The sequence below is a fragment of the Amycolatopsis sp. cmx-4-83 genome (genome assembly GCF_046548815.1).
Taxonomy (GTDB): Bacteria; Actinomycetota; Actinomycetes; order Mycobacteriales; family Pseudonocardiaceae; genus Amycolatopsis; species Amycolatopsis pretoriensis_A.
This window is the reverse complement of sequence record NZ_JAEBEF010000005.1, coordinates 331,036-387,308: the sequence shown is the minus strand read 5'-3', so window position 1 is coordinate 387,308 and position 56,273 is coordinate 331,036. Positions and strand designations below refer to the sequence as shown.

General features: G+C 70.5%; 52 protein-coding genes and 1 tRNA gene. 30 read left to right on the top strand and 23 right to left on the bottom strand.

What is annotated here, in order from left to right; genetic code table 11:
* Window positions 1-5: 5 nt before the first annotated feature.
* Window positions 6-992 (top strand): ArsR/SmtB family transcription factor, encoded by a 987-nt coding sequence (locus ACLJQM_RS17660; protein WP_360765349.1) that lies wholly within the window; start codon window positions 6-8, stop codon window positions 990-992.
* Here ACLJQM_RS17660 and ACLJQM_RS17655 read toward each other — a convergent pair.
* Together ACLJQM_RS17655 and ACLJQM_RS17650 are read right to left on the bottom strand one after the other, a co-directional pair.
* Complete coding sequence (locus ACLJQM_RS17655; RefSeq protein ID WP_410632044.1) at window positions 982-2,901, bottom strand: NPCBM/NEW2 domain-containing protein; 1,920 nt, start codon at window positions 2,899-2,901, stop codon at window positions 982-984. The genes ACLJQM_RS17660 and ACLJQM_RS17655 overlap by 11 nt on opposite strands.
* A 126-nt stretch (window positions 2,902-3,027) precedes the next feature.
* Entirely contained in the window at window positions 3,028-4,980 is a 1,953-nt protein-coding gene (locus ACLJQM_RS17650) for an NPCBM/NEW2 domain-containing protein (RefSeq protein ID WP_410632043.1), read from the bottom strand.
* Window positions 4,981-5,152: 172 nt separating this feature from the next.
* Here ACLJQM_RS17650 and ACLJQM_RS17645 point away from each other — a divergent pair, with 172 nt between their 5' ends.
* Window positions 5,153-6,334 carry a CaiB/BaiF CoA transferase family protein gene (locus ACLJQM_RS17645; RefSeq protein WP_410632042.1) on the top strand — a complete coding sequence of 394 codons (1,182 nt, stop codon included), beginning with the start codon at window positions 5,153-5,155 and terminating at the stop codon, window positions 6,332-6,334.
* A 207-nt stretch (window positions 6,335-6,541) separates the two neighbouring features.
* Complete coding sequence (locus ACLJQM_RS17640; RefSeq protein ID WP_360765359.1) at window positions 6,542-7,810, top strand: aspartate aminotransferase family protein; 1,269 nt, start codon at window positions 6,542-6,544, stop codon at window positions 7,808-7,810.
* A gap of 45 nt (window positions 7,811-7,855) precedes the next feature.
* On the opposite strand, the gene ACLJQM_RS17635 is transcribed toward ACLJQM_RS17640, so the two are convergent.
* The 6 genes from ACLJQM_RS17635 to ACLJQM_RS17610 form a co-directional block, all read right to left on the bottom strand.
* Window positions 7,856-8,293: a VOC family protein gene (locus ACLJQM_RS17635; RefSeq protein ID WP_247019064.1), complete on the bottom strand. Its 438-nt coding sequence runs from the start codon at window positions 8,291-8,293 to the stop codon at window positions 7,856-7,858.
* Window positions 8,272-8,469: a hypothetical protein gene (locus ACLJQM_RS17630; protein ID WP_072476601.1), complete on the bottom strand. Its 198-nt coding sequence runs from the start codon at window positions 8,467-8,469 to the stop codon at window positions 8,272-8,274. The genes ACLJQM_RS17635 and ACLJQM_RS17630 overlap by 22 nt, the downstream gene beginning before the upstream one ends.
* A gap of 133 nt (window positions 8,470-8,602) precedes the next feature.
* Window positions 8,603-9,106, bottom strand: coding sequence for a GNAT family N-acetyltransferase (locus ACLJQM_RS17625; protein ID WP_360765365.1), 504 nt, complete (start codon window positions 9,104-9,106; stop codon window positions 8,603-8,605).
* 31 nt (window positions 9,107-9,137) lie between these two features.
* Window positions 9,138-9,923 (bottom strand): IclR family transcriptional regulator, encoded by a 786-nt coding sequence (locus ACLJQM_RS17620; protein ID WP_360766198.1) that lies wholly within the window; start codon window positions 9,921-9,923, stop codon window positions 9,138-9,140.
* A gap of 133 nt (window positions 9,924-10,056) precedes the next feature.
* Window positions 10,057-11,505 (bottom strand): PH domain-containing protein, encoded by a 1,449-nt coding sequence (locus tag ACLJQM_RS17615; RefSeq protein ID WP_410632188.1) that lies wholly within the window; start codon window positions 11,503-11,505, stop codon window positions 10,057-10,059.
* Between the two features lie 74 nt (window positions 11,506-11,579).
* Window positions 11,580-12,089: a PH domain-containing protein gene (locus ACLJQM_RS17610; RefSeq protein ID WP_410632041.1), complete on the bottom strand. Its 510-nt coding sequence runs from the start codon at window positions 12,087-12,089 to the stop codon at window positions 11,580-11,582.
* Between the two features lie 171 nt (window positions 12,090-12,260).
* On the opposite strand from ACLJQM_RS17610, the gene ACLJQM_RS17605 reads away from it, so the two are divergent.
* From ACLJQM_RS17605 to ACLJQM_RS17595, 3 genes are read left to right on the top strand one after another with little or no spacing between them, the layout of a single operon-like run.
* On the top strand, window positions 12,261-13,178 hold the full coding sequence (locus tag ACLJQM_RS17605; protein ID WP_410632040.1) for a proteasome assembly chaperone family protein: 918 nt from the start codon (window positions 12,261-12,263) through the stop codon (window positions 13,176-13,178).
* Window positions 13,178-13,936: a class I SAM-dependent methyltransferase gene (locus tag ACLJQM_RS17600; RefSeq protein ID WP_360765374.1), complete on the top strand. Its 759-nt coding sequence runs from the start codon at window positions 13,178-13,180 to the stop codon at window positions 13,934-13,936. Before ACLJQM_RS17605 ends, ACLJQM_RS17600 begins: the two co-directional genes overlap by 1 nt.
* Window positions 13,933-14,742, top strand: coding sequence for a class I SAM-dependent methyltransferase (locus ACLJQM_RS17595; protein WP_360765377.1), 810 nt, complete (start codon window positions 13,933-13,935; stop codon window positions 14,740-14,742). The genes ACLJQM_RS17600 and ACLJQM_RS17595 overlap by 4 nt, the downstream gene beginning before the upstream one ends.
* Here ACLJQM_RS17595 and ACLJQM_RS17590 read toward each other — a convergent pair.
* Both ACLJQM_RS17590 and ACLJQM_RS17585 read right to left on the bottom strand, forming a co-directional pair.
* Window positions 14,739-15,725: an MCE family protein gene (locus ACLJQM_RS17590; RefSeq protein ID WP_410632039.1), complete on the bottom strand. Its 987-nt coding sequence runs from the start codon at window positions 15,723-15,725 to the stop codon at window positions 14,739-14,741. The two genes, ACLJQM_RS17595 and ACLJQM_RS17590, sit on opposite strands and share 4 nt — an antisense overlap.
* A gap of 69 nt (window positions 15,726-15,794) precedes the next feature.
* Window positions 15,795-16,976, bottom strand: a complete 1,182-nt coding sequence (locus tag ACLJQM_RS17585; RefSeq protein WP_410632038.1) for an FAD-dependent monooxygenase — start codon at window positions 16,974-16,976, stop codon at window positions 15,795-15,797.
* 115 nt (window positions 16,977-17,091) lie between these two features.
* Between ACLJQM_RS17585 and ACLJQM_RS17580 the strand changes: the two genes are divergently transcribed.
* Window positions 17,092-17,742: a TetR/AcrR family transcriptional regulator gene (locus tag ACLJQM_RS17580; protein WP_247019084.1), complete on the top strand. Its 651-nt coding sequence runs from the start codon at window positions 17,092-17,094 to the stop codon at window positions 17,740-17,742.
* Here the strand turns inward: ACLJQM_RS17580 and ACLJQM_RS17575 are convergent.
* The 4 genes from ACLJQM_RS17575 to ACLJQM_RS17560 form a co-directional block, all read right to left on the bottom strand.
* The gene (locus ACLJQM_RS17575) at window positions 17,739-18,014 is read right to left on the bottom strand and encodes a YggT family protein (protein WP_247019086.1); all 276 of its coding nucleotides are present in this window, start codon (window positions 18,012-18,014) and stop codon (window positions 17,739-17,741) included. The two genes, ACLJQM_RS17580 and ACLJQM_RS17575, sit on opposite strands and share 4 nt — an antisense overlap.
* 86 nt (window positions 18,015-18,100) lie before the next feature.
* Complete coding sequence (locus ACLJQM_RS17570) at window positions 18,101-19,615, bottom strand: carbohydrate-binding protein (RefSeq protein WP_410632037.1); 1,515 nt, start codon at window positions 19,613-19,615, stop codon at window positions 18,101-18,103.
* Window positions 19,616-19,814: 199 nt separating this feature from the next.
* Window positions 19,815-22,244 (bottom strand): DUF6185 family protein, encoded by a 2,430-nt coding sequence (locus ACLJQM_RS17565; RefSeq protein WP_410632036.1) that lies wholly within the window; start codon window positions 22,242-22,244, stop codon window positions 19,815-19,817.
* A gap of 291 nt (window positions 22,245-22,535) precedes the next feature.
* A tRNA-Arg gene (locus tag ACLJQM_RS17560) sits at window positions 22,536-22,608 on the bottom strand.
* 150 nt (window positions 22,609-22,758) lie between these two features.
* On the opposite strand from ACLJQM_RS17560, the gene ACLJQM_RS17555 reads away from it, so the two are divergent.
* From ACLJQM_RS17555 to ACLJQM_RS17545, 3 genes are all read left to right on the top strand, one after another.
* A complete protein-coding gene (locus ACLJQM_RS17555) occupies window positions 22,759-23,871 on the top strand; it encodes an epoxide hydrolase family protein (RefSeq protein WP_410632035.1) in 1,113 nt (370 codons plus the stop codon).
* 154 nt (window positions 23,872-24,025) lie between these two features.
* The gene (locus ACLJQM_RS17550; protein WP_410632034.1) at window positions 24,026-24,946 is read left to right on the top strand and encodes a cation diffusion facilitator family transporter; all 921 of its coding nucleotides are present in this window, start codon (window positions 24,026-24,028) and stop codon (window positions 24,944-24,946) included.
* A gap of 238 nt (window positions 24,947-25,184) precedes the next feature.
* Window positions 25,185-26,384, top strand: coding sequence for an MFS transporter (locus ACLJQM_RS17545; protein ID WP_410632033.1), 1,200 nt, complete (start codon window positions 25,185-25,187; stop codon window positions 26,382-26,384).
* A gap of 1 nt (window position 26,385) precedes the next feature.
* Here ACLJQM_RS17545 and ACLJQM_RS17540 read toward each other — a convergent pair whose 3' ends face one another.
* Entirely contained in the window at window positions 26,386-27,084 is a 699-nt protein-coding gene (locus tag ACLJQM_RS17540; RefSeq protein WP_360765398.1) for a DUF305 domain-containing protein, read from the bottom strand.
* The gene (locus ACLJQM_RS17535) at window positions 27,081-27,890 is read right to left on the bottom strand and encodes a DUF3105 domain-containing protein (RefSeq protein ID WP_360765401.1); all 810 of its coding nucleotides are present in this window, start codon (window positions 27,888-27,890) and stop codon (window positions 27,081-27,083) included. Before ACLJQM_RS17535 ends, ACLJQM_RS17540 begins: the two co-directional genes overlap by 4 nt.
* Window positions 27,891-28,147: 257 nt before the next feature.
* Here ACLJQM_RS17535 and argS point away from each other — a divergent pair, with 257 nt between their 5' ends.
* The 8 genes from argS (at window position 28,148) to prfA (ending at window position 38,519) form a co-directional block, all read left to right on the top strand.
* Window positions 28,148-29,803: an arginine--tRNA ligase gene (argS, locus tag ACLJQM_RS17530; protein ID WP_360765404.1), complete on the top strand. Its 1,656-nt coding sequence runs from the start codon at window positions 28,148-28,150 to the stop codon at window positions 29,801-29,803.
* A 3-nt stretch (window positions 29,804-29,806) separates the two neighbouring features.
* Window positions 29,807-31,237, top strand: coding sequence for a diaminopimelate decarboxylase (gene lysA / locus ACLJQM_RS17525; RefSeq protein ID WP_410632032.1), 1,431 nt, complete (start codon window positions 29,807-29,809; stop codon window positions 31,235-31,237).
* A gap of 5 nt (window positions 31,238-31,242) precedes the next feature.
* Window positions 31,243-32,556, top strand: coding sequence for a homoserine dehydrogenase (locus ACLJQM_RS17520; protein ID WP_360765410.1), 1,314 nt, complete (start codon window positions 31,243-31,245; stop codon window positions 32,554-32,556).
* A gap of 76 nt (window positions 32,557-32,632) precedes the next feature.
* A complete protein-coding gene (thrC, locus tag ACLJQM_RS17515; RefSeq protein ID WP_247019105.1) occupies window positions 32,633-33,694 on the top strand; it encodes a threonine synthase in 1,062 nt (353 codons plus the stop codon).
* Entirely contained in the window at window positions 33,691-34,578 is an 888-nt protein-coding gene (gene thrB / locus ACLJQM_RS17510; protein ID WP_360765414.1) for a homoserine kinase, read from the top strand. Before thrC ends, thrB begins: the two co-directional genes overlap by 4 nt.
* A gap of 401 nt (window positions 34,579-34,979) precedes the next feature.
* On the top strand, window positions 34,980-36,956 hold the full coding sequence (gene rho / locus ACLJQM_RS17505) for a transcription termination factor Rho (protein WP_410632031.1): 1,977 nt from the start codon (window positions 34,980-34,982) through the stop codon (window positions 36,954-36,956).
* Between the two features lie 185 nt (window positions 36,957-37,141).
* The gene (gene rpmE / locus ACLJQM_RS17500; RefSeq protein ID WP_284744227.1) at window positions 37,142-37,372 is read left to right on the top strand and encodes a 50S ribosomal protein L31; all 231 of its coding nucleotides are present in this window, start codon (window positions 37,142-37,144) and stop codon (window positions 37,370-37,372) included.
* A gap of 76 nt (window positions 37,373-37,448) precedes the next feature.
* On the top strand, window positions 37,449-38,519 hold the full coding sequence (gene prfA, locus ACLJQM_RS17495) for a peptide chain release factor 1 (RefSeq protein WP_247019112.1): 1,071 nt from the start codon (window positions 37,449-37,451) through the stop codon (window positions 38,517-38,519).
* Window positions 38,520-38,556: 37 nt separating this feature from the next.
* On the opposite strand, the gene ACLJQM_RS17490 is transcribed toward prfA, so the two are convergent.
* From ACLJQM_RS17490 to ACLJQM_RS17470, 5 genes are read right to left on the bottom strand one after another with little or no spacing between them, the layout of a single operon-like run.
* Window positions 38,557-38,904, bottom strand: a complete 348-nt coding sequence (locus tag ACLJQM_RS17490) for a VOC family protein (protein ID WP_410632187.1) — start codon at window positions 38,902-38,904, stop codon at window positions 38,557-38,559.
* Entirely contained in the window at window positions 38,825-40,282 is a 1,458-nt protein-coding gene (locus ACLJQM_RS17485; protein WP_410632030.1) for a hypothetical protein, read from the bottom strand. Before ACLJQM_RS17485 ends, ACLJQM_RS17490 begins: the two co-directional genes overlap by 80 nt.
* A gap of 18 nt (window positions 40,283-40,300) precedes the next feature.
* Window positions 40,301-40,732, bottom strand: coding sequence for a GtrA family protein (locus tag ACLJQM_RS17480; protein WP_360765424.1), 432 nt, complete (start codon window positions 40,730-40,732; stop codon window positions 40,301-40,303).
* Window positions 40,729-41,730: a glycosyltransferase family 2 protein gene (locus tag ACLJQM_RS17475; protein WP_247019120.1), complete on the bottom strand. Its 1,002-nt coding sequence runs from the start codon at window positions 41,728-41,730 to the stop codon at window positions 40,729-40,731. Before ACLJQM_RS17475 ends, ACLJQM_RS17480 begins: the two co-directional genes overlap by 4 nt.
* A gap of 32 nt (window positions 41,731-41,762) precedes the next feature.
* Entirely contained in the window at window positions 41,763-42,566 is an 804-nt protein-coding gene (locus ACLJQM_RS17470) for a TIGR03619 family F420-dependent LLM class oxidoreductase (protein WP_247019122.1), read from the bottom strand.
* A 204-nt stretch (window positions 42,567-42,770) separates the two neighbouring features.
* Between ACLJQM_RS17470 and prmC the strand changes: the two genes are divergently transcribed.
* Window positions 42,771-43,637 carry a peptide chain release factor N(5)-glutamine methyltransferase gene (prmC, locus tag ACLJQM_RS17465; protein WP_247019124.1) on the top strand — a complete coding sequence of 289 codons (867 nt, stop codon included), beginning with the start codon at window positions 42,771-42,773 and terminating at the stop codon, window positions 43,635-43,637.
* Window positions 43,638-43,658: 21 nt separating this feature from the next.
* A complete protein-coding gene (locus ACLJQM_RS17460) occupies window positions 43,659-43,982 on the top strand; it encodes a hypothetical protein (protein WP_410632029.1) in 324 nt (107 codons plus the stop codon).
* Window positions 43,983-44,124: 142 nt separating this feature from the next.
* Here the strand turns inward: ACLJQM_RS17460 and ACLJQM_RS17455 are convergent, their stop codons facing one another.
* The gene (locus ACLJQM_RS17455; protein WP_247019128.1) at window positions 44,125-46,098 is read right to left on the bottom strand and encodes a M6 family metalloprotease domain-containing protein; all 1,974 of its coding nucleotides are present in this window, start codon (window positions 46,096-46,098) and stop codon (window positions 44,125-44,127) included.
* Between the two features lie 132 nt (window positions 46,099-46,230).
* Window positions 46,231-46,533: a hypothetical protein gene (locus ACLJQM_RS17450; protein WP_410632028.1), complete on the bottom strand. Its 303-nt coding sequence runs from the start codon at window positions 46,531-46,533 to the stop codon at window positions 46,231-46,233.
* A 237-nt stretch (window positions 46,534-46,770) separates the two neighbouring features.
* Between ACLJQM_RS17450 and ACLJQM_RS17445 the strand changes: the two genes are divergently transcribed.
* From ACLJQM_RS17445 to atpD, 10 genes are all read left to right on the top strand, one after another.
* Window positions 46,771-47,421, top strand: coding sequence for an L-threonylcarbamoyladenylate synthase (locus ACLJQM_RS17445; protein WP_247019130.1), 651 nt, complete (start codon window positions 46,771-46,773; stop codon window positions 47,419-47,421).
* Between the two features lie 74 nt (window positions 47,422-47,495).
* On the top strand, window positions 47,496-48,653 hold the full coding sequence (locus ACLJQM_RS17440; RefSeq protein ID WP_360765433.1) for a glycosyltransferase family 4 protein: 1,158 nt from the start codon (window positions 47,496-47,498) through the stop codon (window positions 48,651-48,653).
* Between the two features lie 48 nt (window positions 48,654-48,701).
* Window positions 48,702-49,145, top strand: coding sequence for a hypothetical protein (locus ACLJQM_RS17435; RefSeq protein ID WP_247019132.1), 444 nt, complete (start codon window positions 48,702-48,704; stop codon window positions 49,143-49,145).
* Between the two features lie 522 nt (window positions 49,146-49,667).
* Complete coding sequence (atpB, locus tag ACLJQM_RS17430) at window positions 49,668-50,453, top strand: F0F1 ATP synthase subunit A (RefSeq protein ID WP_360765436.1); 786 nt, start codon at window positions 49,668-49,670, stop codon at window positions 50,451-50,453.
* Window positions 50,454-50,508: 55 nt separating this feature from the next.
* On the top strand, window positions 50,509-50,766 hold the full coding sequence (locus tag ACLJQM_RS17425) for an ATP F0F1 synthase subunit C (protein WP_160696687.1): 258 nt from the start codon (window positions 50,509-50,511) through the stop codon (window positions 50,764-50,766).
* A 29-nt stretch (window positions 50,767-50,795) separates the two neighbouring features.
* Window positions 50,796-51,356, top strand: coding sequence for a F0F1 ATP synthase subunit B (locus tag ACLJQM_RS17420; protein ID WP_360765440.1), 561 nt, complete (start codon window positions 50,796-50,798; stop codon window positions 51,354-51,356).
* A gap of 6 nt (window positions 51,357-51,362) precedes the next feature.
* Window positions 51,363-52,187, top strand: a complete 825-nt coding sequence (locus ACLJQM_RS17415; protein ID WP_247019139.1) for a F0F1 ATP synthase subunit delta — start codon at window positions 51,363-51,365, stop codon at window positions 52,185-52,187.
* A gap of 57 nt (window positions 52,188-52,244) precedes the next feature.
* Window positions 52,245-53,882, top strand: a complete 1,638-nt coding sequence (gene atpA, locus ACLJQM_RS17410) for a F0F1 ATP synthase subunit alpha (protein WP_360765443.1) — start codon at window positions 52,245-52,247, stop codon at window positions 53,880-53,882.
* An 11-nt stretch (window positions 53,883-53,893) separates the two neighbouring features.
* Window positions 53,894-54,832, top strand: a complete 939-nt coding sequence (locus ACLJQM_RS17405) for a F0F1 ATP synthase subunit gamma (protein ID WP_247019143.1) — start codon at window positions 53,894-53,896, stop codon at window positions 54,830-54,832.
* Window positions 54,832-56,259 carry a F0F1 ATP synthase subunit beta gene (gene atpD / locus ACLJQM_RS17400; RefSeq protein ID WP_247019145.1) on the top strand — a complete coding sequence of 476 codons (1,428 nt, stop codon included), beginning with the start codon at window positions 54,832-54,834 and terminating at the stop codon, window positions 56,257-56,259. Before ACLJQM_RS17405 ends, atpD begins: the two co-directional genes overlap by 1 nt.
* Window positions 56,260-56,273: the final 14 nt, after the last annotated feature.

Here is a 56,273-nt window from a genome sequence, read left to right as displayed (position 1 = left end):
GATCGGTGTTCACGCTGCGGGTCGACGCCGAGACGGTGGCCAGGACACGGTTTTCGCCCTCCCTCGCCGCGGAGTCGCTGGCGTGGCTGAAGCTCACCGCCGACGCCGGGCGCCACCCCGTGTTCGGCGATCCCGGCCCGGTCGCCCGCGCGTCGCTCGCCCACCCGGACGTCGCGCTGCTGCTGGACCTGCTGCCACGCCCCGGCGAGGTCTACACGCCGGACCTGCTCACCCCGCAGCCGGGCACGGCGGCCCGGCCTGCCGACCTGCTCGACGAGCAGATCGCGCGGATCGAGGCGACCACGCAGGACGACCTCGAAGAACAGGTCCTCGCGTACACGCAGTTCCACTGGAACCGGCCGCTGCCGATCGCGGCCCGCCGGGTCGTGGAGTCGGGGTCGATGCCCCGGCGGCTGGCCGGCGGCCTCGCGCGGTTCTGGCGTGACGTGCTCTGCGACGACTGGGCCGGTCTGCACGCGGTCGTCGACCGGGACATCGCCCACCGCGCGCAGACCATCGCCACGCACGGCGTCGGCGCGGCGCTCGCGTCGCTGCACCCCGCCATCGGCTGGGCCGGCGACGCGATCACCCTCGCCAAGCCGTTCGACGGCGAGATCGACGTCGCCGGCCGCGAGCTGGTCCTCGCCCCCGGCGTGCTCAGCTGGCCCGGAATGAGCATCCAGGTCGACGTTCCCGGCCAGGTCGTGCTCTGCTACCCCGCGAAGGGGATCGGCACGGGCGCGGACCGGCCGCCCGGACGGCTCGCGCCGGTGGTCGGCGCAGCCCGGGCGGCGCTGCTGGCCGACCTCGAGACCGCGCGGCCGACCGCCGACCTCGCCGCCCGGACCGGGTACAGCCCGGGCACCGTCTCCTACCACCTGAGCGCGCTGCACCGCGCCGGACTCGTCAGCAAGGTCCGGGACGGCCGGTACGTGCTGTACCGGCGGACCGCGCAGGCCGTCGTCCTCCTGGAGGGCGCGGTCAGCAGGTGACGTACGGCGCGATCCAGTCGGCGTACTCGCCGGCCGAGCCGTCGCCGCCGTCGTCGACCGCGATGGCCAGCTGCTGCATCCCGGTGACCGGGATCGTCAGCTTCGCCGGCTTCGCGCCCGGCCGGACGACCCCCGTCGCGGCCAGCTCGCGGCCGTCGCCGAGGACCCGGAACGCGACGGTGGCCTGCGGGCTCGAGACGTCGTCGACGCCGTACTGGACCGAGAACGACTTGCACCCACCGCCGAGGAACAGCCGGATCACCGACGGCGAGTGCACGCCCACCCCGCTGTTCGGCTGGTAACCGACGCCGCCGACCGACATCGCTCGCCCGTTCGCGACGCTGCCGCGTTCCACCGGACCGGAGCCGTTCTCCGAGTAGAGCCACGGCCGCGTCGACAGGTACGTCGTGCCGGCCGGCGGCGCGGTCACCAGCGGTACCTCGGCCGAACCGGTCGCGGTGCGCGTCCCGAGCGCGCTCGTGTACCCGCCGCTCGCGCCGACCAGTACCTTCGCCGCCGGAGCCGCGGTCGGCCGCAGCGTGATCTCACGCGTGACCGTGCTGCCCGGCGAGACCCGCGGGACGTCGACCTGCGCGGGCCCGTCCAGCTGCCACCCGGCGGGCACGGTGATCGCGTAGCTCGCGTCCGTGATCGGGGTGTCGCCGTCGTTGGTCAGCGTGACCGTGCCGTCGACCTGCTGCCCCGCCAGGAACCCCTCCGGCAGCTGCACGCCCAGCGTCACCAGCGGATCGGCCGTCGACGGCTGCCCCGGCCACGCGCGGAAGAACACGCTGCTCAGCGCGGGCACGGACGCGCGCAGCGTGCCGGTGCTGGTCAGTTCGGTGCCGGCCCAGAGGTCGCGGACGCGGTAGGCGGGCGCCGCCGCGACGCCGGTTTCGGCGAGGTCGAACGGGATCGTCCGCGCGTACGAGCCGCGGTTGAGCAGCAGCACCGCGACCGAGCCGTCGGACATCGGCTTCGCCCAGACTTCGCCGTCGGACAGGTCGCGGACCTTGTAGCCGGGCGTGCCGGACCAGTCCTGGTCGACCGCGATCACGTCCCGGTTGGCGATCGTGTCGAGCGGGAACGACTCGTTGGGGATGAGCGGCGCGTTCATCAGCGCCCACAACGAAAACTGCGTCCGCCGCGGCGCGACGTCGAGGAGGCTGAAGTTGAGGTAGCCGGGATCGCTCCAGCCGCCGGGACCGGTGTGCCCGGCCAGCGGGACCTGCTTGTCGATCGCCTGCATCACGATCGGCAGCGGCTCCGGCATGTCGCTGGTCAGCTGCCAGGTGTGCGCGCCGGCGCCGGGCGCCCACTCCCACTGGCGGTAGTTGTTCGAGAACGTGTCGATCATCGCGAGCAGGATCGGCCGTCCGGTGTTCTTGAGCGCGTCACCCATCTTCTTGGCGGCCGCCGCGACGCCGTTCTCGCCGCCGCACGTGTCGTACGCGAGGTAGTCGACGCCCCAGGCCGCGAACGTCTGCGCGTCCTGTTCTTCGTGGTCGCGCGAGCCGGGCATCGCGCTGCCGCAGGTCAGGGCGCCGGTACCGCTGTAGAGCCCGAACTTGAGTCCGTTGGCGTGCACGTACGCGATGAGACCGGGCAGGTCCGGGTACTTCGCGGGGTCGGGTTGCAGCCTGCCGTCGGCGGCCCGCGTCTTGGCCGCCCAGCAGCCGGCGATGGTGACGTAGGTGTAGCCCGCATCGCGCAGGCCGGTGCTGACCAGCATGTCGACGTCGGCGCGGACCTTCGCGTCGTCGATCCGCGGGCACTGGTTCCAGCCGCGGGACCACGAAATCCCCATCGGCGGGGTCGCGGCGATGACGGGTTCGCCGGCGGACGCGGGCGCGGCGACGGCCGTGGCCAGACCGAGGATTGTGAGCAGCAGGACACCGAGTCTTCGCACGGTTCCCTCCCCCAGGAGTGCGGACAAGAGTTCCAGGGTGCATCCGGGACGAACCGGGCATGAGGGGAGAAGTGCCGTCCCCGGCCGGGTGACCGGGGACGGCGGGTGGTGCGTGAATTTCCTTGCTCAGCAGGTGATCGCGGCGTTCGCCCAGTCGGCGTGGTCGTCGGTGTTGCCGTCGCCGCCGTCGGTCACGGCCAGCTCCAGCACCTGGACACCGGACAGCTGCGCGTCGAGCGGTTGCGCCTTGTCCCCGGGGTGCAGGACGCCGGTCGCGGCAAGCTCCTTGCCGTCACCGAGGATGCGGAACCCCGCGCTGCCACCGGAGTTTTCGTCGTCCAGACCGACGAGCGCGCGGACCGACGTGCAGGCGGCGCCGACGTAGATCCGCACGCTCGACGGGGCGTGCGCGCCGATCCCGTCGTCGTAGCCCACGCCGGCGATGGTGATCCGGTGCCCGTCGCCCGCTCCGGCCTCGCCGTTGCTGGTCCCGCGCTCGACCGGGCCCCAGCCGTTGTCCGACGACATCCACGCGGCCTTCGACAACGCCGTCGTTCCGGTGGCCGGGCGCGTGACCAGTGGCGAGCTGCCTTCCGCTGTAAGGCTGCGTCGGCCGTACAGCGTAAGGTAGCTCGCCTTCGCGGCGAGCGTGACGCGCTCGCCGGCCGGCGCGACCGGCTCGAACGTGACGTCGTGCTGCCAGCTCTTGCCCGGCGGCACGATCGGCACCGTGAACGCGCCGGGACCGCGCAGCCGCCAGCCCGCGGGGGTCGCGATGCTCGCGCGCAGCTGCGCGACCGGCGTGCTGCCGTCGTTGGTGACCTTCAGCGTGGTGGTCAGCGGCCGGTCGGCGGGCACGTACTCCGGGTTCGGCAGGGCGAGCGTCGTCAGCGGCGCGGCGGACGGCTTCTTCTCCGGCCAGACGCGGAACGTGGCCGAGCCGTGGGACGGGACGGCGGCGCGGAGGGTGCCCGCGGTCTCGGTTTCGGTGCCGCTCCAGAGGTCGCGGACGCGGAAGCCGCGCCCGGCGAGGCCGAGCTCCTTCGCCGTCGTCGTCATCGCGGTGCTCGCGGAACCGCGGTTGAACAGCACGACCGCGGCCGAGCCGTCGGACATCGGCTTCGCCCAGACCTCGGTGTCGCCGTCGTCGCGGATCTTGTGGCCCTGCACGCCGGCCCAGTCCTGGTCGAGGGCGATGACGTCCTTGTTCTCCAGGATCGCCTTGGTGGCCGGGGTCATCGCGGGCAGGTCGTTGCCGGCCAGCAGCGGCGCGTTCAGCAGCGCCCACAGCGAGAAGTGCGCACGGTACTCGGCGTCGGTCATGCCGCCGTTGCCGACTTCGAGCATGTCCGGGTCGTTCCAGCCGCCGGGACCCGCGTACTTCTCGAGGCCGACCTGCTGGTCGAGGATGCCGGTCAGGCTGCCCCAGTTGTCGCTGATGTCGCCGGTGGTCCGCCACAGCTGCGCGCCGGCGTCGCGGCCCCAGGTCCACGGGTCGTTCTCGCCCCATTCGCAGAGCGCGTAGATCATCGGGCGGCCGGTCTTCTTGATCGCGTCGCCCATCTTCGTGTAGCGCTCGATCGCGGGGCGGCCCTGGTTGTTGCAGTTGTCGTACTTGAGGTAGTCGACGCCCCAGTCGGCGAACGACTGCGCGTCGGCCTCTTCGTGGTCGAGGGCACCGGGCATGGTCTTCTGGCAGGTAAGCGTGCCCGCGCTGGTGTAGATGCCGAGCTTGAGGCCCTTTTCGTGGACGTAGTCGGCGAGCACCTTGATGCCGTGCGGGAAGCGCTCGTGGTTCGGCTCGAGCTTGCCGTCGGCCGTGCGGTTCTGTTCGGCCCAGCAGTCGTCGATGTTGACGTACTGGTAGCCCGCGTCCTTCATGCCGGTCGACACCAGCGCGTCGGCAGCGCCGCGGATGAGGTTTTCGTCGATCTCGCAGCCGAACTTGTTCCAGCTGTTCCAGCCCATCGGCGGGCGTTCGCCGACGCGCTGGGCGGCGAAGTACTGGGGTTCGGCGGCCGCGGGGGTGGCTTGGACGACGGTGACGACCGTGGTGCAGGCGGCTATCGTGGCCGCCATTCCAACAAGACGACGCATAAGTCCCTCCAGGAGTGCGCAACTCTGCACAGACTCACTCAACAATCAACAGGACGGGAGTGACTGTCGTCTACGTCCGTTAGTAGGTAATCCATTTCCCGGGGCGCGCGAGGTAGAAAGGGGGCTGGCCGCCCAGCTCGACGAGGAGCCGTTGATGCCCGAAGGTTTTCGCCCGCTCGACGGGATCAAGGTCGTCGACCTGTCCCGCATCCTCGTTGGCCCCTACTGCACCCAGTACCTCGGCGAGATGGGCGCGGACGTGGTCAAGGTCGAGCCCCCGGGCCACGGCGACGACACCCGCGGCTGGGGCCCGCCGTTCGTCGGCGACGAAGCCGTCTACTACCTGGCGGCGAACCGGAACAAGCGCGGGATCGTCCTGGACCTCAAGAGCGACCGCGGCCGCGACGCGGTCCGGCGGCTGGTCGCGGACGCTGACGTGCTCGTCGAGAACTTCCGCCCGGGCACGCTGGAGAAGTGGGGACTCGGTTACCCGGCGCTGGCCGAGCTGAACCCGCGGCTGATCCACGTGTCGATCACCGGCTTCGGGCAGACCGGGCCGTACCGCGACCGCGCGGGCTACGACCTGGTCGCCCAGGCCCTCGGCGGCGTGATGTCCCTGACCGGCGAGCCGGACGGGCCGCCGGCGAAGGTCGGCCTGCCGGTGGCGGACCTGAACGCGGGGACGTGGGCGATCATCGCCGTGCTGATGGCGTTGCAGGCGCGGCACACGACCGGTCGCGGGCAGTACCTCGACGTGTCCCTTTTGGACAGTCAGCTGGCGTGGCACGTCTACGCGGCGGGAGCGCACTTCTACGACGCACCCCGCCCGCGCCGGATGGGGTCGGCGCACCCGAGCATCGTCCCGTACCAGGCCTACCACGCGGCCGACGGCTGGCTGATCATCGCGGTGGGCAGCGAGAAGCTGTGGCACGCGTTCTGCGGGGTGCTGGCGCTGGACATCGCTTCGGACCCTCGGTTTTCGTCGAACGCGGCACGGGCCGCGCACCGGGATGAGCTGAACGCTTTGCTGGAGCCGGTGCTGCTGACGCGCACGGCCGCGGAGTGGCTGAAGTCCTTCGACGCGGCGGGCATCCCGGCGGCCCCGATCAACGAGATCGACGACGTCTACGCGGACCCGTGGACGGCCGCGCGCGAGCAGGTGGTGCGGCTGCCGCACCCGACGGTGGGGACGTACGTGGGGACGGGGTTCCCGGTGAAGGCGTCCGATACGCCGGCGCGGGCTTCTTCGGCGCCGCCGACGTTGGGGCAGCACACCGCGGAGGTGCTCGCGGAGCTGGGGTACTCGGCGGAGGAGATCGCGGAGTTCCTGGACTGAGCACCGCCGCGACCCGGAGAAGCCGGAAGCTGAGCGGGGTCAGCGCCGCTCCGGCCGCCCAGGCGGGACCACGCGACGCAGCCGAGCACCGCCGGTGCGGGTTGCGGTGCCATCGCGGCCAGTCCGGGAGTGCGAACTGTGCACGATGGAGTGTTCGCGCTCGTCGCTCGGCCCTGGTAGGGATGGGGGCAGGACTGAGGAGGACCGATGTCAGCACAGCACGCCCTGTGGCACCCGTTCGCCGACATGGGCGCCGTCGACGGTGACCGGATGGTCATCACCCGTGGTGAGGGGTCGTACGTCTGGGACGACGGCGGCCGGCGGTACTTCGACGCGACCGCGTCGCTCTGGTACGCGAACTTCGGGCACGGGCGCCCGGAAATCACCGACGCCGTCGCGGCGCAGTTGCGGACGCTCGACTCGTACAACCTGTTCGGCTACAACGCCAACCAGCCGGCGATCGACCTCGCGGACCGCGTTGCCGCGCTGGCACCGGAGCCCGGTTCGAAGGTGTTCTTCGGCTCGGGTGGCGGGGACGTCATCGACACCGCCGTCAAGCTGGCGCGCGCGTACTTCGCGCACACCGGGCGGCCGGACAAGGTGCACGTGATCGGGCGGGCGCAGGGGTACCACGGCACGCACGGCTTCGGCACCGCGGTCGGCGGCATCCCGGCCAACGCGGCCGGTTTCGGTCCGCAGCCGCCCGACTTCTCGCACGTCCCCTTCGACAGCGCGGCGGCGCTGGAGGCCGAGATCGAGCGCGTCGGCGCGTCGCGCGTGGCGGCGTTCTTCTGCGAACCCGTGATCGGCGCGGGTGGCGTGCTGCTGCCGCCGGACGGGTACATCGAGGAGGTCGCGGCGATCTGCCGCCGCCACGACGTGCTGTTCGTCGCGGACTGCGTGATCGCGGCCTGGGGACGGCTCGGCACGTGGTTCGGCATCGACCGCTGGGCCGTCCGGCCCGACATGATCACGACGGCGAAGGGCATCACCGGCGGCACCATCCCGCTGGGCGCGCTGATCGTGGCCCCGCGGGTGGCGGAACCCTTCTTCACCGGCGCGCCGGGCGCCCCGATCTTCCGCCACGGCGCGACGTACGCGGGCCACCCGGTGGCGTGCGCGGCCGGCCTGGCGACCCTGGACATCTACGAGCGCGACGGCCTGATCCCCCGCGGCCGCGAGCTGGAAAAGCCCTTGGCCGACGCGGTTTCGAGCGTCAGCGGGCACCCGCTGGTGGCCGAAATCCGCGCGGGGCTCGGTTTCCTGGCCGCCGTCGAGCTGACGGCGGAGGTGATGGACGCCGACCCGGGCGCCCCGGTGAAGCTGCAGCGCGCCTGCCGGGACGAGGGTGTGATCGTGCGGAACCTCGGGCGCGGGGTCGCGGTGTCGCCGCCGTTGATCGCGGCCGAGCCCGAGCTGGACCTGCTGGCGTCGGCGTTGCCGAAGGCCCTGGACCGCTTGGCCGCTCAGAGCTGAGTTCGCGTCGGCGGCGGCCCCCCGGCCCGCCGCCGACGCCTTAACTCACGAAACGCAGAACTCGTTCCCCTCGGGATCCGCCACGGTCACCCAGCTGTGCGGCCCCTGCCGCCCGCGGTGCAGGTACGTCGCCCCGCGGGCCGTGAGCTTCTCCAGCGTCGCCTCGACGTTGTCCGCCCCGACCCAGACGTCGAGGTGGACCCGGTTCTTCACCGTCTTCCCCTCCGGGACCTCCTGGAACAGGATCCGCCGCGGTGGACCGTCGGGTGGCGAGTCCGGGTGCCGGATCGCCGCTCCCGCCTTCCAGACCAGCGATCCCTGGTACGTCCGGGTTTCTTCCTCCTTCGCGTACCCCTTCGCGATCATCTCGCGGATGAAGCCTTCGTCCGTCGGTTCGACGGACCAGCCGAGCGTCTCGGCCCACCAGCCGGCCTGCACGTGCGGGTCGGCCGAATCCACCACTACCTGGAAGTCATGCGCCATACGGGCACGTTAACGACCGAGTCCGACATTTTTCGCAACGCCGGGTCCTCGGGGACGACCGTGAAGCGCCACTTGTCCACGCCGCCGCCCATGATTTCGGCGTACCGGCGGGCGCCGTCGGCGTTGGCGAAGCGGACCTGCTGGCCGTTCGTCAGGTGGGTGATCTTGACCGCCACAACAACCTCCCGAAGTCTGTGGGCCGGCCCGCGGAGCTTCCCCCTCCGGGACCGGCCCGCACAGTAGAACACATGTTCGACTGTGTGCGCCAGTGCATCCCCCGGGTAGGGGAGGAACGGGCAAAAGACCAGGTCAGAGCGGTCGGATCATCGCGACACGCGGCCAGGCGTCCAGGCCGCGGGCCGCCTCGGCACCGCGGATCGCGCGCAGTCCGTCGCCGATTTCACCGTCCGGGATGACCCGGAACCGGAGCCGCTCGTAGTAGGGCGCGTTCCACGGCACGGCCGCGAACGTCGTGAGCGTCAGCGCCGGAAGATCGCGCGCGAGGGCCCACTCGGCGAGCGCGTCGATGAGCGCGCGGCCCAGTCCGCGCCGGGCGTGGCCGGGGCGGACCGAGACCTGCTCGATGTGCGCGTGCCCGTCGACGACCTCCGCGACGAGGTAGCCGACCGGCCGGTCGTCCTCGTCGACGCTCACCCACGCACGGCCGTCGGCCTGGTACACCGCCAGCTCCGCCACCGAACCGGGGTCGTCGTCGGCGATCGCGGTCATGCCGATGTCGCGGAAGAGGCTGCCCGCCTCGCGTTCGACGTCGATCAAAGCGGGCAGGTCGTCGGGGCGCGCGAGCCGGATCACCCGGCCATTCCTACGTGCTCGCGCGCGATTTTCACAGCGAATAAGACGAGATCGTCCGCTGGATCCGGGTCGCGTACTCCTGCAGGGCGGTGATCGCGGTGTGCCGGGCCGCCTCGGTGATCCGCGCGGCCGGGCCGGCCAGGCTGAGCACCGTGGGCCGCCGCCCGGGCGCGTGGACCGGCACGGAACAGGCCCAGACGCCTTCGTCGATTTCTCCCGAGCTGACCGAATACCGGTTCTCCAGCGCGTACTTCAGCTCGTCGCGGATGGCGGTGCCGCGCTGCTCGACGATCGACGGCAGCCGCCGGTCGCGCTCCATTTCGGGCAGCAGGGCGAGCAGCATCTTGCCGGACGCCCCGAGCCCGAGCGGCGTCGAATGCCCCGGCTCGAACGTGAACCGCATGGCGCGGTCGCACTCGACGCGGTCCGCGCACACGGCGGCGTCGCCGAACTGCTGGAACAGCAGCACCGTCTCGCCGAGCTCCCGCGCGGCTTCCTCCATGGCCGGTTTCGCCAGCTGCACCAGCCCGTTCGCCAGCTGCGCGGCCCGCGCCAGCGGCATCACCTGGCTGGTCAGGTGGTAGTGCCCGGCACGGCCTTCTTCGAGCAGCTGCAGCTCCTTGAGCAGCGCCACGTAGCGGTAGGTCGTCGCGACCGGGGTGCCGATCGTCGCGGCGAGCTCGGCGACGCTGGCTTCCCAGCGTCTTTCGGAGAAGGCGAGCAGCAGCTGCAGGACCTTGCGGGAACTGCTGGCACCGGGGGTGCGGCGCGGGGCGGAGGTGGCGGAACCGTCGACGGCACTGACGGCAGGCGTCATCATGACCTCTCGGTGAGACAAAAACAGCCTTCGCTATCACGCGGGGTGAATAAATTAGCACGTTCTGTTAAACGAAGGCCAGCATTCCCACCTGGGGCGAAAAACCATCGGAACGCGCCATTCTTGTAGATGTTCAGCCGCGCTCGAGGAACGGCGTCAGCAGTCCCGGAACGGCCTGGTCCGCCAGCGCCAGACCGTCGGTCTCGCCGACGTCCAGCACGCGGTACCGGCCCTTGCCCGCGGCGACCGGTGCGATCACCGTGACCAGGCCGGCGCGGCGCTGGAAGTACGAGCGCTCGACGACGATCCCGGTCATCCCGTCGCAGCGGACCGCCGCCGTGCCGCGGTCCAGTGAGCCCGACCGCGTCACCAGGTAGCGGCCGGTGAACGCGTGGCCGAGGCCGCGGTAGCGGTCCCAGCCGACGAGCGCGGCGAACGGCAGCAGCACCAGCGCGGCCTGCCACGGCCAGTCCGGCAGCGCGCCGAGCCACGCGAGGCCGTAGAGCGCCGCGGCGAGCAGCAGCACCCCGACGACCGCGCGGGAGACCCGCCGGTACAGCGCCCGCCGCGGGTGGCGCGTCAGCGGCGTCGCCACCGGGTCTTCGCCGAGCACCTCCGCGACGACTTCGTGCGCCTTCGCGAGCGGCGCGGGCGGCAGCAGCAGGCCGCCGCTCTTGTCCGCGCCCTTGCCCTCCCGCAGACCGCCGGCGATGGCGACGCAGCGGGCGCCGCCGGCCAGTCGCAGCGGCAGCGGCTCGCGGATTTCGACGCCCCGCAGGCGGTCCTCCTCGATCGACACCGACCGCGTCGTGATCAGCCCGCGCCGGATGTGCAGCGTGCCGGCGGGCTCGCGGGTGAGCCGGAAGTTCCAGAACGAGAGCACGTACCCGCCGACCGACAGCACCGACACGAGCACCAGCAGGCCGACGGCGGCCAGCACCAGGCTCAGCCACGTCGGGGTGTCGGTGAAGTGCCCGAGGACGGTCTGGACGAGGGAGAACTGGATCGGGTCGAAGTGCAGTTCGTGCGCGAAGTGGTAGACGGTGCCGACCACCGCGCCGACCACGGCGAGGCCCGAGAGCGTGAACGGCGCGTACCGCAGCCACTTCTTGTCGACCGCGGCCACGAGCTGCTCCGGCGGCGCGGTGACCTCTTCGGAGTGAGCCGCGGCCTTACGGTGTAAGAGCAGTGTCCGCAGCCGCTGCGCTTCGGCGATCGTCACGGCGTCGAGGACGAGCTCGTCCTTGCCCGGCCCCTTCCCGTGCGAGTGCCGCCCGGTGCCGATCCGCGCCGCGGCGAGGGAGAACAGCCGGTGCTTCGGCTCGGAGGTGACGTCGACGGTGCGGATCCGGTCGCGCGGGATCGCCCGCTGCTTGCGCAACAACAGCCCGGTGTGCCACTCGACCTGCGTCGCGGTGATCCGGTAGCGCGAAGTCAGCACGTGCGAGACGCCGGTGAACACGGCGATCGCGGTGAACGCCAGCCCGATCCACTGCCACGGCTCGCCGTGCCCGAACAGCAGCGCGCCGAGCAGCACCGGCAGTGACTTCACCAGGTCCAGCACCGGCCGGATGAGCAGCATGCGCCGGTCGAGGCGGTGCCAGGGCGCTTCCTGCGTCCCCTCGGCGGGCGGGGTCACGACGGCTTCGGTGCTGCTCACGTCGCGTCCCCGCGCACGGCCTGGGTCGTCTTCGTCAGCTCGTCCGCCAGCTCCAGCGCGCGGCCGTGCGCCAGGCCCGCGATGCGCAGCGGCCCCGCCGCGGACGCCGTCGTCACCGTGATCTTCGCCAGCCCGAACAGCTGCTCGAACGGGTCGCGCTCGATGTCGATGGTCTGGATCCGCGAGACGGGCGCGATCCGCCACTCCTGCTTCAGCCAGCCGGCCTGCGTGTAGACGGCCTCGGCGGTGACCTCCCAGCGGTGCACGCGGTAGCGCCACTGCGGCATCACGAGCAGGTGCAGCGGGGCGAGCACGCACGAGACGACCAGCGTCACGCTCAGGAACGACGGCGCGTCGTCGCTGGTCACCACGATGACGGTCTGCAGCCCGATCAGCAGGATCCAGAAGATCGCGGCGGTCGCCGTCCAGTAGCCGATGGCCCGGCGGCTGACCCGGTGTGCCGGTGGCCGCAGCCGCAGCGCCGTGTTCGTGGTGTGTTCGCTCACGCCTCAAGCGTGCCCGATCGGAGACTTGCGCGCCCACGACATGTGTCACGATGCCGATCCGGTCCGGCCTCGATCGCGTGCCGTTACGATCTGCGACACCGTCGGAGGAATGGAATCCCCGTACGCGTGTGTTGTGCTTGAAGGACGCTTATCGGCAAGCAGGAGGACCAGGTGGGACTCGATCCCGACGACCTGTACGAGGTGGACTCGGACGTCCCCGACCTGACCGGGGCGGTGCTGATGCACCACTTCGAAGGGTTCATGGACGCCGGCTCGGCGGGCCGTCTGCTGGCGGAGCACCTGCTGACCGGCGATCACCGGGTGGTCGCCCGCTTCGACGTCGACCGGCTCATCGACTACCGCTCGCGGCGGCCGACGATGACCTACGCGGTCGACCACTGGGAGGACTACGACGCGCCCGAGCTGGTCGTGCACCTGCTGCACGACACCGACGGCACGCCGTTCCTGCTGCTGTCGGGTCCGGAGCCGGACCACGACTGGGAGCGGTTCTGCCTCGCGGTCCGCAACCTCGTCGAGCGCTGGGGCGTCCGGCTGACCGCCGGCTTCCACGGCATCCCGATGGGCGCGCCGCACACCCGCCCGCTCGGCGTCACCGCGCACGCCACCCGCCAGGACCTGGTCGGCGAGCACCAGCCGCTGCCCAACCGGCTGCAGGTGCCGGGCAGCCTCGCCGCGCTGCTGGAGTACCGGCTCGGCGAGTGGGGCCACGACGCCGTCGGCTTCGCCGCGCACGTGCCGCACTACCTGGCGCAGTCGACGTACCCGTCGGCGTCTCTCATCGTGCTCGACGCGCTGAGCCGCGCGACCGGGCTGAGCCTGGCCGAAGGCGAGCTGCGCGCGGCCGCGGAGCTGGCCGACGCCGAGATCAACCGCCAGGTCGCGGAGTCCGCCGAGGTCGCCGACGTCGTCCGCGCGCTGGAGCGGCAGTACGACACGTTCGTCGAGGCTTCGGAGAAGGGATCGCTGCTCGCGGAGTCGGAGGAGCACATGCCGACCGCGGAGGAGCTCGGCTCGCAGTTCGAGCGGTTCCTGGCCGAGCAGAACGGCGGCGACGGCCCGGAGCGCTGATGACGCGCTACGACGAGATCGGCGTCGGGTACGCGCTGGGGCGGCGCACCGACCCGCGGTGGCTGACGCCGGTGCTCGACGCGCTCGGTGCCGCGCGGTCCGTGCTCGACGTCGGCTCCGGGACGGGGTCCTACGAGCCGCCTTCCCGGCACGTCGTCGCGGTGGAGCCGTCGGCGGAGATGATCCGGCAACGCCCGGACGGCGCCGCGCCGGTCGTGCGGGCGGTCGCGGAGGCGCTGCCGTTCGGGTCTTCGTCGTTCGACGCCGCGCTCGCGGTGCTGACCGTGCACCACTGGCCGGACTGGCGCCGCGGGCTCGACGAGCTGCGCCGCGTCGCGCCCCGGCAGGTCGTGCTGGCCTACGACACCGCGCTGCACAACGACTTCTGGCTCGTGCGGGAGTACGTCCCCGAAGTCGCGGCGCTCGAACGGTCGCGCCCGTCGGCGGCGCAGATCGCGGACCACCTCGGCGCGTCGTCGGTGCTCCCGCTGCCGGTGCCGTGGGACTTCACCGACGGCGTGTTCCCCGCGCACTGGCGGCGGCCGGAGGCGTACCTGGACCCGGCGGTGCGGCGAGCCTGCTCGGCGCTCGCGCAGACGTCACCCGAGGCCGTCTCGCGGGGGATCGACCGGCTGCGGGCCGACCTCGAGTCCGGCCGGTGGCACGCGGACCACGCGGAGCTGCTGGCGCTGCCGGAGTGGGACGCGGGCTTCCGGCTCATCGTGGCGGACGGTGCGTCAGGTACCGTCCCGGGATGAACCGCGCTGAAACTCGTTCACCCGTAAGGAAAACGCTGGGCAAGCTCCTCCACGCGCTGGCCTCGAAAGTGGACGACCCGTACACCGATCAGCTGAACCGGATGGCCGCGGAACTCCGCGAGGAGGTCGTCCGCCAGGGTGACCGAGTCCTCGATCGGGTGGTGGAGTTCGAGATCCGCAGCCGCCGCGACATCGTCTACGCCGGCGATCAGGACGCCGCGCTGGAGAGCAACGTCTTCGCCCGCGAGCACCTCGTCGGCTCGCGGCACTTCGGCCGTCCCAAGGAGACACTCGAGTACGCGCTTTCCCTGGCGCCGGAAGGCGGCATGGCGCTGGAGTTCGGGGTCGCGTCCGGCAACACCCTGCGGACCATCGCCCGCGCCCGCGACGGCCGCGACGTCTACGGCTTCGACTCCTTCGACGGGCTGCCCGAGGCGTGGCTCAACGGCATGCCCGCCGGCGCCTTCGCCCGCGACGACCTGCCGGACGTCCCCGGCGCCGAGCTCGTCGTCGGGCTGTTCACCGACAGTCTCCCCGGGTTCCTGGCGGAGCACCCCGGGCACGTCGACTTCCTGCACGTCGACGGCGACCTCTACAGCTCCGCCAAGACCGTGCTCGATCTCTGCGGGCCGCGGCTGCGCGCGGGCAGCATCGTGCACTTCGACGAGTTCTTCAACTTCCCCGGCTGGAAGCGGCACGAATACCGCGCCTGGACGGAGTACGTCGAGCGCACCGGCGTCGAGTTCGAGTACGTCGCCTACACCTACAGCGACAACCAGGTGACGGTGAAGATCACGAAACCCTAGCCGTGGCAGCCCTCTTCGTTCAGCGGGCCGATCGAGGGCAGGATCAGCCCGCACAGGTAGCCGTCGATGAAGCGGCCGTTGCCCGCTATGTTGGTGCCGAGCCGGACCAGCGGTGCGAAGCCCTTGATGCCGGCCGCGAGCGCGTCCTGGTTGCGCTGCAGCATCGACGTCAGCTGGTCGAGCTGAGTGAGCAGCGGGCCGACCTGCGACTCGTTGTCGTCGATCAGCCCGGAGAGCTCGGTGGCGAGCTGCCGCGAGCCGTCGAGCAGCGCGGTGATCGCCTGTTCGCGGGCACTCACCTCGGAAAGCAGCTGGTTGCCGTCGGCGAAGAGCCGCTGCACGGCGGCGTCGCGGTCGACGAGCGTCCGCGACACCGTTCTGGTGCCGGCCAGCAGAGTGCCGAGCTGCCGGTCACGGGAGGCGAGCGAATCCGAGAGCCGGGACAGCCCGCCGAGCGCGGCGCGGACGCTCTGCGGCGTGTCCGCGAGCGTCGCCGAAAGCGTGTCGAAGCTCTTCGCCAGCCGCGTGGTGTCGATCCTGTCCACAGTGGACGAAAGCTCGCCGAAGGCCGCGAGGATGTCGTAGGGAACGCTGGTGCGCGCCCGCGGGATCGGCTGCCCGGGGTCGAGCGTGCCGTCGCCCTCCGGGTCGAGCGCGAGGTACTTCTGGCCCAGCACGGTCTTGAGCCGGATCGCCGCGCCCGTCGCGTCGCCGAGCCAGACGTCCTTGGCCTTGAAGGAAACCAGCACGTGGTCGCCCCGCAGCGACAGGTCCGTGACGCGCCCGACCTTGACCCCCGCGATCCGGACGTCGTTGCCCTCGGCCAACCCGGCCGCTTCGCTGAATTCCGCGGAGTACGTCGTGCCGTCGCCGAGCACCGGCAGGGAACGGACGTTGAGCGCCGTCAGCACGCCCAGCGCCAGCACGGCCAGCCCGGCGAGCGCCGTCCTGACCGGCGCGTCGGCGGCCCGGCGCGGTGACATGGCGTCGAGGGTGACGCACGCCACGCCGGGCCGCCAGCCGAGTCCCCCGATGAGACGAAGATCGGCGGCTCACGCGGCGGTGAGCGCGGGGTACTCCCGGTACTCGACCGCGTTGGCCGCGCGGTCGGTCATCCACGTGAACACCTTGCCGAACAACCGGGTGCTGATCATCCGGTAGGCGCGGTTGCGGCTGCGGATCTTGGCGGCCGTGAGCGGAGCCAGGAAGTTGCCGGAGCCCTTGCCGTTCTTCTGCCCGACCGTCGCCGGCTTGCGCAGCCGCTCCTCGTACTTCGCGAACGCCGTCACGTGGTCGCCGCCCGCCGCCGCGAGCTCGCCGGCCAGCACCTGCGCGCCCATCATCCCGAGCCCGGTGCCGGAGCCGCCCGGCCCGGCGCACCAGGCGGCGTCGCCGAGCAGCACGATCCGGCCCTTCGCCCAGCGTCCGAGGTGGATCTGGCTGATCGAGTCGACGTAGAGGTCGTCGGCCGCGGGCAGCGCTTCGAGCAGCCTCGGCACCTCCCAGCCGGTGTTCGCGAACAGCCGCGCGACGAGGGCGCGCTGCTCGTCTGGCGAGCGGCGGAACTCGACGCCGTCGGCGCCGAAGACGAGGCTGACGTGCAGCTTGCCGGCCAGCCGGTGACTGCCGACGGTCACGCCGCGGCCGGGCTCGTTGTACATGACGCTGGTGTGGTCGAGCCCGAGGTGGTTGGGCGCGGTGAAGCCGGCGATGCCGAAGCCGAGGTCGTGCCGGAAGTCCCGCTCCGGGCCGAACGCGGCGGCGCGGACGCCGGAGTGCACGCCGTCGGCGCCGACGACCAGGTCGAACGTCCGCGGCGCGCCGTGGCGGAAGGTGACGTCGACGCCGCCGGCCGTCTCGGTCAGCGCCGTGACGCGGTCACCGAAGACGTATTCGGCGTCGTCCTTCGTGTGTTCGTAGAGGATCCGCGCGAGGTCGCCGCGCAGGATCTCGACCTCGCCGCTCCAGGCGGCGCCGGGCACGGTCAACGCGGGCCGGGCGTCGAGGCCGAGCAGGGTCTGGTCGCCCATCGCCGTCTCGTACCGGCGGATGTCGTCGAGGACGCCCATCGCGGCCAGGAGCTTGACCTGTTCACCGCGGAAGTCGACGGCCTGGCCGCCGGGGCGCAGCGCGGGAGCGGTTTCGACGACGGTGACGCGGTAGCCGGCGCGGTGCAGCCACCAGGCCGCGGACGGGCCGGCGATGCCGGCGCCGGAGACGAGCACGGTCTTCATCGGGGGTTCCTCTCGGTCGTGGTGACCCGAGGGTGCGCGGCGCCGCTGACGGTCCGCGCACGGTTCGCTGACCGTTCGCCCGGTGGGCGGGGGTCCGAGTGGCTAGCATGGCGCGGTGGACCGCTCCGCCGCAGACCGGATCCCGCAGGACGGCGACGAAGCCGTCGAGGCGCGCATCCTCGGCGCCGCCGCGCACCTCATCGCCGAGGAGGGCTTCGGCAGGCTGAAGATCGGCGCTGTCTGCGCGCGCTCGGGCTACGCGCGATCGGTCATCTTCCAGCACTTCGGCGACAAGGAAGGGCTGGGGCAGCGGCTCGTCGAGTTCGCCGTCGAGGAGTTCACCAACTCCTACAGCGAGGCCGTCGCGGCCCGGACCGGGGCGGCCACCGCGACGCCGATGGACCTGCTGCGCGCCCTGCTCGACATCATCTTCGAACTGATCCGCACGATGCCGACGCTCAACCAGGCGTTCCTGGCGCTCTGGGGCGACGGCGCGGCGGAGTACTCGGCGCTGCGCGGCACGCTGACCGAGGCCGACCGCCGGTTCCGGTTCGCCATCGCCCAGACCGTGGCCAGCGGTGTCGCGGACGGCTCGATCACCGGCGTCCGCGACGCCGACGCGTACGCCTCGGCGCTGCTCGCCCAGCTCCGCGGCATCTCGATGCAGGCGCTGATCGACCCCGACGGCATCGACCTGCGCGGCCTGCGCGCCGAGCTGGAGAGCAGCGTCGACCGGCTGTCCGCGGGGTTCCGCGGCCGGCTCTAAAGCGCGTAGATGATCGACCGCAGCACGATGACACCGATGAAGACCAGCGTGAAGGCGAGGTCGAGCGAGATTCCGCCGATCCGCACCGGCCGCACGACGCGCCGGACCGGCCCGATGACCGGCTCGGTGGCGGCGTAGGCGAGCCCGCGCGCCCGCCGCGCCCACGGCGGGGTGTTCGCGACCACCGCGACCCAGTCCAGCACCATCCGCGCGACCAGTACCAGCAGGTACAGGCTCAGCGCGAAGCCGAGCAGCGTCCACAGGGCACCCATGGTTCCTCCCGTTCTCCTACCCCGAGAACGCACGGACGGACCCGGAAAGTGCCGGATCCGTCCGTTTCACAGCTTTTCAACAGGAACTACCCGAAGGTCACGACCAGGCGCCCGTCCGAGGCGAAGGACCACCGCAGGGTGCCGCTGTAGGACGAGCACCGCGACCCGTTCGTCCCGGTCCAGAACTGGTTCGAGCTGTCGGCGTTCCCGGCGGTCTTGTCGTTCGACCCGTCGACGGCGAACCGGCACGAGGTGTTCGTGCGGAAGACGGAGGTGCCGGTGTCGAAGGAGAAGTTGCGCTCGGCGTTGTCGATCCCGACGTTGTCCGAGACGGTCATCGTGCCGGGGTTGCTGTTGTAGGTGAACCCGTGGTGCCCGTTCCGGTAGGCGATGTCCCGCCGCACGACGTGGTTGACGGCGATCTTGTCCCCACCGAGCTTGAAGCCGTTGCGGTCGCCGTTCTTGTTGACGGTGCCGTCGCTGAGGGTGCCGTTCGAGTAGGCGAGCGAGTCCTCGATGGTGACCGGCCCGATCGGCCCGGTGTCGGTCTTGGTGTAGAGGTCCCACCCGTCGTCGATGTTGTGGTGCGAGACGTCGTAGCGGAAGACGTTGCCGGTGCCGGAGGTGAGCTTCGAGGCGAACCCGTCGGCGTCCTCCCCGTCGGAGTCGGCGTTGTCGTGCGATTCGGAGCTGACGACGAGGTTGTTCGACGGCCATTGTGCCTGGGGGGTGTCGGAGGCGATCCGGGAGATCTGCAGACCGGAGTCGCGGTTGAAGCGGGTCACCACGCGCTCGACGACGTTGTTGCTGCCCCCGACGAAGATCCCGTTGTCCCCGGCCCGTTCGACGACGATGCCCGCGACGCGCCAGTAGGAGCCGTTCAGCGCGAGCCCGCGGTTGGCGGGGTCTTCGGCCATGGCGGAGAAGTTGAGCACGGGGGTCTCGCCGGCGTAGGCGGAGAGGGTCTTGCGGGAGCTGGATGTTCCGCTGTTGGCCGGCGGGATGGTGACGGTCTGCGAGTAGTTGTAGGTCCCGCCCCTGACCGAAATCGTCCCACCGGCCCCGATCTTGCCGATGGCGGCTGGCAGGGTCAGGGGATCGGCGAGCGTCCCGGCGGCGGAGTCCTTGCCGTTGGGGGCGACGTAGAGGGTGGTGCCCGCTTGGGTGCCGCCGGTGGTGAACTCGGCGTAGTCGATGTTGGGAAGGCCCCCGGCGGTGGTCGGACTGAGGCGGACCGTGCTGCTGCCCGCCGGGAGCGAGATGGTCTGCGACGCCCAGGTCGACCAGGACCCGGTGGCGGCGAAGGAGAGCGATTGCGTCTTGACGCCGTCGACGAGGAGGTCCGCGGCCCGGGCGCTCGTGGTGCCGTTGGCAAAGCGGATGATCGCGCTCTCGGCGCCGGCGGTGGAGAACTGGACGTAGGCGCCGATGGCGTTGTCCCCGTTGCAGAAACCGGAGCCGGAGTAGCCGGCCCAGTTGCTGTCGACGGTGCCGCTGCAGGTGGCGGCCTCGGCTTCGACGCGCTGGGTGGCGGCGACTGCGGGTGTGGCAGTCGCGGCGATGAGGGCCGCGGTGGCCGCGAGTGTTGCGTATGAACTCATGCACGCCTCCTGGTAAGTGGACTTCAGAGGGTGAGAGCGCTCCCGGGAAACCTCGGTTTCCGTTGGGGCGTACGGTATCACCGGCGGCGCGGGGTTGGGGTGGGCCAAGTGGGTCACGTGCACTGAAAACGCTTTCATCACGACTCTGGAAGCGCTTTCACACTTACCCGAGAACCCCGGCAACCGGTACTGCGAGTCCTCACTTGCGGGAGAATTGCGCGGGATCGATGCTCGGGAACGAAACCTCGCCCCCGGTGAGCGCGGTCCATATCGCCAGCAGGGCCGCGACCAGTGTGATCACCTCGACGATGTGGCTGCGTACGTCGGACAGACCGAAGGTGGCGAGCACCCGTCCGACACGGCCCCGAGTGGCTGATCGAGGTGGGAGGTCTGCCTGAGCGGCGAAGTCAAGACGCAGTGCCACGAACAGCATGACGAGCGTGAAGAGCGCAGCGTCCGCGAGTGGTACCCAATCTCGTAGGCCGCCGGACGCACGGTCGAGGAGGAGTTGCCCGATCGGGGCGGTGGCGTAGGTCAGCACGATCGGCAGGATTTTGGCCGGACCCCGGTTTCCGGGTAGGTGCTGCCAGGAAAGACCCAGCGCGGCCGCGGCGAGCAACCACTTGACGGCCTCCCACGCGACCGCGTCGACCATGGTCAGCACCAGCGAGTCCTGCTGGTTGATCGACAGGTGCGGGTATATCACCCACTCGGTGGTCAGCAGACCCGCTCCGGCGATGAGCGACGGCAACACGGCGAACCTGGTCGCCGAGCGCATGGTGTCCAGCGGGGATCCACCGGGGCCACTCGCGATGAGGACGTGCACCGGAGTGGGCTCGGGTCCGCGTGGTTTCCCGTCGGTGAGCCACTGCACGGCCCTTTGCCGGAGAGGAACTGGTTCGAGCAGCGCGCGGGTGACGGAATGGTGCTCGAGCACTGGCTTCCACAGCTTCGGCACCAGCAGCCAGAGCAGGGAGAGCGGGATCGCTCCGACGAGCCAAGCCCACCACCAGACGCCCCAGATGTGGACGTCCCACCACATCGGGCCGAGGACGAACAACGCGATCGCGACCGGCATCGGCGACTGCCGGTTTCGCTCGAACCAGTAATCGGCGTAGCGCCGCCACACCGCGACGGCTCCGACCAGGAGCGCCAGCCACGCCATTTCGTCCAGCAGGTCCAACGGGTAGTACCGGAAGAGCCTGGCGACGTCTCTGCTCAGCGGTGGAGCGCCGAGCCACTGCTGGCGACGGTTGTTGACGTACTGCAGAACCAGCTCTTCGAGCACGAGGGCAGCGGAAAGCGTCGAACTCACCCACCACAGCCATCGTGGCGTGGCCATCTGCCCTTTCACCAGGACGAGGAGCGCTTTTCCCATGCCGGCAACGAGAAGCAAGGTGATGAGGAACGCCAGCGCGACGGTGCCGGGCACCTGCCAGAACGTCTTCGAACCCGATGGACCCGGACGAGCGGCGAACGAAGCAGCGGAGCCGACCGCGAGCAGCAGCAAGATGGGGATGCGAGGCATCCACCACCGCATCGCCGACCATCCGGCGAAACCGAGCAGCACCGTTGCCGCGATCCAGGCGATTTTCGGCCAATAAGGCGAATTGCCGGGCAGTACCGCATCCGTGACGGCTTGGGTTCCGGCGAAAACGACGACGTAGGGCAGGATGCGTGCCGCCCGGCGGGCGCGGCGACCGGCTGCGGGCTCGAACCTGACTCGCGCTCGCGGTGCTCGCAGAACCCAGCGGACGAAGAGAGCGAAGATGAGCGCCGAGAGCCAGTAAGCGCCCCACACGAACGGTTTGTGGTCGCGGTCGGTCGCTGCCGCGGAGAACGCGCTCCGGATGTCCGGACGGAGCTCGGCGGACACGACCGTGTAGTCCGGGAACGCGCTCAGGTTCCCGTCGCGTGAGGCCGCGGGGGTGAACGGGGGCCAGTGCAGCTGTTCGCCGCCCAGTTCGGCCGATTGCCCCGGTTGCGGGGTCGAAAGCCACCTGGCGGGTGCGGTCAGGGTGACGTCCCACTTGGCGTACCGCAGACCCTCCGGCGAATACATGGTCAATGCCCACGGGAGGTCGCCGGTGGTGTTGATCTTGATTTGCGTGAAGTCGGCCCATGCTTCACTCGTGCTGACCAGGTCGACGTAGGTGTGTTGGGTGACGACGAGGGCTCCGTTGTTCGTCACGACTGTCGGCGGTGCTTCGCGCACCTCCGACTCATCGCGACTGTAGCCAAGAAGACAGGAGAAGGCGGCCTGACCGGAAGCACCATCCGGGCGGGACAGCAAGAATTCGGCGGCCGGCGCGTTGCGGGGGACGCTGATCTCCAGGTCGCTGGTCATGCGGGGGTAAGCCAGCCCGTCGACCTCGAGCTTGACTCGCGCTGTGACGGTCGCCTGCCGAAAGGTGCCATCATCACATCGCGGCGGTTGTGCCGCTGCCGGACCGTGCGGCAGCGAAAACCAGAGCGCACCGCCCACCGCAGCGGAGCCCATGGCCATTACGAACAGAGTGGTGAGGACCCAACGACGCCACCACGCGCAGAGGTGCCGCCACGCGACACCCAGCGCTCGTAGCAGGCGAGCGGGTTGCCGTACGCGGATGAGCAGCTCGGTGGCGAGCATGCGCGTCGTGCGGAGAAGACCCCGCTTCGTCTTGCGACGCGGCCGACGAACTCGAAAACGGGGCGTGTGCAACGCCACCAGGGACCTCTCTTCTCAGGCGCAAGTGCCTGAGAAGGTCGCCCGAGTCGGCGCTGGTGTTACGCGGTAGGTCGAGCCGGGATCACGCGGTGCGCCGGCAGACGTTGCCGATTGCGGGGGAAGACTCGATGAGGAGGTTGTGAACACCCGCGTTTGGCCGGAGCCCGGCAAAGATCGCTTCGATCGAAGCGATCTTTTGTTCTTACGAAAGGGTGCCCTCGGCAGGATTCGAACCTGCGACACCTGCCTCCGGAGGGCAGTGCTCTATCCCCTGAGCTACGAGGGCCCATCGCTGGGCGACTCCGAAAGCTTAGCGCATCCCCCGAGGCACCCGCACACAGGTTCCCCGACCCGTGTTTCCCCAGGTCAAAGCTATGAAGTTGATCGGCTCCGCACACCGTCGCTAGCGTGGAGAACCCCACCCGAAGGAGCCGTCATGGCTGAGCCGTTCCAGGTAGCCCTCGATGAAGGCGATATCGCCGACTTGCGGGAGCGGTTGCGGCGGACCCGGTGGCCGGAGGCTGAAACCGTGGGGGACTGGTCGCAGGGGGTTCCGCTCGCCTACGTCAAGGAGCTCTGCCGGGACTGGGGTGAGGAGTACGACTTCGGGTTCGCCCGGCGGCTGAACGCCTTCCCGCAGTTCCGGGCCACCGTGGACGGGGTCGGGGTGCACTTCCTGCACGTTCGGTCGGAACAGCCGGGGGCGCTCCCACTCGTGCTCACCCACGGGTGGCCCGGGTCCGTTCTCGAGTTCCTCGACGTCATCGGGCCGCTCACCGACCCGGCGCAGTACGGGGGCGACCCGGCCGACGCCTTCCACGTCGTCGTGCCCTCGCTGCCCGGCTTCGGGTGGAGTGACAAGCCGGCGCTGAAGATCCCGCGGGTCGCCGAATTGTGGGACAAGCTGATGGTGTCGCTCGGCTACGACCGCTACGGCGCTCAGGGCGGCGACTGGGGCGCGTCCATCACCAACGCTCTCGCCCAGGTCGCGCCGGAGCGGGTCGCCGGGGTGCACGTCAACTTCGCGCCCGTGCCGCTTGACCAGGGGGACCTCACCGCGTCCGAGAAGCGGGCGCTCGCCGACCTCCAGGAGTTCCGGCGGAGCGGGAGCGGCTACTCCGCCGAGCAGGGGACGCGGCCGCAGACGCTCGGGTACGGGCTCACCGACTCGCCCGCCGGGCAGGCCGCCTGGATCGTCGAGAAGTTCTGGGCCTGGACCGACAACGAGGGGCACCCCGAGGACGCCGTCGACCGGCAGAAGATCCTCGACGACATCTCCGCCTACTGGTTCACCGCGACGGCGGCGTCGTCGGCGCGGATGTACTGGGAGAACAAGGACCGCGATCCGTCCACGGTGGACGTGCCGGCCGGGGTTTCGGTGTTCCCCAAGGAGATCGTGCGGCCGTCGCGGCGGCAGGCCGAGCAGTGCTACACCGACCTGCGCTGGTTCGAGGAGCTGCCCGTCGGCGGCCACTTCGCCGCGCTCGAACAGCCGCAGCTGTTCGTCGAGCAGGTCCGCGGGTTCTTCCGGCTGGTGCGCGAAGCGTGACGAATCCACCAGGCGGGAAACCCCGCCTGGTGGATTGGTCGCCACCGCCGTCCGGGGTAGCTTTCCGAGTGGGTGAACTTAGGCTGTCCTCTGTTGCACATATGCGCATCTCACTATATGTTTGCGGCGACGGTGAACCGGGAACGGAGGCGGTATGGGTCAGGGACACGGCCACGGGCACGCGATCGCGTCGGCGAGCGCGTCGGGCCGCTACGTGCGGAGCCTGACCATCGCCCTGGCCATCGGCGCCGGCTTCATGGTGCTCGAGTTCGTGGTCGGCTTCGCGACCGGCTCGCTGGCCCTGATCTCGGACGCCGCGCACATGTTCACCGACGTCCTGGGCGTCGGCATGGCCCTGGCCGCGATCATCCTGGCGCGCCGCAGCGGCCCCACGGTCAGCCGCACGTTCGGGCTCTACCGCGCGGAGGTGCTGGCGGCGCTCGGCAACGCGATCCTGCTGTTCGGCGTCGCGGGCTACGTCCTGGTCGAGGCGTTCGGCCGGATCAGCGACCCCCCGGCGGTCCCCGGCCTGCCTGTGTTGCTCGCCGCGGCGGCCGGCCTGGTGGCCAACATCGTGTCGTTCACGGTGCTGCGCTCGGGGGCGAAGGAGAGCCTCAACGTCCGTGGCGCGTACCTCGAGGTGGTCGCCGACCTGATCGGCTCGGTCGGCGTCCTGATCAGCGGTGCCCTGACCCTGCTGACAGGCTGGCGGTACGCCGACCCGATCATCGGTGTGGCGATCGGTCTGTTCGTGCTGCCTCGTACGTGGGTGCTGGCCCGGCGGGCGCTGCGCATCCTGTTCCAGCACGCGCCGCAGGGTGTGGACGTCGGGGCGATCAATGCCGAGCTGGCCGCGCTGCCGGGGGTGGCGGATGTGCACGACCTGCACGTCTGGACGTTGACCTCGGGGATGGAGGTGGCTTCGGCGCACCTGACGCTGGCGCCGCCTGCGCGGCAATCGGACGTGCTCACTGAGGCGCAGAACCTGCTGGCTTCGCGGTACGCGATCGAGCACGCGACTTTGCAGGTGGAGGCGCCGCAGTGTGCGCGGCGGTGCCAGGAGCTTTCCTGGTAGTTGCGTGACGCTCTCCCGGTGGGAGTCGCCGGTTGGCGGCAGGCGCTCCGGGCTTCCTCTGGCCCGGGTCACAGGAGCACCAAAAGGCCCCGCACAGTGCGCACCTCGTGGCCGAGAAACGCCCTCGTGACGGAATCCGCAGTCTGCTTGATCACGTGATCCCCGGAATGCAAGACCCAGGCGTAATTGCGCAACAATGAGGAATAGCTCGGCCTAATGGCGGTACTACCGTCGGTCCATGACGGAAATCGTGACGAAGACCACGACGGTGAGAACGCGGGCGATGGGGGTGCTGTTCACCGGTGCCGCGGCCTTGAACACCGCGGTCACCGGGGCGACGACGGTCAGTACCCTCATCGCCTCTGATTCGCACGGGGACGGGTGGAGCGGGATTCCCAACGCGGCGGTGGTCGCCGGGACTGCGTTCGGGGCGCTTTACCTCGGGGTGCTCATCGGGAAAAAGGGCGCTCGGACCTCCTTGAAACTCGTTTACGGCGTCGCCGCGTTCGGGGGGCTTGTTGCTTTCCTCGGTGGGGTGTTCGGCAATCTGCTGCTCCTGCTGCCCGGGCTCGCGCTGCTCGGGATCGGGAACGGGGCCGCCGGGCTGGTGCGGTACACCGCCGCCGAGCTCTACCCCGACAACCGGAAGGGCTTTGCTCTTTCGCTCATCGTCTGGGCCGGGACCATCGGGGCCATCGCCGGGCCCGCGCTGCTCGAACCGGCTGCCACCACCGCCGGGTTCTTCGGGTTGCCCAGCACCTCCGGGGCGATCGGGTTCGCCGCGCTGCTGTGCACCATCGCGCTCCTGGCCAGCGCCACCATGCCGAAAGCCGCGTTCCCCGCTCAGGGGCCGCAGCGGCCGCCGTTGACGTTCGCTCGGGTGGCCGCCGCGCTGAAACGGCGGGTCGTGCTGGTTCCGCTCGTCTCGATGACCGCCGCGCACGTGACCATGGTGACCGTCATGACGATGACGCCGTTGCAGCTGCACCGGCAGGGGCACGGGCTCGAGGTCGTCGGTTACGTGCTCAGCGCGCACATGATCGGCATGTTCGCCCTCGCGCCGCTGTCCGGGAAGATCGCCGACCGGATCGGCGGGCGGGCCACGATCACCGCGGGGGTCGGGGTGCTGGTGCTCGCCGCGGTGACCGTGATCGCCGCGCCGACGTCGCACACCGCCGGGTTGCCGCTGGCGTTGTTCCTGCTCGGCTACGGGTGGAACCTGGTGTTCGTCGGGTCGAGCGCCCTGCTGAGCCGGAGCCTCGAGGACGCCGAACGCACCCAGCTGCAGGGCGTCATCGACGCGCTGGTGTGGAGCGCTTCCGGGCTCGGCGGCATCATCGCCGGCGGCCTGTTCGGGCTCGGCGGGTACGCGCTCGTGGCCGGTGTCGCCGCGGTCCTCGCGCTCACTCCGCTCACCCTGGTCGCCCGGCGGGGCTGAGTCAGGGGAGCGGCTGGGCGCCCCGGTTCGACAGCATCAGCTTCATCTGGTCCATCTCCGCGCCCTGCGACGTCAGGATGCTCCGGATGAGCGCCTGCAACGCCGTCAGGTTCGAATGGGCCGCCGCGTACTGGGCCATCGACGTGCCGCCCTGGTGGTGGCGGAGCATCAGCTGGAGGAAGTACACGTCCAGCTGCTTGCCCGACAGCGAACGCAGCTTGGCCAGCTCGGCCTCGGTCGCCATGCCCGGCATCAGCGGGCCGGCGCCGGGGTTGAGCGACGACGTACCCATCGTCATCCCGTCGTGGCCCTGCATCGGCTCCGTCATCCACTTCATCGGGGCGCCGATGGGCTGCTCGGGCTGGTCCCACAGCATGAGCCATCCCTTCATGCGGCCGACCTGCTCCAGCTGCGTGCGCTCGATGTCGAACGCCAGCTGGCGGATCTCCGGGTCGGTCGAGTGGTCGCGCGCCCAGCCGGCCATCGTGACGGCCTGCAGGTGGTGCGTCGACATGTCCTGCGCGAAGCCGACCTCGACGGACCCGGCTGCCGGGGTGGCAGCCGGGGCGTCGTCGATGGCGCGGGTCAGGAACATCCCCGCGGTCGCGCCGATCAGCAGGACCGCGAGGAGCGTCCCGCCGATGATCACCCAGCGCGACCACGTGGGCTGTTCGGTGGTCTCGGCTTCTTCGGAACTCACTTGGTCGGCGTGCCCGGCGCGGGTGCGGACGGCTGCTGGCTCATGCCGCCGTTCTGGTCGGCCTGGGCGTTCGGCGTGCCCTTGTAGTCCATCGGCTTCGCGTCCGGGCCCGGCTTCGACGGGTCGAACGGCGGCGGGTTGTCCGGGTCGAACTGACCCGCGCCGAGCGCGTCGCAGGAGGCTCCGACCTCGGGGTAGACGCCGTTCGGGTTGCTCCGCAGCGCCGCGATGAACTCGTCGATGCGCGCGTCGTCGGCCTTGTCCACCTTCAGCTGGTGGCCCCAGGACTGCAGCGAGATCGGCTTGTCCAGGCCCGGGTACGGCGACATCATCGTGTACGGCTTGCCCTCGACGCGGACCTTGAGCAGGTTCAGCGCCTCACCGGTGATCTGCTGCGGGTTGTAGGCGATCCAGACGGCGCCGTGCTCGAGGCCGTGCACCATGTTCTCGGTGCGGACGGCGTTCGGGTACACGGTGCCGGTGCAAGTGGCCCAGTACCCGTCGTGCGGGCCGCCGAACGGCGGGGTCTTGTCGTAGGCGACGCGCTCGGTGGGGAGCACGTGCACGCTGCCGGTGTAGGTCGCGGTCACCACGCCGGGGATGCGCTTGGAGGGGTCCGGGTCGGACGCCGTCGGCGCGAACGAAGCGGCCGCGGCCTCGCGGTCGGACTGCTCGCGCTTCGGCGCGGACGCCACCATGTAGTAGGTGATCACGGCGCCGGCCAGTGCGACGATGGCCACGACGGCGATGATCGTGCCCCAGGGCGTGCCCTTCTTGCTCACCACGGAACCGCGGGCCGCCTTCACCGCCGACCCCTTTTTCCGAGTTGTCCCGTTCGCCATGGCTCCCGCGTTCTCCCTCTGGTGGCTGCGGACGGATTCCCGCCCGGGCCAGTGTAGAGACCACGCGTCTGATCACCGTTAACGCCTCACGTACCCCTGTGACAACCGAGGCTTCGCCTCGGGCCGGGGGCTCCGCCACCCGGACCCCCGAAGAACAGGGGGTCGTGACGTGGCCGAGACCGATGAAAGCTCCCCACCTGGGCACACCTAGAATTCGGCAGGTGACTCCCGCCGCTCTCGCCGACCTGGTCCGCAGCTCCGCCGTGCAGGTGCTCGCCGCACGCGGCATCGACGACGCCGTGCTGCCGGAGCAGGTGACCATCGAACGCCCGCGCAACCCCGACCACGGCGACTACGCGACGAACATCGCCCTCCAGGTGGCCAAGAAGGCCGGGCTGAAGCCGCGAGACTTCGCCGAGGCGCTGGCCGAAGCGGTCTCGGCGGACGACGGTGTCGCCTCGGCCGAGGTGGCCGGCCCGGGCTTCCTCAACTTCCGGCTCGCCGCGGCCGCGCAGGGCGACATCGTGCGCCAGGTGCTCGACGCCGGCGCCGCGTTCGGCCGCGGCGACGCGCTGGCCGGCACGAAGATCAACCTCGAGTTCGTCTCGGCGAACCCGACCGGCCCGATCCACCTCGGCGGCACCCGCTGGGCCGCGGTCGGCGACGCGCTGGGCCGCGTGCTCGGCGCGCAGGGCGGCGAGGTCACCCGCGAGTACTACTTCAACGACGCCGGTGCCCAGATCGACCGGTTCGTCCGGTCCCTGATCGCCGCCGCGAAGGGTGAGCCCGCGCCGGAGGACGGCTACGCGGGCGGCTACATCAACGACATCGCCGCCGAGGTCATCAAGGCCGAGCCGAGCGCGCTGTCGCTGCCGGAGGAGCAGCGGCACGAGACGTTCCGCCGGATCGGCATCAACCTGATGTTCACCGAGATCAAGCAGAGCCTGCACGAGTTCGGCACCGACTTCGACGTCTTCTTCCACGAGAACTCGCTGCACGAGTCCGGCGCGGTCGGCGCCGCCGTCCAGCAGCTGAAGGACTCCGGGAACCTGTACTTCGAAGACGGCGCCTGGTGGCTGAAGTCGTCGGAGTACGGCGACGACAAGGACCGCGTCGTCATCAAGCAGGACGGCAACCCGGCCTACATCGCCGGCGACCTGGCCTACTTCAAGGACAAGCGCAACCGCGGCTTCGACCTGTGCATCTACATGCTCGGCGCCGACCACCACGGCTACATCGCCCGGCTCAAGGCCGCGGCGGCCGCGTTCGGCGACGACCCGGCCACGGTCGAGGTGCTGATCGGCCAGATGGTCAACCTGGTCAGCGACGGCAAGCCGGTCCGGATGTCCAAGCGCGCGGGCACCGTGATCACCATGGAGGACCTGGTCGAGGCCGTCGGCGTCGACCCGGCCCGCTACGAGCTGATCCGGTACTCGGTGGACTCCACTTTGGACGTCGACCTGGACCTGCTTCGCAAGCACTCCAACGACAACCCCGTCTACTACGTCCAGTACGCGCACGCGCGGCTGGCGTCCCTGCAGCGCAACGCCGCCGACCTGGGCATCAAGTCCACTTCGGACGTCGATTTCGGACTGTTGACGCTGCCCGCCGAGGGCGACCTGATCCGCACCATCGGCGAATTCCCGGAAACCGTGCGCCGCGCCGCCGACATGCGGGAGCCGCACCGGATCGCGCGCTACCTCGAAGAACTCGCGGGCGCCTACCACAAGTTCTACACCGTGGGCCGCGTGCTGCCCATGGGCGACGAAGAGGCGACCCCTCTCACGTACGCCCGGCTCGCGCTGTGCGAGGCCGCCCGCCAGGTGCTGGCGAACGGCCTCGCCCTCCTCGGTGTCTCCGCTCCGGAACGGATGTAAGAAATGGCGCACCCCGCGGGCCCCAGGCACGCCGACGTCTACCCCCACGCCGACACCTCCGGGCTGCAGCCGTCCGGGGTCGAAGAGCTCGACAAGCTGCCCGCGAAAGTGTGGCCGCGCAACACCTTCCGCGCCGCCGACGGTGTCGTCCGGATCGCCGGCGTCGACGTCCGCGAGCTGGCCGAGCAGCACGGCACGCCGCTGTTCGTGGTCGACGAAGCCGACTTCAAGTCGCGCTGCGCGGACTACGCCGAGGCGTTCGACGACCCCTCGCTCGTGCACTACGCGTCCAAGGCGTTCCTCTCCATCGAGATCGCCCGCTGGGTGGCCGAGCAGGGGCTGAGCCTCGACGTCTGCAGCGGCGGCGAGCTCGCCGTGGCGCAGCGCGCGAACTTCCCGGCCGAGCGGATCACCTTCCACGGCAACAACAAGTCGCCCGCGGAGCTGGAAGCCGCGGTCGTCGCGGGCGTCGGCACGGTGGTGCTCGACTCCTACTACGAGATCGCGCGGCTGGCCGACATCGCCGCCCGCCACGACGTCGTGCAGCCGGTGCTGATCCGGGTGACCGTCGGCGTCGAGGCGCACACCCACGAGTTCATCGCGACCGCGCACGAGGACCAGAAGTTCGGCTTCTCGCTGGCGGGTGGCGACGCCGCCGAAGCGGTCCGCCGGGTGCTCAACGCGCCTTCGCTCAAGCTCGTCGGCCTGCACAGCCACATCGGTTCGCAGATCTTCGACGCCGACGGCTTCGAGGTGGCCGCCCGCCGCGTCGTCGGGCTGCTCGCCGACCTGGCCAAGGAGCACGGCCCGGAGCTGCTCGACCAGCTGAGCCTGGTCGACCTCGGCGGTGGCTTCGGCATCGCCTACACCGAGAAGGACAACCCGCCGCCGCCCGCGCAGATGATCACGCAGATCCGCGAGATCGTCCGCAAGGAGTGCGCGTACGCGGGCCTGCCGGTGCCGCGCATCGCCGGCGAGCCGGGCCGCGCGATCGCCGGTCCGGGCACGATCACGCTGTACGAGGTCGGCACCATCAAGGACGTCTCGCTGGGTGACGACGCGGTCCGCCGGTACGTCAGCGTCGACGGCGGGATGAGCGACAACATCCGGACCGCGCTCTACGACGCGGTGTACGACGTCCGGCTGGTTTCCCGGTCCGCGGGCGACAACGAGCAGCCGGTACCCGCCGTGCTGTCCCGGGTCGTGGGAAAACACTGTGAATCCGGCGACATCGTCGTACGAGACTGCTGGCTGCCCGACACCCTGGCTCCCGGCGACCTGCTGGCCGTCGCGGCGACCGGCGCCTACTGCTACTCGATGGCGAGCAGCTACAACCGGCAGCCGCGCCCGGCCGTGGTCGCCGTGCGCAACGGCAGCTCCCGGCTGCTGCTGCGGCGGGAGACGACCGACGACATGCTCCGCCTGGAGGTCTGAACACAGTGGCTGCCCCTGAGGAACGCCCGGCCATCCGCGTCGCCCTGCTCGGCTGCGGGACGGTCGGCGGCGAGGTCGCCCGGCTGCTCACCGAGCAGGCCGGCGAGCTGGCCGCGCGGGCGGGCGCGCCGGTCGAACTGGCCGGCATCGCCGTGCGCCGCCCGGACAAGCACCCCGAACTGCCGCCGGAGCTGCTGACCGCGGACGCCGAGAAGCTCGTCACGTCCGACGACGTCGACGTCGTGGTCGAGCTGGTCGGCGGGATCGAGCCGGTGCGCGGCTGGCTGCTGGCCGCGCTGAAGGCCGGGAAGTCCGTGGTCACCGCCAACAAGGCGCTGCTCGCCGAGCACTCGGCCGACCTGTTCGAGGCCGCCGACGCGGCGGGCGCCGACCTCTACTTCGAGGCCGCGGTGGCCGGCGCCATCCCGCTGCTGCGCCCGCTGCGCGAATCGCTGGCCGGCGACCGCATCACGCGCGTGATGGGCATCGTCAACGGCACCACGAACTTCATCCTCTCCGCGATGGACTCCACCGGCGCCGGCTACGCCGAGACGCTCGACGAGGCCAGCCGGCTCGGGTACGCCGAGGCCGACCCGACCGCGGACGTCGACGGCTACGACGCCGCGTCGAAGGCCGCGATCCTGGCGTCGCTGGCGTTCCACACCCGCGTGACGGCTTCGGACGTGCACCGCGAAGGCATCGCCGACGTCACCGCGTCCGACCTCGCGGCGGCCCGGGGGCTCGGCCGCACGGTGAAGCTGCTCGCCATCTGCGAGCGCGTGACCGACGACGACGGCGTCGAGTCCGTCTCGGCCCGCGTGCACCCGGTGATGATCCCGCGCAGCCACCAGCTGGCGGGCGTCGGCGGCGCGTTCAACGCCGTCTACGTCGAGGCGGACGCGGCCGGCGAGCTGATGTTCTACGGCCAGGGCGCGGGCGGTGCGCCGACCGCGAGCGCGGTGCTCGGTGACCTCGTCGCGGTGGCCCGCAACCGGGTGGCCGGCGGCCGCGGCCCGCGGGAATCCGCGCACGCGGCGCTGCCGGTGCGGCCGATGGGCCAGACGCCGACCCGGTACCACGTAAGCCTTTCCGTCGCCGACCGCGCCGGGGTGCTCGCGCAGGTGGCGCAGGCGTTCGCCGACCACGGCGTCAGCATCGCGGCGGTGCGGCAGAGCGACGTCGGCGACCGCGCGAGCCTGGTCGTGGTGACGCACCAGGCGCCCGACGCGGCGTTGCAGTCCACTGTGGACGAGATCGCGCGGCTCGACGTCGTGCACGAAGTTGTCAGCGTGATGCGGGTGGAAGGCGAAGACCAGTGAGCGACGCTTGCGAGCGAACCATAAACATCATGCGCCAGAAGGAATCGGACGCTGTCTCGCGGAGCGAGGCGATCGCATGATCAGGCAGCCCTGGCCGGGACTCATCGAGGCGTACCGGGACCGCGTCCCGGTCCCGGACGGGGCGCGGGTCGTCACGCTCGGGGAGGGCAACACACCGCTGCTGCCCGCGCACCACCTGTCCGAGCTGACCGGCTGCGAGGTGCACCTCAAGGTCGAGGGCGCGAACCCGACCGGCTCGTTCAAGGACCGCGGGATGACCGTGGCCATCACGCACGCGCTCGCCAGCGGCCTCAAGGCGGTGATCTGCGCGTCGACCGGCAACACGTCCGCCTCGGCCGCCGCCTACGCCGCCCGCGCCGGCCTCACCTGCGCGGTGCTGGTGCCCCAGGGCAAGATCGCGATGGGCAAGCTCGCCCAGGCCGTGCTGCACGGCGCCCGGATCCTGCAGGTCGACGGCAACTTCGACGACTGCCTCGAACTGGCCCGCAAGACCGCGGCCGACTACCCGGTCACGCTGGTCAACTCGGTCAACCCGGTGCGCATCGCCGGCCAGAAGACCGCCGCGTTCGAGATCTGCGACGTGCTCGGCACGGCGCCGGACATCCACTGCCTGCCGGTCGGCAACGCGGGCAACATCACCGCCTACTGGGCGGGGTATTCGGAGTACGCGGCCGACGGTGTGGTGAAGAACACCCCGCGGATGTTCGGCTTCCAGGCGGCCGGCGCGGCGCCGCTGGTGCACGGCGAACCGGTGGCGGACCCGGAGACGGTCGCGACCGCGATCCGGATCGGCAGCCCGGCGTCGTGGACCGCCGCGGTGAAGGCGAAGGAAGCGTCCGACGGGCTCTTCGAAGCCGTCACCGACGAGAAGATCCTCGACGCGTACCGGCTGCTGGCCGGGCGCGAGGGCGTGTTCGTCGAGCCGGCGTCGGCGACCAGCGTGGCGGGCCTGCTCGCCACCGCCGCGGACGGCAGGCTCCCGAAGGGCTCCCGCGTCGTGTGCACCGTCACCGGGCACGGCCTGAAGGACCCGCAGACGGCGCTGGCGGGCAACGTCGAGGTCGAGCCGCTGGCGGTGGACCCCTCGGCCGTCGCGGCGGCGCTGGACCTGCGGTGAGCACCGGGTTCAAGGTCACCGTCCCGGCGTCCACGGCGAACCTCGGGCCGGGCTTCGACGCCTTCGGCATGGCGCTGGGCCTGCACGACGTCGTCGAGGTGCAGGTCTCCGGCTCCGGGCTGAAGGTCGAGGTCGTCGACGCCGGCGCGGGCGGCGTCGCGGACGTCCCGACCGACGAGACCCACCTCGTGTTCCGCGCGATCGAGCGGACCTGCGCGCACCTCGGCGTCGAGGTTCCCGGCCTGCACCTGCGCTGCTTCAACGCGATCCCGCACGCGCGCGGCCTCGGCTCGTCCGCGGCCGCGGTGGTGTCCGGCGTGGCCGCCGGGTACGCGCTGGCGGGCCGCGAGCTGGACGAGTTCGAGGCGCTGCAGCTGGCCGCGGGTTTCGAAGGCCACGCCGACAACGCGGCGGCGAGCCTGTTCGGCGGGCTGGTGCTGGCCTGGTGCGAAGGCGGCGTGTTCCACGCCGAAACGCTCACGCCGCACCCGTCGATCCGGCCGGTCGTGGCGGTGCCGTCGGTGCGTTCGGCCACCGCCACCACCCGCGGCCTGCTGCCCGCCGTCGTGCCGCACGCGGACGCCGCGCACAACGCCGGCCGTGCCGCGCTCGCCGTGCACGCGCTCACGGCCAAACCGGAGCTCCTGCTGGCGGCCACGGACGACCGGCTGCACCAGAGCTACCGGGCGCCCGCGTACCCGGCGAGCACGGAGCTGGTGGCGACGCTGCGTGCACGGGGAGTGGCCGCGGCGGTCTCCGGCGCCGGTCCGACGGTGCTCGCGCTGACCACCGCGGGAATACTCCCGGCGGACGTCGGCGTTGGGGGTTTCGACGTCTTCGAGCTGCCCGTGGATCTCACGGGCGTGCAGGTTGCGGCGCAGTGAAGGCTGGGTCACGTGCCTGCGGTGGGGGCCGCCACGCGGGGGGTGGTTGTTGCACCCGGCACCCGCGCGGTCTACCCTCGGGGGCGTTCGATCACCGTGCGTTTCCGCACCCGATGCCGGTCCTCAGGGATCGCATCCTTCGTTGATCCGCCGAATCCGCACCGCCTGGCAAGCGGGGTAACGCGGAAGAACGCAGGCGGGTTTCCGGTTTCGGCGGTGCCGAATTCCGTGTCCTCCGAATGGAGGACGCAAACCCCTGTGGTGGAGGCGCTCCAGCTGTGTTCCGCACGGCCGAAGAGCTCATCTCCCGTATCGGGGGGCAGTTACGCCGGTTCGCGATCAGAAGCGAGCGGCAGTCCGCTGATCCACCTGGAGGCGTGGATCGGTCAGGAAGGACATGTGTGAGCAACACCGATCTTTTGAGCGACGTGAGCGGCACGGCCGAGACGAACGGCACCGCCCCCGCTCCCAAGCGGACGGTCGGCGGGCTGACCGGTAAGACCGTGGCCGAACTGCGTTCGCTGGCTGGGGAGCTCGGCGTCGGCGAGACGACGGGCATGCGCAAGGGCGACTTGATCGCCGCGATCCGCGAGCGCCAGGGCAAGTCGCGCAAGCCGCGCGGCACGGCCGAGACGCTGCCGCTGGAGGGCGTCGGCGACGCCCCGAAGGCCGCGGCGCCGAAGGCCGAGGCGCCCGCCGCCCCGGTCGAAGCCAAGCCGGAGCCGAAGGCCGAAGCGCCGTCCGCGCCCACCGTGCCGTCCTCGGACGCGCAGCCGCAGGCCGAGCGTCCGCAGCAGGACAAGCAGGACGGTCCGCAGGGCCAGGACGGCCAGCCCGAGGAGGGCGGCCGCAGCCGGCGTCGCCGCGGCTCCAACCGCGCCGCCGGAGCCCCGGACGGTCAGCAGCAGGGCCAGGGCGGCGACCGCCAGCAGGGCGGTGACCGTCAGCAGGGCGGGGAGCGCCAGCAGGGCGGTGGCAACCGCGACCAGCAGCGCCAGGGCGGTGGCAACCGCGGCGACAACCGCCAGGACGGCAACCGCCAGCGCAACCAGCAGGACGGCGGCAACCGCGGCGGTGGCCAGGACAGCCGCGACAACCGCGACAACCGCGCCCAGCAGCAGGACGACGACGAGGAAGGCGGCCGTCGCGGCCGTCGCTTCCGCGACCGTCGTCGCCGGGGCAGCGGTGGCGGCCAGCGGGAGGCCGGTTCGCCGGACACCGAGATCCGCGAGGACGACGTCCTGCTGCCCGTCGCGGGCATCCTGGACGTGCTCGACAACTACGCGTTCGTGCGGACCTCCGGCTACCTCGCCGGCCCGAACGACGTGTACGTGTCGCTCTCGCTGGTGCGCAAGTACGGCCTGCGCCGCGGTGACGCCATCACCGGCAGCGTGCGGCAGCCGCGCGAGGGCGAGCAGCAGCGGCAGAAGTTCAACCCGCTGGTGCGCGTCGACTCGATCAACGGCCTGGAGCCGGACGAGGCCAAGCGGCGTCCCGACTTCACCAAGCTGACCCCGCTGTACCCGAACGAGCGGCTGCGCCTCGAGACCGAGTCGCACAAGCTCACGACCCGCGTGATCGACCTGATCATGCCGGTCGGCAAGGGGCAGCGCGCCCTGATCGTGTCGCCGCCGAAGGCCGGTAAGACCACGATCATGCAGGACATCGCCAACGCGATCTCCACGAACAACCCCGAGTGCCACCTGATGGTCGTCCTGGTCGACGAGCGTCCGGAAGAGGTCACCGACATGCAGCGCTCGGTGAAGGGCGAGGTCATCGCCTCGACCTTCGACCGGCCGCCGGCGGACCACACCTCGGTCGCGGAGCTGTCGATCGAGCGGGCCAAGCGCCTGGTCGAGATGGGCCACGACGTCGTCGTGCTGCTCGACTCGATCACGCGTCTCGGCCGCGCGTACAACCTGGCGGCCCCGGCGTCCGGCCGGATCCTCTCCGGTGGTGTCGACTCGACCGCGCTGTACCCGCCGAAGCGGTTCCTGGGTGCGGCGCGCAACATCGAAAACGGCGGCTCGCTGACCATCTTCGCCACGGCGATGGTCGAGACCGGCTCGACGATGGACACGGTCATCTTCGAGGAGTTCAAGGGCACCGGCAACGCGGAGCTCAAGCTCGACCGGAAGATCGCCGAGCGCCGGGTGTTCCCGGCCGTCGACGTCAACCCGTCGGGTACCCGCAAGGACGAGCTGCTGCTCTCGCCGGACGAGCTCGCGGTCACGGTGAAGCTGAGCCGGGTGCTGCACGCGCTCGACTCGCAGCAGGCCATCGACCTGCTGATCTCGCGCCTGCGCAAGACGAAGACGAACGTCGAGTTCCTCATGCAGGTCTCGAAGACCGCCCTCGGCGGCAGCGAGGACGACTGAGTCTCGTGCTCACCGGAGGCCTCCCCGTCACCGCGCGGGGAGGCCTCCGGTGCGTTCGGAATACCAGGTCAGCGGGGTGCGTTCCACTGAGCGTCAGCCCGTCTGGCAGAATTACCCGCTGAAGTCCGGCACCGGTTCACCCCGCGAGAACGACTGGGGACCCGGAGCCAACGAGAGAGGACACCATGAAGAGCGGCATTCACCCCGAGTACGTGGTCACGAACGTGAATTGCGACTGCGGAAACAGCTTCACCACGCGCAGCACCAAGACCAGTGGCGACATCCACGTCGAGATCTGCTCGAACTGCCACCCGTTCTACACGGGCAAGCAGAAGATCATGGACACCGGTGGCCGGGTCGCGCGCTTCGAGGCTCGCTACGGCAAGCGGCAGAAGAAGGACGCCGACGCCAAGTAGCTTTTTCCACGGCGCCCACCCGGTTCTCCGGGTGGGCGCCGTGTTTTTGTCCGAACCGGGCCGAGAGGTGGCAGAGGTGGATTCGAGCTCGCTCAAGGGGCTGCTCGCCGAACACGCTGAGCTGGAGACCCAGCTGGCGGACCCGGCGGTGCACGCCGACCAGGCGCGCGCCCGCAAGCTCGGCCGCCGCTACGCCGAGCTGACGCCCGTCGTCCGCGCGGTCCACGAGCTGGACACCACCCGTGACGACCTCGCGGCCGCCCGGGAGATGGCCTCGGAGGACGCGGAGTTCGCCGCGGAGGCCGAGGAGCTGGCCGGGAAGATCCCCGAGCTGGAGTCGAAGCTCACCGAGCTGCTGCTCCCGCGCGACCCGTACGACGGCTCCGACGTCGTGATGGAGATCAAGTCCGGCGAAGGCGGCGAGGAGTCGGCCCTGTTCGCCGGCGACCTCCTGCGCATGTACCTGCGCTACGCCGAGCGCCACGGCTGGAAGGCGGAGGTCCTCGACTCGGTCGACTCCGACCTGGGCGGCTTCAAGGACGTCACGCTGTCGATCAAGACGAAGGCGGCCGCCGTCGACGGCGTCTGGTCCCGCCTCAAGTTCGAGGGCGGCGTCCACCGCGTCCAGCGCGTGCCGGCGACCGAGTCCCAGGGCCGCATCCACACGTCCGCGTCCGGGGTGCTCATCTACCCGGAACCGGAGGAGGTCGAGGTCGAGATCGACCCGAACGACCTGCGCATCGACGTCTTCCGCTCCTCGGGCCCCGGCGGCCAGAGCGTCAACACGACCGACTCGGCGGTGCGGATCACCCACCTGCCGACCGGCATCGTCGTGTCCTGCCAGAACGAGAAGTCCCAGATCCAGAACCGCGCCCGGGCGCTGCAGGTGCTCCAGGCGCGGCTGCAGGCGATCGCGGAGGAAGAGGCCGCCGCGAAGGCGTCCGACGCCCGCAAGTCCCAGGTCCGCACGGTCGACCGCTCGGAGCGGATCCGGACGTACAACTTCCCGGAAAACCGCATTTCGGACCACCGGGTGAACTACAAGGCGTACAACCTGGACCAGGTCCTGGACGGCGACCTGGACGGGGTCCTGGACGCGCTGGCGACCGCGGACCGCGAAGAGCGCCTGGCCGTTTCGGCGGGCTGAGGTCCGGCTGGCGACCTCGGTTCGGGCTCCTGGCGGCTCAGGCGGGCGGGGCTTTCCGCACCAGCCAGCACAGGCAGAACGGGTGCCCGGCCGGGTCGGCGTACACCTGGAAGTCGTCGCCTGCCGTGGCCCCGCTCGCCGGTTTCAGCACCCGGGCGCCGAGGGCCGTGACGTGCTCGTGCGCTTCGGCGAAGTCCTCGACCGCGAGCTGCACGCCGGTCCGCGGGGCGCCGTCCACCAGCACCATGTGCCAGTCGCCGTCCTCGTCGACCTCGCCGCCGAGCACGCCTGCCCAGCGGCGCGCATCATCGGACGGCGGGCTCCTCCGGCTCGCGGAACGCCTCGAACACCTCGGTGGCCGGCTCCGGCTCCTCCGCCGGCTCAGGCTCCGGGCCCGCCGGGCGGGGGAAGAAGCTCAGCACCCCGAACACGAACGCCAGCACCGTCGGGAACAGCGTCAGCAGCTGGTGCTTCACGCCCTCGACGCCCTCGCCGAGCGCCGACAGGCCGAATTGGCCCACCGCGAACAGCAGCAGGAAGAACACCACGATCCCGTACTCGCGGCGGGACCGGCGGAACGCCCGGACGCCGGCCCAGCCGATCAGCAGCCAGAACGGGACCAGCACGAACAGCCCCAGCGGCGCCGCCAGCGCGGACAGGCCGGAGAACACCGGGACGCGGAACTCCTGCGCCATCGGCGGCTGCCCGGACGTGTCGGCGAAGCTGCCCAGCCGCTCCGGGCGCGCGGTGAGCGTGTCGACCGCGCCCTGCTGGAGGATCTGCAGCGTGCGCTGCGGGTGCGAGGCGTAGTAGCTCACCACGTTGCGGCGGCTGATCTTGTCGCGGAAGCCGTTGTAGTCCGCGTCCTTCCACGGGCTCGCTTCCCACCAGCCGGTGCCGATGAACTTCTTCGCGCTCGGCGGCAGGCCCAGCGCGGCCAGGTCGGCGTCCGTGTCGTGCTTGCCGTCCACGATGCTGTCGAACACCACGTGGTACATGTTCGCTTCGCGGTACTCGGCGTTGGCCGGGTCGCCGTGGGACTGCACCGCCGCCGTCCCCGCGCCCACGACCACCAGCACGCCCAGCGGCAGCAGCCAGCGCGCCCACCCCCGCTTGCCCAGCGGCTTGACCAGCACCAGCGCCAGCACGAACAGCGGGATCAGCAGCAGCGTCTGCGACTTCGCGTTGATGCCGATCAGTGCGCCGAACACGGTCAGCGCCGCGCCCCAGTACCGCCAGGCGCCGGTGCGGTGCATCAGCAGCAGGCCGCCGGCCATCAGGAGCATCCCCAGGAACCCGGCACCCTCGCTGAGCACCGAGGCGAAGTAGCCGAAGAACGCCGAGTCGGCCATCACGAGCAGCAGCAGGAGCGTCGCGATGACGCGGTTGCGGGTGCTCAGGTCGAGCGCCAGGACGGTCGCCGCGATGCCCACCGCGACCAGCACGGCCGTGATCGCGCCGAGCACCAGCAGGTTGAGCTCCGCGGACGAGCCGAGCACCTTCCCCAGCTTGCTCGCGAACCAGTCGAGCCACGCCTGGCTCGAGATGTAGTCGCTCTTGCAGCCCTGGCCCGGCCCGTAGCTGAAGTGCACGTAGAACTCGGGCTTGATCTCGGTGTGCCGGCCGCCGAGGTCGCACAGCAGGCGCCAGCCGTCGCCGTTGTCGGCCATCCCGACCGGTCGCGGCACGAGGAACCGGATCAGCAGGACGCCCAGGGAAAGGACGAAGACGCCCAGGCCGAAGCGCAGTTCACGGGATCGCACCCGGACCAGCGTACGAGATCACGCAGAGTCGGCGGGCGCTGCACCGGGAACGGGCGAAACCGGCCGGTGCCGGAACACCACGTAGTGGTAGAGGAGGTAGTTCCAGAACAGGCCGACGACGATCGCCGCGCCCTTCGGCACCAGCACGTTGACGCCCGGGAACAGCCTGCCGACCAGCCAGATGACGCCGAACTGGACCACCCAGAGCCCGAACGCGGTGACGCCGAAGAACAGCAGCGCCTGGCGGCGGACGTCACCGTCCTTCGCCCGGAAGGTGAAGTTCCGGTTGAGCGTGAACGACAGCAGCATGCCGGCCGTCGTCGAGAGGAAGTTCGCGACGAACACCGGCACACCGAGGGTGACCAGCAGCGCGTAGCCCAGGACGTCGACCAGCGTGTTGCCGATCCCGACGATGCCGAAGCGCAGCTGCGTGGACGTGACGATCCTCATCGGGCGGCGCTCCGGCTCTTTTCGTCCGCTTCCGCGGGCTCGGGGAGCCCGGTGCGCACCGACGCGACCGTGTACAGCGGCCGGTTCTGGACCTGCGAATACGTGCGGCCGATGTAGCTGCCGAGCACGCCGAGCATGATGATCTGGATGCCGCCGAGGAAGAACATCGCGATGGTGATGAACGCCCAGCCGGGCACCGCGGTCTCCGGCGCGAACAGCTTCACGCCGACGACGTAGAGCACGCCGAGGAAGCTCAGCAGCGAGATCAGGTACCCCATCCGCGTGATCATCCGCAGCGGCGTCGTGGAGAACCCGAGGATGCCGTCGGCGGCGAAGCGCAGCATCTTCGTCAGCGGGTAGCCGGTGACGCCGGCGTGGCGCTTGTCGCGGTCGAACAGCACCGCGGTCTGCCGGAACCCGACGTAGCTGACGAGGCCGCGCAGGAACCGGTCGCGTTCGCGGTACTTGCGCAGCTCGTCGACCACCTTGCGGTCGATCAGCCGGAAGTCCCCGGTGTTCTTCGGGATGTCGACCGCGGCCATCTTGCCGAGGAACCAGTAGAACGCGCTCGCGGTGTACCGCTTGAACGGCGGGTCCCGCCGCGACCGGCGCTGCGCGTAGACGACGTGGTAGCCCTCTTCCCACTTCTCCAGCAGCTCGAGCGCCACCCGCGGCGGGTCCTGCAGGTCGCTGTCCATGATCACCACGGCGTCCGCGTCGACCAGGTCGAGCCCGGCGGTCACGGCCATCTGGTGCCCGAAGTTGCGGGAGAGCTCGACGACGGTGACGCGGGCGTCGCGGGCGGACAGCTCGGCCAGCCGCTCCAGCGAGCCGTCGCGGCTGCCGTCGTCGACGTAGAGGAAGCTGAAGTCGTACCGCCCGGCCAGCGGCGCGGTGACCTCGTCGACCGTGCTGTGCAGCAGGTCGATGTTCGCTTCCTCGTTGTAGATCGGGAAGATGAACGCGACCCGGCGGCGCGTGGTCGGCTCGGTCGGCACTGGCGCTCCCGTGGGTCGGCGTCTCGGGCATCCTAGGGTCCGGCGACGGCCTCGGTGAACGTGGTCATCCGCTGCTCGAAGGTCTCCGCCGGGCCGAAGTGGACGGCCACCGCGTCCGCCCCCGCCAGGATATACGCGCGGAACCGCGCGGTCGCGGAGTCGAGATCGGTCCCGTCCCAATCCATTCTGGCGGTGACCCGTGGTGCGCGGCCGTTTGTCATGGCCGTGAGCTTTGCGGCGCGCTCGCCGACCTCGGCTGGCGAGAGCCCGGCGCTGAACCAGCCCGCCCCGACCCGCACGGCCCGGCGCAGCGCGGCCGCGGAGTTGCCGCCGACGGTGAGGGGCACCGGCCGCGCCGGCCGCGGCTCGAAGTACCCGCCGCCGGGGCCGCGGCCGGTGCGGAACAGCTCGGCGAGCAGGTCCAGCGACGCGTCGGTCTGCTTCCCTCGGCTGCCGAAGTCCACGCCGACCTCGGTGAACTCCGGTTCGTTCCAGCCGGCGCCGACCCCGAGGTCGAACCGGTGCCCGGACAGCCTCGCCAGCGTCGCGGCCTGCTTGGCCAGCGCGAACGGCTCCCGCAGCGGCAGGATCAGCACCGCCGTCCCGAGCCGGATCCGGCTGGTCACGGCGGCGAGGTGGGCGAGGGTGACGAGCGGCTCGTGGACCCCGCCGAACACCTCGCCGAAGGGGCCGGGCGGGATCAGGTGGTCGGGCAGCCAGGCGGCGCGGTACCCGAGCTCCTCGGCGCGGCGGGCGAGCTCGGCGATCCGGGCGGGCTCGACGTCCGGCTGCTCGTTCGGCAGGACGACTTCGAGGTCCGGGAAGTGTTCGGTCATGACCGCGACGTTAGGCATTCACGCCGGTGTGGAGGTCGGCCGTTCAGGGGGTGGGAGCCGCGGATCGGCGAGCTCGCGGAACGCACCGGCGTCTCCGACGAAGGCCGAGGGCGCCTCGATACGCTGGACGGCGTAGGACCGGCGCGTGTCCTCACGGGGGAGTTCCGCCTGGTGTGCCAGGCTTGACGAGGTGAAGGACGACGAGTGAATCGGCAGCCGCTGCGCCTGGCCATCATCGAGGCCACCCGGATCCTCGAGCGCGCGGGCGTCGCCTCGCCGCGGTTCGACGCCGAGGTGATCGCCGCGCACGTGCTCGGGGTCGAACGCGGGCGCCTGCCGATGGTGCCGCTGGTCGACCCGCCGGTCATCGAGGCCATCGGCCAGCTCGTCCAGCAGCGCGCGAAGCGGATCCCGCTGCAGTACCTGACCGGCTGGGCCGCGCTCGGCGAGATCACCGTCGCGGTCGGCGCCGGCGTGTTCGTGCCGCGGCCGGAGACCGAGCTGCTGCTCGAATGGGGCGTCAAGTTCCTGCAGGGCCGCGAATTCCCGGTGGTGGTCGACCTGTGCACCGGGTCCGCGGCGCTGGCCTTGGCGGTCGCGCACGCGCGGCCGGACGCGGTGGTCTACGCGGTGGACGTCGACCCGCAGGCGCTGGCCTGGGCCCGGCACAACGCGGACGTCCACGCCGACGCGGGCAACACCCCGATCCGGCTGTACTCCGGCGACATCAGCGACCCGACGATGTTCGCCGAGCTCGACGGCCTGGTCGACCTGGTGCTGTGCAACCCGCCGTACGTCCCGGAGGGCACCCCGGTGCCCCCGGAGGTGGCCGAGCACGACCCGCCGCGCGCGGTGTTCGCCGAGGAGAGCGGCCTGGCGGTGATCCGCCACGCGATCGCGGCGGGCGCCCGCCTGCTCCGGCCGGGCGGCGGCCTGGCCATCGAGCACGACGACACGCACGGCTCGGCGGTGCCGGCGCTGGTGCGCGCGCGGCGGGTGCTGACGGGCGTCGAAGGCCACGCGGACCTGACCGGACGCGCCCGGTTCGTGACCGCGCGCCGCCTGGGCTGAGCCGTGTCGGGGGACTTCGTCGTGAACCCGCCGGGGAAGGTCCCGCTCGACCTCGCGTGGATGCCGAGCGGCGCGCACGTGCAGTGGGTGCTCGAAGTGGTCGCCGACCGGGTCGAGGATCCGGGGCTGGCCGCGCGGCTGCGGGAATTCGTGGCGGGGGACTACGCGTTCATCGCGCTCGACATGTTCTCCGCGGCGCAGGCGGCCGAGATCATGCGGGTGATCCGCGAGTCGCTGATGACCGCCGCCGAAGCGCGCTTCCCGGGCAACGAGCTGGTGCTGGAGCGCACCGCCGGGCTGGTCGCGATGGTGGAACGGGCGGAAGCCGCGCCGGACGTGAGCTGAGCCGCTCGCGGGGGCGCCCCCGTTTTCCACGCTACCGGCAGGCACCGACAGTTCCGGGCCGAAGCCGGTCCGCGGATGCCGCGAATGGCTCATTCGGGACCGCAGTGGTCCCGAATGAGCCATTCGCGGCGGTCGGGCGGGGTCAGAAGCCGAAGGCCGTGCAGCTGGCCGTCGCCGTCTTCGACGGGTCGCTCACCGAGGTCGCCGTCAGCTTCACCCGGGCCGCGAGGTCGCCGCCCTGGCCGCGCTTCGCGTACGCCGGCACCTTCACGTGGCCGCCGAACTTCGCCGTCGTCAGCTCGTTCGGGAGGCGGACCGCCCAGCCGCGGGCGTCCGTCGACACGCTCAGCCGGTAGGTGTCGGTGTCGTACGGTGCCTGCGCGCCGCGGGCCGCACCCGTGTTGAGCAGGCCGAAGTCGCAGGTCGCGAGGCCGCCGCGGGCGAACGCCGGCGGGGCCGGGGTCACCGCCGCACCGCGCGCCTGGCTGCCCGAGCCGTCCAGGGAAGCCACCGTCACCGTGTACGACAGGATGCCGCGGCGGTCACGGGCCAGGTCGGTGATCAGGAACCGCAGCCGGTTCGCCTGGTCGGTGTACTCGTACGGGCTCGACGCCTCGGTGCCCGCCTTGAACAGGGCGTCGTTGAGCTGCCGGTAGTCGCCGATGGTGATCTTCACCGGCGTGCCGTCCGGCTTCGTGTAGTCGGTGATGCCGATGTCCTGCGGGTTCGCGTCGATCACCCAGTCGAAGGGCGCGTTGTCCTTGTTCTTCGTCTTGGTGATCATGACGCCGGAGTCCGGCGCGAAGGAGTCCGCGCCCATCCGGTCCACGACCTCGACGGTGTAGTTGTCGTAGCCGCCGCCGTCGCAGAACGGGTCCTTCGCCCGGTCGCACTTCGGCGCCTTGTCCCCGCCGGTGAGCTTGATGTTCAGCCCGGTGAACGCGCCCGGCTGCGCCTCGGTCTCGCGCGCGGTGAGGCGCGCGGACACCGGACCGGTCTTCGCGAGGTCGTTCCGGTCCAGCTGCAGGACGTCCGCCGGGTCGACGATGCCGAGCTTCAGCTTGTTGCGCAGCTGGTGCTGGGCGCCCATCGAGCTGCCCTGCGTCGCCGGGATCTGCCAGCGCGTGTGCGGGCCGCCGGGCCCGTTGAACGTGCCGCGCGAGAGCATGTCCCACGGTCCGCTGTAGCTGCGGGACGGCGGCACGCCGAACGGGTTGTTGTAGTTGTCGCCGATGCCCAGGATGTGGCTGAACTCGTGCGCGTAGGTCGACTGGCCGGAGCTCTCGGCCTGCACCGAGCTGCCGTCCTGGGCGTTGGGCCAGATGCTGGCGGCCGACGCCCACGACGTCCACGGCACGTACCGCGTCGCCGCGTAGTTGGGCAGGTCGTGGTTCGGCGGGCCGAACGCGTCGGGCACGTTCTCCTTGGTGCCGAACTTCATCTCGCCGAACTCCTGCCAGGTCGAGCTCTCGTCCTGGCCGGCGGAGAGGTAGAAGACGAAGTCGAACTGGTTCGCGGTGTCGCCGACGTCGGCGCGCCAGGCGTCCCCGGCGTCCTTGCGGATGTCCCGCGCGCAGTTCGCGCCGGGCGGGCAGGCGCTCGGCTGGAACTCCATGCCGTACTCGTAGGACTTCCCGGGCATCCGGTACGGCCCGAACGCGGTCAGCTGCACGCCGAACCGGCCGCCGGAGTCCTCCATCCAGTACTCGTTGATCGTGTGGCCGTTGTTGAGGGCTTCGGGCTTGTTGAGGAAGTCCTGGTAGTACTTCGCGACGTTGGCCCGCGGGATGTTCGCGGCGGCCGGCGCGGGGTTGCCGAACACGGTCGAGTTCGCCGGCTTGGTGACGACGAAGTCCTGGTCCGGGTAGTCGGCGAGGACGACGGCGCCCTTGAAGGTGCGCTGGGTCGGCTTCAGGGCCGGGTCGGCCCAGTTCGTGCCGGGGACCTTCTTGTAGTCGGACCAGGTCATGTGGTCCTGGTTCTCCCACTGCGCGGCGTCGATGGGGGCGGGCCAGCCACGGGTGAGCGGCTCGGCCGCGGCGGTGCCCGCGCCGAGACCGGTCAGCACGGCGGCCGCGGCGAGCAGGGCGAGCGCCTTCGGGGTTCTGGAACGCATCTGCGGCTCCTTCACTGGGAACCCACGGGTTTTGCCGGTTCCCGGTGATCGACCGTATTGAGCCCCGCTGCCGGAGTTCTGCCTCGCGGCGAGGTCTACCCGCTTGCCCCACGACGAAAGTCTGGCCGGTTGTCAGGAGTGGGCGGTGATCCCGGGTCCGGCCGTCATGAACGACTCTTTCACCGCGTCTGGTGAGGTGAACGACTCGTTCATGACGTCGCGGGCCGCTGGGCCGGCCACGCCGATCCGACTTCGTCGGGCCCAGGCCTTCGGCGGCGTGAACGACTCTTTCACCGCGTCTGGTGGGGTGAACGACTCGTTCATGACGTCGCGGGCCGGTGGGCTGGCCACGCCGATCCGACTTCGTCGGGCCCAGGCCTTCGGCGGCGTGAACGACTCTTTCACCGCGTCCGGTGGGGTGAACGACTCGTTCATGACGTCGCGAGCCGCTGGGCCGGCCACGCCGATCCGACTTCGCCGGGCCCAAGCCCCCAGCGGCGTGAACGACCCCTTACGCCGTGGCAGGTGATGTGGACAAGTCCGGTCGTGCGCGCCGCGGGCGCCGGGAACTGTCGGTGCCCGCCGGTAGCGTTGAAGACGGGGGCGCCCCCGGCGGCGCGGGGTGTGACGCGGCGAACGTCCCCGGCGGCGGCCGGACTACGCTTGGGCGCCATGAGCGTGGTCTACGACTGCAGCAAGCGCGACACCCGGGCCGACGGGCTGGCCGCTGCGGCGGGTGCGGTGCGGTCGAGCAGGCTGGTGGTCCTGCCGACCGACACGGTGTACGGCATCGGTGCCGACGCGTTCGACGCCGGCGCCGTCCAGGCGCTGCTGCGCGCGAAGAACCGCGGCCCGGACATGCCGGTGGGCGTGCTCGTCGGGTCCTGGTCCACTGTGGACGGCCTGGTGCTCGGCGTCCCGCCGCAGGCGCGCGCGCTCATCGAAGCCTTCTGGCCCGGCGATCTGTCCATCGTGCTCCCGCACGCGCCGAGCCTGCAGTGGAACCTCGGCGACGCCCGCGGCACCGTGATGCTCCGGATGCCGCTGCACCCGGTGGCGCTGGAGCTGCTGCGCGACGTCGGCCCGATGGCCGTGTCGAGCGCGAACGTCTCCGGGCGGCCGCCGGCGAGCACCGCGCAGGAGGCGCAGGAGCAGCTCGGCGACTCGGTCGCGGTGTACCTCGACGGCGGGTCGAGCGGCGAGCCCGTCGCGTCGACCATTGTGGACCTCACGGGCGCCGAACCGGTGGTGCTGCGCGAGGGTTCGGTGAGCAAGACGGCCGTCGCGGAGGTGCTCGGTGTACCCGCGGAATCGTTGGCCTGAAGCCGGATCACGGCGGAAACCGCGACACGATAGCGTGTCGCGGGTGACCCCGACCCCGCGAGCGTGACGCACCCGTGCCGCCCACATCCGGTCTCCTCCCCATCCGGGAATACATCCTCGTCGCGCTGACCGCGACGGCGGTGACCTACCTGCTCACCGGCCTCGTCCGCCGGCTCGCCATCCGCGTCGGCGCGATCGCGAACCCGCGGGCGCGCGACGTCCACGTCGCCCCGATCCCGCGGATGGGCGGGATCGGCATCTTCCTCGGCGTCGCCGGCGCGATGGGCCTGGCCCACCAGCTGCCCGCGCTGTCGCACGGCTTCGACGCGTCGTTCGACTCGGTCGGCGTGTTGCTCGCGGCGGGCGTGATCTCGCTGATCGGCGCGCTCGACGACCGGTTCGAGCTCGACGCCTGGACGAAGCTGGCCGGCCAGGTGATGTGCGCCGGGATCCTGGTCATCTTCGGCGTCCAGTGGGTGTCGTTCTGGGTGCCGTGGGGCGGCACCGGCGGTTCGTTCGGCTCGGTGCTGGTGCTCGACAAGAACCAGGGCGCGCTGCTCACGGTCGTGATGGTCGTGGTGATGGTCAACGCGATGAACTTCGTGGACGGCCTCGACGGCTTGGCCGGCGGCCTCGGCTTCATCGCGGCGGCGGCGACGTGCGCGTTCTCGCTGGGCCTGCTGGACAGCTCGGGCGGCGACGTCGGCACGTACCCGCCCGCGCTGATCGCGGCGACGCTCGCGGGAGCGTGTCTGGGGTTCCTGCCGTACAACTTCCAGCCCGCGAAGATCTTCATGGGCGACTCGGGCTCGATGATGATCGGCCTGATGCTCGCGGGCGCGACGACGTCGGCGTCCGGTCGCGTCCCGTACCCGCAGTTCAGCGGCAAGGACGCGATCGCGCTGCTGTCCCCGCTGGTGGTCGTGGCGGCGGTGCTGTTCGTCCCGCTGCTGGACCTGATCATGGCGGTCATCCGCCGCACCCGCCGCGGCGAAAGCCCGTTCGCGGCGGACAAGATGCACCTGCACCACCGCCTGCTGGAGATCGGCCATTCCCAACGCCGCGCGGTGCTGCTCATCTACTTGTGGGCGGGGATCCTCGCCTTCGGCGCGGTGTCGGTGACGCTGTTCGACGACGCCGCGGCGCTGTGGATCATCGGGGTCGGGCTGGTGTTCGCGGTGGTGGTCTCGATCGTCCCGAGACTGCGCTCGCGCAACCAGCCGGGCACCTGACCGGCGGGGTTCTCTACACTCGGACACGAACCGAGCAGGGAGTCAGCTGTGAGCGAGACCGAAACGCAGGACCAGGAGAACCCGCACGCCAAGGTGGTGCTGCAGGCGGCCCGGGCGATGACCAAGGCTTCGCTGCTGGTGACCCCGCCCGCCGTGGTGGTCTGCATCGCGCTCTTCAGCGTCCTCTTCGGGCTGCACGGCTTCCTCGGGTCGCTCGTCGGCGGGGTGCTCGCCTTGATCGCGTCGCTGTCGACCCTCGGGCTGATGCGCTTCAGCGCCGGCCAGGACCCGATGTTCGTCATGGTCATCGCGCTCGGTGGGTACGTGGTGAAGATCGTGCTGCTGTTCGGCGCCCTCACCGCGCTGAAGGGCGTCACCGCGCTGCACCCGCTTTCGCTCGGCATCACCATGATCGTCGCCATCCTGCTGGCCGCCGCGGCCGAGTTCGCCGCGTTCCGCAAGACCAAGATCCCGACGATCATCCCCTCCTGACGCCGTCTGTTTTGCCGGACTGTTCCGTTACGCTGGGTGAACCCCGCTGCGGCCGCACGAGTGTGACCGGGGACACGTCACCCGCTCGCCCGAGGGCGACCCGGGACCCCTCAACTGGGCCGTTCCGGAGCGGGTCCCGGTCCGGTCCGGACCTCGGTCCCTAGCGGACCCGGGACCTAAGTCCTGGGCTGATCGGTGGGTATGGAGTACGCGTGTACGGCACTGATTGACCTGCTGGTATGGTCCGCGTCAAGGGTGGCGGCCTCGTCCGCGCACTCCCTAAGACGAACCGCGATCAGCAGTGTGGCGACCGTGTAGTTCCGCCTCGTCCGCCACTGGTCCGAAGTAGACCGCAGGGCAGTGTTCACGCGAGAAACTCCGTGTGCAGAACGTGAAGGCGTGTTCTGCGGACAGTGGGGTAGCCGCCTCCGACGTCCCGATACGTATCGGGTACGTTAAGTCCAGATCGTGACGATTCCCCCGGCGGAGTGAACGCCGGCCGGGAGAACCGGAAGGAGCCCAGTGGGCGCGCTGGTTTTGGCCGAGGGTGCGGTATTCGCGCCGCCCGGCGCCGAAAGCTTCGAGTTGCCGCCGTTGTTCGGCTCGGTCACCAAGCCGATGCTGCTCGTCGTGCTTTCGGTGGTCATCATCGCGACGTACTTCCTGCTGGCGACCCGCAAGCTCAAGGTCGTTCCGAGCAAGGGGCAGTTCGTCGCCGAGTCGATCTACGACTTCAGCCGCAACAACATCGCGCGCGAGCAGATCGGTTCGAAGGACTTCAAGTCGTTCGTCCCCCTCGTTTTCGCACTGTTCACCTTCGTGCTGGTGAACAACCTCTACGGGATCATCCCCGTCCTGCAGTTCCCGACCATGGCGCGATTCGGCTTCCCGGTCGCCCTGTCGGTCCTCGTCGTCTACCCGGTCTACCACTACGCCGGGTTCAAGCGGCACGGTTTCGCGGGCTACTTCAAGAAGGAACTGGCCCCGCCGGGTGTGCCGAAGGCGGTGCTGCCGCTCTTCTCGCTGATCGAGTTCGCGGAGAAGTTCTTCCTCAACCCGCTCACGCTCGCCATCCGTGTTTTCGCCGCCATGTTCGCGGGTCACCTGATCCTGGCGGTGTTCACCCTCGGCGGCACCTTCCTGCTGACCGAGACGTCGAGCTGGGCGCTGAAGCCGGTCTCGCTGGTGGCGTGGATCTTCGCCATCGGGATGACGTTCCTCGAGGCCTTCATCCAGGTGCTGCAGGCCTACATCTTCGCCCTGCTGTCGGCTGGGTACATCGGCGCTGCGCTGGCGTCGGAGCACTGAGAACACAAGCCCCCGATCCACGCGAGCGCGTGGACCGAAGTGAAGGGAAATGCACGTGAGCAACATCGTTCTGGCCCAGGCCGCCGCGGAGCAGGTCAACCTCAACGCCGGCCTCGCGGCCATCGGTTACGGCCTGGGCGCGATCGGCCCGGGCATCGGCGTGGGCCTGATCTTCGCGGCCGTCATCAACGGCACCGCGCGTCAGCCGGAGGCGCAGGGCAAGCTGCAGGGCATCGGCTTCTCGACCTTCGTGCTTACCGAGGTGCTCGCCCTGATCGGCATCGTCATCTACTTCATCGCCTCCGCCGCCTGAGTTTCGGCTCATCGCTTTAAGGAGACGCCGTGCTGAACAGTGCCTTGGTCCTCGCCGCAGAGGGCGAAACGCACAACCCGATCATCCCCGAGATCTCGGAGCTGATCCTCGGCATCGTCGCCTTCCTCATCCTGCTGTTCATCCTCAAGAAGTACGTCGTCCCTCGCTTCGAGGCCGCGTACGAAGAGCGTGCGCAGAAGATCGAGGGTGGCATCGAGAAGGCCGAGAAGGCCCAGGCCGAGGCCGAAGAGGCGCTGGCCAAGTACAAGGCGCAGCTGGCCGAGGCCCGCACCGAGGCCGCGAAGATCCGTGACGACGCCCGGCTCGAAGCCGAGCAGATCAAGGCGGAGCTGCGGGCCGACGCGGAAGCCGAGTCCCAGCGCATCGTCGCCCAGGGCCAGGCGCAGCTGCAGGCCCAGAAGGCGCAGATCATCGCCGAGCTGCGGGCCGACATGGGCCGCAACGCCGTGGAGCTGGCCAGCCGCATCGTCGGCGAGTCGCTCGAAGACGAGGCGCGCCGTCGTGGCACCGTCGACCGGTTCCTCGCGGAACTGGAGACCGCCGGTGCCGCTGGTGGAGCGGGGAAGTAGACCGGAATGACGCTGCATGCTGCGAGCCGTGAAGCGCTCGGCCTCGCCGAGGAACGCCTCGGCGAGGTTCTGGCCGACGCGGGAGCCGACGCGGCCACGGTCGGCGACGAGCTGCTCTCGGTCGTCGACCTGCTGGACCGTGAGATCGGCCTGCGCCGAGCGGTGAGTGACGCCTCGGCGTCGTCGGAGGCGCGCACCGCGCTGGTGCGCGGGCTGTTCGACGGCAAGCTGTCCGAGCCGGCCCTGAAGGTGCTCGACGCCGTGGCGGGCAGCCGCTGGTCCAGCCCTCGTGAGCTGACCGACGGGCTCGAGTCGCTCGGTCGTTCGGCGCTGCTGACCGCGGCCGAGAAGACCGGGAACGTCGACACCGTCGAGTCCCAGCTCTTCCAGGTCGCGCGCGTCGTGGCCAACCACCCGGAGCTCGAGGCCGCGCTGTCGGACCTCACCGGGCCCGCGGACGCGAAGCGCACCCTGGTGCGCGGGCTGTTCGCCGACAAGGTGGACGTGGTCACCGAGACCCTCGTCGAGCAGGTCGTGCGCCGGGCCAAGGGCCGTGGCGTCGGCGTCGGGCTCGACAAGCTGGTCAAGCTGGCCGCGGAACGCCGTCAGCGCTCGGTCGCGTACGTGACCAGCGCGAACGCCCTGACCGACGAGCAGGTCGCCCAGCTCGGCGCGAAGCTCGACGACATCTACGGGCGGCCGATCGCGCTGCACGTCGAGGTCGACCCCCGGCTCGGCGGCGGGCTCGTCGTCCGCGTCGGCGACGAGGTCATCGACGGGAGCGCGGCGGGACAGCTGGCGGCCCTGCGCAGGCGGCTGGCCCGGGCATAGCCCCAGGTCACACAAGACTTTGCATACTGGCAAGAACGAAGCGAGAGCGGGAAAGACATGGCCGAGCTGACGATCTCCTCGGATGAGATCCGTAGCGCGATCGAGAACTACGTCTCGAGTTACGCCCCGGACGTGAGCCGGGAAGAAGTTGGCACCGTGATCGACGCCGGTGACGGCATCGCCCACATCGAGGGCCTGCCCTCGGCCATGGCCAACGAGCTGCTCGAGTTCCCCGGCGGCGTCCTGGGCGTCGCACTGAACCTGGACGCGCGCTCCATCGGTGCCGCGATCCTCGGCGACTTCGAAAGCATCGAAGAGGGCCAGCAGGTCAAGCGCACCGGGCAGGTCCTGTCGGTGCCGGTCGGCGACGGCTACCTCGGCCGCGTCGTCAACCCGCTGGGCGCTCCCATCGACGGCCTCGGCGAGATCGAGACCACCGACCGCCGTCCGCTGGAGGTCAAGGCCGCTTCGGTGGTCGAGCGCCAGCCGGTGTCGGAGCCGCTGCAGACCGGCATCACCGCCATCGACGCGATGACCCCGATCGGCCGCGGCCAGCGCCAGCTGATCATCGGTGACCGCAAGACGGGCAAGACCGCCGTCGCCGTGGACACGATCATCAACCAGAAGGCCAACTGGGACTCCGGCGACGAGAAGAAGCAGGTCCGCTGCATCTACGTCGCCGTCGGCCAGAAGGGCTCGACGATCGCCGCGGTCAAGAAGTCCCTCGAGGACGCGGGCGCGATGGAGTACACCACCATCGTCGCCGCGCCGGCTTCGGACTCCGCCGGCTTCAAGTGGATCGCGCCGTACACCGGCTCGGCCATCGGCCAGCACTGGATGTTCGAGGGCAAGCACGTCCTCATCGTGTTCGACGACCTGACCAAGCAGGCCGACGCGTACCGCGCGATCTCGCTGCTGCTGCGCCGCCCGCCGGGCCGTGAAGCCTTCCCGGGCGACGTCTTCTACTTGCACTCCCGTCTCCTCGAGCGGTGCGCGAAGCTGTCGGACGAGCTGGGCGCCGGCTCGCTGACCGGTCTCCCGATCATCGAGACCAAGGCGAACGACGTGTCGGCCTACATCCCGACCAACGTCATCTCGATCACCGACGGTCAGTGCTTCTTCCAGTCGGACCTCTTCAACGCCGGTCAGCGCCCGGCCATCGACGTGGGCATCTCGGTGTCCCGCGTGGGTGGTGCCGCGCAGGTCAAGGCGATGAAGAACGTCGCGGGCTCGCTCCGGATCGACCTGTCGCAGTACCGCGAGCTGGAGGCGTTCGCCGCCTTCGCTTCGGACCTCGACGACGCGTCGAAGGCGCAGCTCGAGCGCGGTGCCCGCCTGTACGAGGTGCTCAAGCAGCCGCAGTACTCGCCGGTCCCGGTCGAGGAGCAGGTCGCCACGGTGTACCTGGGCACGAACGGCCACTACGACTCGGTCCCGACCGAGGACGTGCGCCGCTTCAACCACGAGTTCCTGGACTCGGCCCGCCGCAAGCACGCCGAGGTCCTGGGCGCGATCCGCGACACCGGCAAGTTCGAGGACGAGACCGCGGACAAGCTGGTCGCCGCCGTGAACGAGTTCAAGAAGGAGTTCACGACCTCCGAGGGCAAGCCGCTCGAGGAGAACGCGGACGCCATGGAAGCCGACAAGGTCGGGCAGGAGACCGTCAAGGTCAACAAGCCCGCCCCGAAGAAGTGAGCTGGTAGCTCATGGCCGCACAACTCCGGGAACTCCGGTCGCGCATCAAGGCGACCAAGTCCATCGGCAAGATCACGAAGGCGATGGAGCTCATCGCCACCGCGCGCATCACGAAGGCGCGGGCGCGGGTCGCCGCCTCCCGGCCGTACGCGGACGAGATCACCAACGTGCTCTCGGCGCTGGCCGGCGCGGCCACCACGCTCGACCACCCCATGCTGGTCGAGCGCCCGAACCCGAAGCGGGCCGCTGTCCTGGTCGTGACCAGCGACAAGGGCCAGTGCGGCGGGTACAACTCCAACGTGCTGCGCGCGACCGAAGAGCTGCTCGCCCTCCTCCGCAAGGAGGGCAAGGAGCCCGAGGTCTACGTCACCGGCAACAAGGGGCTGAACTACTACCGGTTCCGCAACCGCGACGTCGTGAACGGCTGGACGGGCTTCTCCGACCAGCCGGGCTACACCAACGCGGTCGAGGTCGGGGACGCCCTGGTGGAGTCGTTCATGCTGGGCGCGGACGACGCGCACGGCAACGCCGACGGCATCACGGGTGTCGACGAGATCCACATCGTCTACACCGAGTTCGTGTCGATGCTGACCCAGCGGCCGATCGCCAAGCGCGTCGCGCCGCTCGAGGTCGAGTACTCCGAAGGCGAAGAGGAGAAGCCCGCCGGGCTGCTCCCCAGCTACGAGTTCGAGCCCAGTGCCGACAAGTTGCTGGACGCGCTCCTGCCGAAGTACATCAACACGCGTCTCTACGCGGCTTTCCTCGAGTCCGCGGCGTCCGAACTGGCCGCCCGCCGGACCGCGATGAAGGCGGCGTCGGACAACGCGAACGAGCTGGTGGGCAACCTGACGCGGGAGATGAACCAGGCCCGCCAGGCGCAGATCACCCAGGAGATCTCCGAAATCGTCGGTGGCGCGAACGCGCTCACCGCAGCAGGAAGTGATGATTGATGACCAGTACTGAAGCCCCGCGCGCCAAGGGGCGCATCGTCTCGGTGACCGGGCCGGTCGTCGACGTCGAGTTCCCGCGCGGTTCCGTGCCCGACCAGTTCAACGCCCTCAAGGTCGAGATCGAGTTCGAGCAGCTCCGCAAGACCGTGACCCTCGAGGTGGCCAGCCACCTGGGTGACAACCTCGTCCGCACCATCTCCCTGCAGCCGCAGGACGGCCTGGTGCGCGGCGCCGAGGTCACCGACACCGGCGGCCCGATCACGGTCCCGGTCGGCGACAAGGTCAAGGGCCACGTCTACAACGCCCTCGGCGAGTGCCTCGACGAGCCCGGCTACGGCGACGACCTCGAGCGCTGGGGCATCCACCGCAACCCGCCTTCCTTCGACCAGCTCGAGGGCAAGACGACGATGCTGGAGACCGGCCTCAAGGTCGTCGACCTGCTGACCCCGTACGTCGAGGGCGGCAAGATCGGCCTGTTCGGCGGTGCCGGCGTCGGCAAGACGGTGCTCATCAAGGAGATGATCACCCGCGTCGCCCGGAACTTCGGTGGTACCTCGGTGTTCGCCGGTGTCGGCGAGCGCACCCGCGAGGGCAACGACCTCTTCCTGGAGATGTCCGAGGACGGCGTCATCAACGACACCGCCCTCGTGTTCGGCCAGATGGACGAGCCGCCGGGCACGCGCATGCGCGTCGCCCTGTCCGCGCTGACCATGGCGGAGTACTTCCGCGATGTGCAGAACCAGGACGTGCTGCTGTTCATCGACAACATCTTCCGGTTCACCCAGGCCGGTTCCGAGGTGTCGACCCTGCTGGGCCGCATGCCTTCGGCCGTGGGTTACCAGCCGACGCTGGCCGACGAGATGGGCCAGCTGCAGGAGCGGATCACCTCGACGCGAGGCCGGTCGATCACCTCGATGCAGGCGATCTACGTCCCCGCGGACGACTACACCGACCCGGCCCCGGCCGCGACGTTCGCCCACCTGGACGCCACCACCGAGCTCTCGCGTGGTGTCTTCCAGAAGGGCATCTTCCCGGCGGTGGACCCGCTGGCGTCGACGTCGACGATCCTCGACCCGGCCATCGTCGGTGAGGACCACTACCGCGTGGCTTCCGAGGTCATCCGGATCCTGCAGAAGTACAAGGAACTGCAGGACATCATCGCGATCCTCGGTATGGACGAGCTCTCGGAAGAGGACAAGCTGACCGTTCAGCGCGCGCGCCGCATCGAGCGGTTCCTGTCGCAGAACATGCTGGTCGCCGAGGCGTTCACGCAGATCCCGGGCTCGACGGTGCCGCTGTCGGAGACGATCGAGTCGTTCGACCGCATCACCAAGGGTGACTTCGACCACTACCCGGAGCAGGCGTTCCTGGGTATCGGTGGCCTCGAAGACCTCGAGAAGAAGTACAAGGAAATCACCAAGAAGTGATCTCCCGAGCGCGG

Bases quoted from the DNA above. Each gene is read 5' to 3' on its own strand.
- ACLJQM_RS17650 (WP_410632043.1), bottom strand. From the start codon at position 4,980: ATGGCGGCCACGATAGCCGCCTGCACCACGGTCGTCACCGTCGTCCAA.
- ACLJQM_RS17645 (WP_410632042.1), top strand. From the start codon at position 5,153: ATGCCCGAAGGTTTTCGCCCGCTCGACGGGATCAAGGTCGTCGACCTG.
- ACLJQM_RS17640 (WP_360765359.1), top strand. From the start codon at position 6,542: ATGTCAGCACAGCACGCCCTGTGGCACCCGTTCGCCGACATGGGCGCC.
- ACLJQM_RS17635 (WP_247019064.1), bottom strand. From the start codon at position 8,293: ATGGCGCATGACTTCCAGGTAGTGGTGGATTCGGCCGACCCGCACGTG.
- ACLJQM_RS17620 (WP_360766198.1), bottom strand. From the start codon at position 9,923: ATGACGCCTGCCGTCAGTGCCGTCGACGGTTCCGCCACCTCCGCCCCG.
- ACLJQM_RS17615 (WP_410632188.1), bottom strand. From the start codon at position 11,505: ATGCTGCTCATCCGGCCGGTGCTGGACCTGGTGAAGTCACTGCCGGTG.
- ACLJQM_RS17600 (WP_360765374.1), top strand. From the start codon at position 13,178: ATGACGCGCTACGACGAGATCGGCGTCGGGTACGCGCTGGGGCGGCGC.
- ACLJQM_RS17595 (WP_360765377.1), top strand. From the start codon at position 13,933: ATGAACCGCGCTGAAACTCGTTCACCCGTAAGGAAAACGCTGGGCAAG.
- ACLJQM_RS17590 (WP_410632039.1), bottom strand. From the start codon at position 15,725: ATGTCACCGCGCCGGGCCGCCGACGCGCCGGTCAGGACGGCGCTCGCC.
- ACLJQM_RS17585 (WP_410632038.1), bottom strand. From the start codon at position 16,976: ATGAAGACCGTGCTCGTCTCCGGCGCCGGCATCGCCGGCCCGTCCGCG.
- ACLJQM_RS17575 (WP_247019086.1), bottom strand. From the start codon at position 18,014: ATGGGTGCCCTGTGGACGCTGCTCGGCTTCGCGCTGAGCCTGTACCTG.
- ACLJQM_RS17570 (WP_410632037.1), bottom strand. From the start codon at position 19,615: ATGAGTTCATACGCAACACTCGCGGCCACCGCGGCCCTCATCGCCGCG.
- ACLJQM_RS17565 (WP_410632036.1), bottom strand. From the start codon at position 22,244: ATGCTCGCCACCGAGCTGCTCATCCGCGTACGGCAACCCGCTCGCCTG.
- ACLJQM_RS17555 (WP_410632035.1), top strand. From the start codon at position 22,759: ATGGCTGAGCCGTTCCAGGTAGCCCTCGATGAAGGCGATATCGCCGAC.
- ACLJQM_RS17550 (WP_410632034.1), top strand. From the start codon at position 24,026: ATGGGTCAGGGACACGGCCACGGGCACGCGATCGCGTCGGCGAGCGCG.
- ACLJQM_RS17545 (WP_410632033.1), top strand. From the start codon at position 25,185: ATGACGGAAATCGTGACGAAGACCACGACGGTGAGAACGCGGGCGATG.
- lysA (WP_410632032.1), top strand. From the start codon at position 29,807: ATGGCGCACCCCGCGGGCCCCAGGCACGCCGACGTCTACCCCCACGCC.
- thrC (WP_247019105.1), top strand. From the start codon at position 32,633: ATGATCAGGCAGCCCTGGCCGGGACTCATCGAGGCGTACCGGGACCGC.
- rpmE (WP_284744227.1), top strand. From the start codon at position 37,142: ATGAAGAGCGGCATTCACCCCGAGTACGTGGTCACGAACGTGAATTGC.
- ACLJQM_RS17480 (WP_360765424.1), bottom strand. From the start codon at position 40,732: ATGAGGATCGTCACGTCCACGCAGCTGCGCTTCGGCATCGTCGGGATC.
- ACLJQM_RS17470 (WP_247019122.1), bottom strand. From the start codon at position 42,566: ATGACCGAACACTTCCCGGACCTCGAAGTCGTCCTGCCGAACGAGCAG.
- ACLJQM_RS17455 (WP_247019128.1), bottom strand. From the start codon at position 46,098: ATGCGTTCCAGAACCCCGAAGGCGCTCGCCCTGCTCGCCGCGGCCGCC.
- ACLJQM_RS17450 (WP_410632028.1), bottom strand. From the start codon at position 46,533: ATGAACGAGTCGTTCACCCCACCGGACGCGGTGAAAGAGTCGTTCACG.
- ACLJQM_RS17445 (WP_247019130.1), top strand. From the start codon at position 46,771: ATGAGCGTGGTCTACGACTGCAGCAAGCGCGACACCCGGGCCGACGGG.
- ACLJQM_RS17415 (WP_247019139.1), top strand. From the start codon at position 51,363: ATGACGCTGCATGCTGCGAGCCGTGAAGCGCTCGGCCTCGCCGAGGAA.
- atpA (WP_360765443.1), top strand. From the start codon at position 52,245: ATGGCCGAGCTGACGATCTCCTCGGATGAGATCCGTAGCGCGATCGAG.
- ACLJQM_RS17405 (WP_247019143.1), top strand. From the start codon at position 53,894: ATGGCCGCACAACTCCGGGAACTCCGGTCGCGCATCAAGGCGACCAAG.
- atpD (WP_247019145.1), top strand. From the start codon at position 54,832: ATGACCAGTACTGAAGCCCCGCGCGCCAAGGGGCGCATCGTCTCGGTG.